The sequence below is a fragment of the Tepidisphaeraceae bacterium genome (genome assembly GCA_035998445.1).
Lineage (GTDB): Bacteria > Planctomycetota > Phycisphaerae > Tepidisphaerales > Tepidisphaeraceae > DASYHQ01.
On sequence record DASYHQ010000033.1, the window covers coordinates 115,343 to 172,733 of the forward strand.

Below are 57,391 nucleotides of genomic sequence, written 5' to 3' on the forward strand. Positions count from 1 at the left end.
GAACTTGATGCGCCTGACGAGGTCGCCGTCCAATCGGAGGACGATCTGACCAAGGACGAACAAGCCCCGGGCGAAGAGGCCGCGGAAGAGGAAAGCGACGAACCCTCCGATGCAGCATTGAACGCCGCCGCCGCACTGCAAGCCGCGCCCGTGGTGATGGACGAACAGTCGGCGGAACTCGGCGATTCGGCCGAGCCAGAAGGCGGCGCGGCGCAGCGTCCCGTAATCGCGGCTGCGGTTGTAAGTACGGCGGGCCAGGCGGAGGATGACCAAGCGACAACGCAGGATGCCGTCGCGCCCGACGACGCTGTCGGGGTGCCGGCCGACGTGCTGGCGGGCTTGGAATTGGGAGACGAAGCGGTGCTGGAAGTGGCGCCCGAACGAGCTCCGCTGCACCGGGGGACGCGTCAGTCGCACGCCGGAGGCGCAGAAGTTGCCGACGCCACCGAGCAGCCTGCGATCGCTGGCAAGCCGTTGAATGCGGAGATGCAAGCGATTGTCGATCCCACAGCCATGGCCGTTGATGGTCAAGCTTCACCGACTGGCACAGCCGCTCAACTGCCGTCGACATTCGACCTTCCCGACGGCATCAACACGCTGCTGAACAGCTCGCCGACGCCGCGCGCGGCCCAGGTCGATGCGACCGTCATACCGGCCGCCGCGCAGCGATCCGCGGAAGCGCAGTTTGCCGAGGCGAATCACGCGAAGATCGTGAGCGGCGTCAACGGCCAACTGACGAGCAACGGTGGATCAATGCAACTCCGGCTGGACCCGCCGCACCTTGGTCCGCTGGCGGTGTCCGTCCACATGCGGGACGGCGTGGTCACCGCATCGTTCGAAACGCAGAACGACGACGCGACCAAGCTGCTCAGCCACAGCCTTGGCCAACTGAAGTCTGCCCTCGAAGCGCAGGGCATTTCGGTCGATAAGCTGCAGGTGCAACAGGCTCCGAAGGATCAGCAGGCCAGCGATAAGCAGAACGATTCGCGCCAGAACCAGCAGGGCCTTCGCGATGGCCCCGCCGAGGATCAACAGCAACAGAAGCAACGCCAGGAAATGCTCCGCCGGATGTGGCAACGCGTGAATGGCGATCCGATCGATCTCGTGGCTTGATCTGACCACTGATACTCAACTGTGATAGATGACGAGGCCGGCGCGATGCGCCGGCCTCTTTGTTGCGCGAGCGCCCGTGATGGCGCGCAATGCGCAGCTTCGGCGCTTCGACAGCGCAACATCGCGCGTCCCCAATCTTACCCATCTTCCATGTTGTACGGCGGACTATTTGTGGGTCGAACTTTAAATGTATGAGCACCCCGATCTCTGGCATCGCTTCGTCCCAGACTGCGGATGGGAACTCGGTCAAGAAGGGCTACGGCCTGAAGACCGAGGACTTCATCAAGATGATGATCACCCAGCTTCAGAACCAGGACCCGATGGAGCCGGCCAAGAACGGTGAGCTGCTGCAGCAGATGTCGCAGATCGGCCAGCTCGAGTCGTCGACCGCGTTGCAGGAAAACCTGAAGACGATGGTCGTGCAGAACCAGATCGGCTCGGCCGCGGGGTTGATCGGCAAGAAGGTCGGTGGCCTTGGCAGCGACGACAAGCCACTCGAGGGCACCGTGAGCTCCGTCAAGGTCACCAGCGACGGCGTCTCGCTCGAGCTGGACAACGGTTACACGCTGCCCTTGGCTCGCGTCACCGACATTGCCACCGACGGCGCGTCGAACTAGCGCCAACAGACTGGCACGCTTGATCAAGCGCACGCGGACGCATTAGCGACTCGAAGACGAAGGAACACATCAGATGGCATTGACCAGCACGCTTTTCACTGGCCTTTCGGGGCTCGACGTCAACCAGACGCGCCTGAACGTGGTCGGAAACAACATCGCCAACGTGAACACGGTTGCGTTCAAGGGCAGCCGGGCGATCTTCAAGCCGCAGTTCTACGTTACCGATGGCGCCGGCACGCCGCCCGACGCGCAGTTCGGTGGTGTGAACCCCAGCCAGCGCGGCCTGGGCGCCGTGGTCGCGTCGATCGAGAAGAACTGGACGCCCGGCTCGCTCGAGCCCACCGGTAAGAACACCGACATGGGCATCGACGGTGAGGGCTTCTTCATCGTGCAGGGCAAGGAACAGATGTTTACGCGCGACGGCTCGTTCAAGCTGAACGCCGACAACCAGCTCGTCACCAGCGCCGGTGATTACGTGCAGGGCTTCGGCGTGGACGCCGACGAGAACATCATCCCCGGCCAGCTGCAGCGCCTTGAGATTCCCGTCGGTGGCCTGACCAAGGCGCGGGCGACGGAGAACGTGAACCTGATCGGCAACCTGAAGGCCGACGGCCCGGTCGCGGCCGGCGCAAGCATTCTGAATAGCCCGCCATTGACGATTCGTGCCGGTGCGGTTGGCGCGGGCACTGCGCCGACCGCAACCACACCGTTAACGGATCTGGCGCTGGCGTCCGATCCTGCGACGGCGTTGTTCGCGGGCACGGAGATGCTGACGCTGAGCGCGAAGAAGGGCGGCCGCAGCCTGCAGACCGGGTCGCTCGACACCGCCGGCATGACGGTCGCCGACCTGCAGAACTACATGCGTTCCAGCTTCCAGATCGACACGACCGTGCCCACCGTGGCCGGCACGCCGGCGGCGGGCGGGTCGCTGTTGACGCTCGGCACTGACCCGGCGGGCAGCGCGCGGTTGTCGTTCGTCGGCAACACCGGAAAGGAGAACGCGCTGGCGATCACCGGCGCTGGCCTTGGCACGAATGCCGGCACCGCGCCGATCTCGTTCACCGACGGCACCGACGGCACCTACACCAGCGACCCCACCGGTGAAAGCGTCCACACCAGCTTCATCGTCTACGACTCGCTCGGCACGGCGCTGAACGTCGACGTGACGGCCGTGCTGGAATCGAAGTCGGACGCGGGCAACACGTGGCGCATCTTCGCCAGCAGCCGCGACGACACCGACACCGCCGCCCCCGTCAGCGCCACCAACAATGGCGCGCTGCTGGGCAACGGCACGCTCACGTTCGACAAGGACGGTAAGCTGATCGAAAGTACCGGCACCACGCTCACGGTCGACCGCACCGCCACCGGCGCGGGCTCGCCGGTGACCTTCGCGCTCGGGCTCGAGGGCGTCTCGCAGCTATCGGACACAACCGGCCAATCGGATCTGAAGGCCAGCGACCAGGACGGCCGCGAGATCGGCAGCTTGAGCGGCTATTCGGTGGGCGCCAACGGCACGATCACCGGCACGTTCACCAACGGCCTGACGCAGGCGCTGGGCCAGGTCGCCGTCGCCACGTTCAACAACCCCTTGGGCCTCGAGGACAAGGGCGGCAACATGTACATCACCGGCGCCAACAGCGGCGTGCCGATCATCGGCAGCCCGTTGACCTTGGGCGCGGGCGCCGTGCGATCGGGATCGCTGGAACTAAGCAACGTCGATCTGTCGGAGGAGTTCATCAACATGATCATCTCCAGCACGGGCTTCTCGGCGTCCAGCCGGGTCATTACGACGAGCGACCAATTGATTCAGGAATTGTTGAACGCCGCCCGATAACCTATTTAGCAGTAGGCTTGCCCATCGTCTTCTCCGCGTTTCGGGGAGAGAGACGATGGGCAAGCCCATCGCTAAACCAAAGAGGCCGGGTCGAGGATCGACCCGCGCGAGACAGGGACACTGAAAGGCAGGATGCCGCAATGATCACCCTCACCCGTCTGAACGGCCAGCAATTCATCATGAACGCCGAGAAGATCCGCTACGTCGAGGCGACGCCCGACACGGTGATCTGTGCCGATACCGGCGAAAAGCTGATGGTGAAGGAAACGCTAAAGGAAGTCATGCAGCGCGCGATCGACTACGCGCGGGTCATCCGTCGACCCATCACGGACTAGCGCAATAACTGCCGAACTAAAACGGAAAGCGCTACTAGATAGATCATCGTCCGATCATCCACTGCACTAACCGGCACAGATTGCCGATACATCCATAGATGATGTGTCGGCTCGCGCCATTTCTGGCGCGGGTCTGCGCCCAACGAAGGGTTGATCCAAGATGGCCGAAGAAGCAAAGAAAAAGCCCGACGCCGCTCCCGCAGGTGACAAAGGGGGCGAGAAGGACGGTCACGGCGCCAAGAAGGCCGGTGGCATCGCTGCGCTGCTCGGGAAGACCCCGGTCATGCTCGGCGGCATCATGCTGCTGGAAGCAGTCGTGCTCTTCGCGGGGTTCAAATTCATTGGAGGCGGGGCCCCTCGGTCGGCGGCCGGAGCGGAACTGGTCGCGGTTGAAGGTGAACACGGCGCGGCGGCCGGTGACGGTCACGGTGGTGGCACCGGGGCGGCGATCGACAAGCGCAAGGCGGCGGAGGTTCAGGTACTGGACATCAAGGCGCCCAACAAACTGTCGGGCCGCACGTTCCTGTACGACGTCAGCATCTTCGTCTCCACGCGCGCCGAGCATCAGGAAGCCGTGCAGGCGACGATCAAGGAGCGAGAGGCCTTGATAAAAGACCGCGTCCGCACCATTATTGCTCAGAGCGATCCGGAAAAACTAGGTGGCGGCTCCGAACCCGGGCTCGAGACGCTGCGTAGACAGGTTAAGTACCAGCTGGACGAGATCGTCGGTGAAGGATTGATCGACGAAGTGCTCGTTCCACGCTGCATCCCGTATCGCACCGACTACTGATTCACCGCCTGGCAGGACGCCGGCGGGTGAATCGCCTCTGAGGCAGGATGCCGACGAGGGCGCGACCCGCACCGGGACTGCCAAGGATGGTGACGAATGGCTGAGACCGATCCCACCTCGCCGGGCGCTGCGCCCGAACCCACCAACGCCGTCGATGCCGACCTTGCCGCCGCACTTGCGGGCGCCGTCGATCCGTCGGCCGACCAGCAGTCCATCGACGACCTCCTTCAGTCTGCCAGCTTCGAGGACCCCAGCGCGGTTGAGGGCGCGTCCGTCCCTGCCGACGTCAACGAGTACAAGCTGCCGAACTTCTCGCAAGTGGTGACCGATGCGCAGGTCTCCAGCATCGATCTGCTGCGCGACGTCGAGCTGAACGTGAAGATCGAGCTCGGCCGGTCGCAGATGCTGGTCGAGGACGTGCTGAAGCTGGCCGAGGGATCGGTGGTTGAACTGGACAAGCTGGCCGGCGACCCGGTCGACGTCTTCGTGAACGACCGGTTGATCGCCCGCGGCGAAGTGCTGGTGCTGAACGACAACTTCTGCGTGCGCGTCAACGAGATCGTCGCCGGCGCCAAGGAAGAGGGGCTGTGATCGGTTCGTGCCGACATCTGCGACATCGCGGGCGCATCGCGCTGCTTCTGCTGGCGATGGCCGCCGCTGAAGGTTCGTTCGCAGCCCACCTGCTGGCCCAGCCAGTTCCCGCCAATTCGCCTGCCGACGTCACCCAACCCCTCGTCCTCGCGCCGGCCGAGGAAAGCGCCTACTCGGGCACGATGCTGCGCCGGTCACGCGCGCCCGGTGAGAAAGACGCGGCCTCCACTGACGACACAACGGCGGTGGCGGCCGCGCCTGATACAGGCTTTGGCACCGCACGGCTGATCATGTCGCTGGGGCTCGTGCTGGCGATCATCTTTGTGCTGAAGCACTTCGGGCAGCGCTGGTTCGTGCCGGGTGCGGTGAAGGGTGGATCGAAGACGGTCGAAACGCTATCGCGTTCCATCATCGGCCCCCGGCAGCACGTGCTGCTGATCCGCGTCGGTCGCCGGCGGGTCTTGGTCGTCGCCGACAGTGGCGGGAAGCTGTCGCAGTTGGATCAGATCACCGACGCCGACGAGATCGCGGAGCTAACTGCCCAGGTCCGCACCGACAAGCTCGGCCCCGCCAGCACGGCTTTCGCCGGCCTGTTCGGCAAGAGCGCCGAGAAGTTTGAGAACATCGGCCCAGATAAGCGCGAGGACAAGGAAGACTTGGTCGACCCGGAAATGGTCGACACATCGGTTGCGGTCACGCAGAGCGAACTTCAGGGTTTGTTAGAGAAGGTTCGCGGCGTGTCGAGCCGGATGGGCAGATAGATACTTCCGGTCCCTCTCCCATGTACTCAAGGGAGAGGTTAGGTCAGGGTAATTTCGAACTGCTGAAAGTCTCTCGGCAGTACGAATCACCATCACCTAGCCTCTCCCGGAGTACCGGGAGAGGGACCGGACGCGACTGAATGATGCGTGAGCAGGATGCTCGCGTTGGAACGACCGGGGAAGAACGTCATGAGCACGGATGCTCTATCGATCGTCTCGCGCTGGCGCGCCTGGCTGTGGTGCGCCGTCATCGTACTCTCGTCGGTCACGCCCGCGTTTGCCCAGCAGATCCCGCCGAATCCCACGCCCGGCGAACCGTTCATCGCGCCAACGTCGGTGGATGGGGGCCCGAATGCCGCGGTCGATCTTCCTGCCAATTCGCCGTTCAACCTGAACGGCAAGCTGCCGGACATCAGCTCGCCCGAGAACTTCTCGGCGGCGATGCAGATGATCATCCTGCTCACGGTGCTGTCGTTGGCGCCGGCGATCCTGATCATGATGACCAGCTTCACGCGCATGATCATCGTGCTGTCGCTCTTGCGGCAGGCGCTGGGCACGCAGTCGTTGCCGCCGAACCAGATCCTGATCGGGCTGGCGATGTTCATGACGTTCCTGGTGATGGGCCCCACGATGCAGAAGATCAACGAGACGGCGCTGCAGCCCTACATGGACGGGCAGATGGATCAGAAGACCGCGCTCAGCCGCGCGGTGGTGCCGATGCGCGACTTCATGATCAAGCAGATCGTCGCAGCGGATAACGATGCCGACGTCGATCTGTTCGCCGACTTCGCCGGTAAGCCGCGCGCGGAAAGCTGGGACGACGTCGGCACGATGACGCTCATCCCTGCCTTCGTCTTAAGCGAACTGAAGACGGCGTTCATCCTCGGCTTCAAGGTGTACCTGCCGTTCCTGATCATCGACATGGTCATCTCTACGGTCCTCATCAGCATGGGCATGATGATGCTGCCGCCGGCCATGATCTCGTTGCCATTTAAGCTGTTGCTGTTCGTTTTGGTCGACGGTTGGCACTTGATTACGCAACGGCTAATGGGTAGTTTCGTCGCATAAGTTTTCAGCAGCCTGACGAGCGGCCATGGATGGCCCAATAAGCAGGCAACGGGACAGGGCAGTCCCGTGATTCAGCTGACACTCTTCGAGCAATTCGAGGGTGCCGGCGACACTCAGGGAAGGGTGTGACAGATGGGCGTCAACCTCGATCTCGGACAGGCGGTCGACCTGGTCCGCCACGCGTTAATCCTCATGCTGCTGGTGTCTGCGCCCATGCTGGTGATCGGCATGGTGGTCGGCATCGTCGTGTCGCTGTTTCAAGCGGTCACGCAGATCCAGGAGCAGACCCTCACCTTCATCCCCAAGATCGTCTCCATGGTCGCCGCCGCGATCATCCTCATGCCCTGGATGACCAATCGGCTGCTGGAGTACACCGCCAGCATGTTCCTGACGGGCGAGGTGCCGTAGGGAAATTTGCGGTTTGCGATTGCCGATTTGCGATTGAAGAAGCAGCCGTTCAATCCCAAATTCCAATCGCAAATCGGCAATCGCAAATCGCAGATGATTCAAGACCTGCTCAACTTCGTCCCCGTTTACGTGCTCGTGCTCGTGCGCGTGGCGGCGATGATGTTGTTCGCGCCCATCCTCGGCAGCAGCCGGATTCCCAAGCGCGTGAAGGGATTGCTGGCGATCATGCTGGCGATGGGGTTGGCGTCGGGCGTCACGGTGCCGCCGGTCATTCCCGAATCGCTGGGGGCGCTCACGGTCGGCATTGCCGGCGAGATCGTCTTCGGGCTGTCGATGGGCATCGTCATGTCGATGTCGTTCATCGCGGCGCAGTGGGCGGGCGAGATCATCGGCCAGCAGATGGGCCTGCAGATGGCCGAGGTGTTCGATCCGCAGTACGGCTCGCAGGGATCGCTCGTGGGCGACATGTACTACATGCTCGCGACCGTCACGTTCCTGTCGATCGGCGGGCACCAGATCATGATTCGCGCCGTCGGCGAGAGCTTCCGCCATTTGCCGCTGCTCAGCGTCGGCATGAACGCGCAGCTGTTCGAGTTGCTCATCGGCCTCGTGCAGGCGTCGGCGGTCATCGCGTTTCGGTTGGCCGCCCCGGTGCTGGTGACGATGCTCGTGGTCGATCTGGCCTTGGGACTCATCGGCAAGGCCATGCCGCAGTTCAACGTGATGGCCGCCGGCATGACGCTGCGGTCGGCGGTCGGCATCTTCATCGTCATCGTGGGCCTCGGGCTCACGAGCGAGGTGATCCGGGATTCAACGCTCGACAACCTCGACACCGTCGTCGCGGCGTTCCGTGGAACGGTGTAGGGGCGGGCCTCCGTGCCCGCCCGTTTTGGCTGGATAGCGAACCGCGTGTGCGAGATGAAGGAGGGCAGGCACGGAGGCCTGCCCCTACGAAGACGTGTTCGTCACGGATAACGACCCATGGCAGCAGACGACGCTGGTGACAAGACCGAGGCCCCGACCCCCAAGCGCCGCCAGGAGGCGCGCGATCAGGGGAACGTCGCGCGCAGCGCCGACATCGGGCCGGCGGTCCTCATCATCATGTCGATGATCCTGCTGAAGGCCTACGGCGAGGGCGTCGTCACCGCGCTGAAGATGCTGCTGCTCGACACGTTCGGCGAGGGGGCGTTCACCGACTTCACCGGCTTGAACATCGGCGGGCGCATCGTGAAGAACCTCGTGGCCGTCGCGCTGGCGGCGGCGCCGATCTGCATTGGCATGATGATCACGGGCATCTTCGTCAACGTGCTGCAGGTCGGCTTCCGCTTCAACACGAAGAAGCTTCAGCCGAACATGAAGGCGCTCAACCCGATCAAAGGGCTGGGCAACCTGTTCGGCAAGAAGCGCGGCCTCGTGCCGGTGCTGATGAACTTCGTGAAGTTCACGGTGATCGCCGTCCTCGCCTATCAGGCCGTCGCCGATCGCGTGCTGATGATCGTGTCGTCGCAGACCCTCGAGTTCCAGCAGATCTTCCACCTGGCCTCGGGCATCATCTACTCCATCGCCATCCGCATCGGCATCGTGCTGCTGGTACTGGCCATTCTCGATTACGCCTACCAGTGGTGGAAGATCGAGAAGGATTTGAAGATGACCAAGCAGCAGGTGAAGGACGAGATGCGCTCGATGGACGGCGACCCGCAGATGAAGGCCCGCCGCAAGCAGATGGCAATGGACCGGCTGCGCAAGCAGGTGAAGGCCAACGTGCCGACCGCCGACGTCATCGTCACCAACCCCACGCACTACGCGATCGCGCTGAAGTACGACGCCGGCACCATGCACGCCCCGCGCGTCGTCGCCAAGGGCAAGGGGCCGTTGGCCTTGCACATCCGCGAGATCGCGATCGCGCACGGCATCCCGATCCTCGAGCGCAAGCCGTTGGCGCGGGCGTTGTACAAGATGGTGGAGGTGGGGCAGGAGATTCCGGAACAGTTTTACTCGACCGTCGCCGAGATCCTGGCGTACGTATGGGAGTTGAGCGGAAAGTTGAAGAGGCAGAGCGCCTAGTCGTACCACGGGCGGCCCGCCCGTGTTTTGGATGAGTAAGAAGGACACGGGCGGGCCGCCCGTGGTACGGAGGAGGCGGAAGCGCGCTCCGGCCGTGGCATGGGCGTCTCGCCCATGCGTGTGGACTGGAACGGAAAGCGTGATTTATGGCCGACCGCGCCGGCCATGCAGGCCGGCACAAATGAGATCACTTGGCCCTATGACAAGCATGGGCGAGACGCCCATGCCACGGTCGGACGGGTGCCACAGGTCGCGGTACGCCGAGACTTGTGTCTTCGTCCAGTAAGTCAGACACAGGTCTACGAGTACGCCGACCTGTGGCACCGGGACCCGGCAATCAGCGAGAAGCATATGGGCAACGAAATCTATTCTTCGGGTGACGAAATCCACTCTTCGCCTCGCGAACTCCACTCTTCGCGCGACGAAATCCACTCTTTGCGGAACGAAATCCACTCTTCGCGCGACGAAATCCAGTCTTCGCGCCGCGAAATCCACTCTTTGCGCGACGAAATCTATTCTTCTCGCCGCGAAATCCATTCTTCGCGCGACGAAATCCATTCTTTGCGCCCCGAGATCCACTCTTCTCGCCGCGAAATCCAGCGCCCAGCGAATGAAATCATGCTATTGGGCGCATAGATCGTAATAGCGGACCATCGACCACGAACCGCCGACCGATAAACCATGGCAACCGCAGTCGCACCCAACCCCTTCTTCGCCAAGCTGCACGAGCATCGCGGGATGATCTTCCCGATCTCGTTCATCGCGTTGCTCGCGGTGCTGTTGGTGCCGTTGCCGCCGTTTATATTGGACCTGTTGTTGGTCCTGAACATCACGATCGCCATCATCGTGCTGGTCACGACGATCTACATCAAGAGCCCGCTGGAGTTCGCGGTCTTTCCGTCGTTGTTGTTGGCCGTCACGCTGTTTCGGCTGGTGCTGAACGTGGCGACGACGCGTCTGATCCTTAACGCCAGCGGCACGCCCGAGGAAGCGTTGCACGCCGCCGGTGAGGTCGTGATGCGGTTCAGCGAGTTCGTGACGGGCGGCAAGATGATCGTCGGCGTGATCATCTTCGTGATCATCTTCATCATCCAGTTCGTCGTGATCACCAAGGGTGCCACGCGCATCAGCGAAGTGGCTGCGCGGTTTACGTTGGACGCCATGCCCGGCAAGCAGATGGCGATCGACGCCGACCTGAACGCCGGCATCCTCACCGAGCCCGAGGCCCGCAGGCGCCGCAGCGAGATCTCGCAGGAAGCCGACTTCTACGGTGCGATGGACGGTGCCAGCAAGTTCGTGCGCGGCGACGCGGTGGCGGCCATCATCATCACGTTCATCAACGTGCTCGGCGGCATCTACGTCGGCATGGTCGAAAACGGCTGGGAGATATGGCACTGCCTGGAGCTGTACACGAAGCTGACGATCGGCGACGGCCTGGTGAGCCAGGTGCCGGCGTTCATCACGACCCTCGCCGCTGGTTTGATCGTCACGCGCACCAGCAGCAAGAACGATCTCGGCGACGAGATGCTCGGCCAGATGCTGGCCAAGCCCAAGGCGCTCATCATCGCGGCGGGCTTTTTGATGGCGATGTCGTTCACCGGGTTGCCCGCGTTTCCGCTGTTGATCCTGGGCGCCTGCTGCGGCGGGCTGGCGTTCGTGATGAACCGCAGCGAGAACCGCACGATCGCCGCGGCCGCCGCCAAGGAGAGCGAGCAGACGCAGGCGGCCGCCAAGGAACCGGAAAAGGTCGAGAAGCTGCTGGACGTCGACACGATGGAGCTGGAAGTGGGCTACGGCCTCGTGCGGCTGGTCGACACGACCAAGGGCGGCGATCTGCTCGACCGCATCAGCCTGATTCGCCGGCAGATCGCGGTGGACCTTGGCATCATCGTGCCGCCCATCCGCATTCGCGACAACATGCAATTGTCGGCCAACGACTACGCGATCAAGATCAAAGGCCAGACCGTGGCGCGCGGCGTGACCTACCCCGAACAGTACATGGCCATGGACAACGGCGCCGTGAGCGGCCCGATCCCCGGCGGCACGCAGACGATCGAGCCCGCCTTCGGCCTGCCGGCGTACTGGATTACGGAAAGCGAGCGCGGGCAGGCCGAACTCTTGAACTACACCGTCGTAGAAGCCACTGCGGTTCTCGCGACACACCTCACGGAGGTCGTGAAGCAGCACGGTTACGAGCTGTTGACGCGGCAGGAAGTGAAGAACCTCGTCGAGAACCTGAAGGTGCGCGTGCCGGCGTTGATCGAGGAAGTGATCCCGACGCAGATCAAACCGGGCGAGTTGCAGAAGGTGATGCAGAACCTGCTGCGCGAGCGCGTGCCGGTGCGCGATCTGGAGACGATCATCGAAACGCTCGGCGACTGGGCGACGCGCACGAAAGATCTGGACGTTCTGACGGAATATGTGCGCTCGGCATTGGCACGGACGATCTGCAAACAGTATGTTGATGACGCTGACAAACTCTGGTGCGTAACGCTTGATCCGGCCATGGAAGACCTGATCAACTCGCACCTGGAGCGCAGCGAGCGCGGCACGACCAACACGATGCCGCCAGTGACGGCCCAACAGGTGGTCCAGAACATCGCCGAGAAGATGAACGAGCTGACCGCGATGGGACGGTCGGCGGTCATCCTCTGCAGCCCGACGATAAGGGGGCCGCTTCGGCGCATGATCGAGACCGGCCTGCCCCACGTGGCCGTGCTGGCGTACAACGAGGTCGTGAGCGACGTCGCCGTTGAAGCGGTGGCGCTGGTGGGAATGAACGGGTAGGATGGTATTTTCGATTTGAGATTTGCGATCTGCGATTGAAGCGGCGAGATGGACGTCTGCTCTTCAATCGGCAATCGCAAATCGCAAATCGGCAATTCCTAGAAATGTCCAAGGACGGACGCTATGAATCTGCAGACCTTCAAAGCACAAACGATGGCCGAGGCGCTGTCGCAGGTGAAGACGGCGATGGGGCACGACGCCGTCATCCTTCACACGCGCACCTTCGTGACGCGGCAATGGCTAGGACTTAGACGCCGCGAGATGGTGGAGATTACGGCGGGCAAGGGGCTGAACGTCGGCGAGCGCTCTGCCCGCCGTGCCGCCCAGACGCCGCGCGTGGCGACGACGGTGGGGGCCGGCACTTATTCCCGTCAAACCTTGCTGAACGGGCCGGCCGCGGTGCTGGCGACGGCCCGCGCGCCTGAGACGTCGCCGCGGCAGAACTTCCTGGACTCGCCCGCCGCGGGCAACGCGGCCATTCACGGCATTACGCAGGACATGGGTTCGCTGAAGGCGATGGTCGCCGACCTCGTCAAGCAGACCCGCGCTGCCGGCGCGCCGCAGGTGCCCGAGGACTTGCTGGAGTACTACACGCAGATGGTGGGCAACCAGGTGGCCGAGGAATTGGCCGCCGATGTGCTGAAGACCATCCAGCGGCAGAGCCGTCCGGAGATGCTGCAGAACGGCGAGTTCGTTCGCGAGAAGATCGCCGAGCAACTGGAGAAGCTGATCCCCACGTCCGGCGGCATTCGCAGGACGAAGACGGTGGGGCCGCACATCGTCGCGCTCATCGGCCCCACGGGCGTCGGCAAGACGACCACGCTGGCGAAGCTGGCGGCCAACCTGAAGCTGCGCGAGCGGCACAAGGTGGGGCTCATCACGCTCGACACCTACCGCATTGCCGCCGTCGACCAGTTGCGCAAGTACGCCGACATCATCGGCAGCCCGCTGCGCGTGGTGAGCACCGGCGACGAGCTGCGCGAGGCGATCGCGAGCATGGACGACTGCGAGTACATCCTGATCGACACCGCCGGCCGCAGCCCGCGCGACGCGATGAAGCTGAACGAGCTGAAGGGCCTGTTGGCCGTCGCCGAGCCCGACGAGGTCCACCTCGTGCTGACCGCCACCGCCAGCGCCGATTCGGTGCAGATGGCGATCACGAAGTTCAGCGAGGTGCGCGTCGACAAGATCATCTTCACGAAGCTCGACGAGGCCGCGCATGTGGGTGTCGTGCTGAACGCCGTGCGCAAGGTGAACAAGGGCCTGTCGTACATCACCACGGGCCAGGACGTTCCGGACGACATTGAGGTCGGCCGCGGGCGTCGGTTGGCTCAGATGATCCTGGGGAACTAGGGAGATTTGCGATTTACGATTGCCGATTTTCGATTGAAGAAGAACGCCTGCTCTTCCAATCGCAAATCGGCAATCGCAAATCGCAAATATAAAAACATGACCATGATGATGGACCAAGCCACGCACCTGCGCTCGATGATGGGCACGCGCAAGCGCGCCACGGTGATCGCGATCACCAGCGGCAAGGGTGGCGTAGGCAAGAGCAACATCTCGGTGAACCTGGCCGTGCAGTTCGCGGCCGCGGGCAAGAAGGTCGTCCTGCTGGACGCCGACCTTGGCCTGGCCAACGCCGACGTGCTGTGCAACGTCGATCTGCCGGCCAACCTCTCGCACGTGCTGTCGCGCCGCAGGGAGCTGCGCGACGTGCTGTTCGACGCGCCCGGCGGATTCAAGATGATCGGTGGCGCGTCCGGCCTGGCCCGCATGGCCGACCTGTCGGACGACGACCGCGAGCGCATCGTCGCCGCGATGGCGGAGATGGAGGAAAGCTCCGACATCATCCTGATCGACACCGGCGCCGGCATCAGCCCCAACGTCCTGGCCTTCACCCGGGCGGCCGACCATGTACTGGTCGTTACCACGCCCGAACCGACCGCCATCACCGACGCCTATGCGGTCATCAAGGTGCTCAGCCGCCAGTACGCGTTGCCGGAAGAAGACCAGCGGCGAGTCAGCCTGCTGGTGAACCAGGTGCAGTCGTCGGTGGAAGCAAAGATCGTCCACGACCGCATCGCGAAGGTCGCAAGGCAGTTCCTCGGCGTGCCCGTGCTGGATGCCGGCTACGTGATGGATGACGAACAGGTGCCGATGAGCGTGCGGAAGCGAATCCCCTTCACGCTTGCCGCCCCCAAGTGCTCGGCCAGCCAGTGCATCGCCCAGTTGGCGATGCGATTGGAGAAGGGCGTCTCCAACCGCAGCGAACGCGGCGGGTTCTTTAATCGTATGGGTAAGTGGTTCAAGAGATAAGGAGATTGCCGATGGGCGATCTGCGATCTGCGATTGACGAGCGGCGGCCTTTCAATCGCAAATTGCAAATCCCAAATCGGCAATGAGCAATTGCCCCTTCGCTTCGCCGCCAGTCTCGCGATTCTCGCTTTTGTGGTCTGCCTGGTCGTGGGCGGGTTGCAGGTGGGCAATACGTTCAGCACCACCATTACGCGTGCCCTGCAGGCGATGGGCGGCACATTAGTGGTGGGGTGGGTGGTGGGGTGGGCGGGGCAGAAGATGATCGACGAGCGGATGGAGCAGGTGAAGGCCGCGTCCGACAAAATTGCGGAGGTGAAAACCTCCGCCGATGACCGATAATCAGAAGTGGTGTGTTCGAACGACGGATGACACGCCCGCCCGCAAGGATGCAGGCGTCATGCGATCCGCGAAACCAAGGACCGGGAGTAGCCAATGGCCAAAGCAGTAATAGCCCTGAAATCGACGCCCTCGAAGCGCGACATCAAGGAAGTGTGGGGCGACTACAAGCAGAACAAGACCGAGCCGTTGCGCAACATCCTGATGGAGCATTACCTCCACCTGGTGCGTTACAACGCCGAGCGGATCCACGTCAAACTCCCCGATGAGGTCGAGCTGGACGATTTGATGTCGGCCGGCATCTTCGGCCTGATGGACGCGATCAACGCCTACGATCTCGATCGCGGCGTGAAGTTCGAGACCTACTGCGCCCCGCGCATAAGGGGCGCGATCCTGGATGAACTTCGCAGCATGGACTGGGTGCCGCGCCTCGTGCGTAGCCGCGCCCACAAGCTCGACGGCGCCAGCAAGCAACTCGAGACGGAGCTGGGCCGTGCGCCGACCAGCGAAGAGGTCGCCAAGCGTCTGCAGGTGCCAATGGCCGAGTACGATAAGATGGCCAAGGACGCCTCGGCCGTCGGCCTGGTCAGCCTGAGCCGCAAGTGGTTCGAGACCGACAGCAACAAGGACGTGCGCGAGATCGACGTGCTGGAAGACAAGCGCGGCGCCGACCCGGTCCGCGAGATCCAGCGGAAGGACCTGAAGGAACTGATCACGAAGGGTCTGTCGCGGGCCGAGCGGCTGATCATCATCCTGTACTACTTCGAAGAGATGACGATGAAGGAGATCGGCGCCACGCTCGATCTGAGCGAGAGCCGCGTGAGCCAGATGCACAGCAGCATCCTGGCCCGGTTAAAGGCCCAGATGGCCGACCGCCGCAAGGAATTCCAACAGGCGACGGCGGTGTAGGACCGTCCGACCTCCGACCATACTGATGAAGTACGCAAAGGCCGGCCATTTCAGTGGCCGGCCTTTTCTCTTCTGTAGGACAGGCATTCCTGCCTGTCTCTCCCCCCGTATTCTCTTAGTCTCTCTTCTGTGGCACAGGCATTCTTGCCTGTGTCTCTTCCTGTCTTTTCCTGCTCTCGGTGGGACGGACATTCTTGTCTGTCTCTCTTTGCGCTCTCCACTTGCGCACCAGAAGACGGCGCGAAGGTCACGAAGGGCAGACGCGAAGGCCGCCGAGAAGACAAACGCCAATCGCGGCGGCGGTTTGGGTAAGGTAACGCGCGAAACCGTGCACCATTTTGCACCATTTTGCACCATCGGGTGATCGAGCCAGTCGCCGATAGGGCCAACGCGTTGCGTATTCAGTTGTCAAAGAGCAGGCTATCCATCTCTACGCCCGCGCTGCGCAGTTGAGGTGGATTCAGCGCAACGCGCTCAGCTTTTCTTCGCGTCCGCCTTCGCGTCCTTCGCGCCTTCGCGTCTCTGCCTCTTCGTCATCGCGACTCCGCCGCGTGGCAGGCAAGAATGTCTGTCCCACCAAGGAAGAGACACAGGCAAGAATGCCTGTGCCACAGAAGAGAGGCAGAATACGGGGGGAGATGAAGACGGGGGGAGAGACAGGCAGGAATGCCTGTCCTACAGAAGAGGGAGACGCATGCCGGGAAACGATGCTGGCCTGGTTGCTTGAGCAACCAGGCCAGTTCGGTTTCCTTCAAGATGGTCCTGACGAGCCGAACCTAGTTCACACCGGCCATCATCGCGTCGCGGAGCTTGCGGAGGGCTTCGTGTTCGATCTGGCGGACACGTTCGCGGGTCAGACCGATGCGTTCGCCAATCTCCTTCAGGGTCAGCGGGTCCTCACCGGTGAGGCCGTAGCGGAGCTTGAGGATGTTGCTGGCGCGGTCGTCGATGGCGGCCAGCAGGTCGCCCAGCTGGCGCAGCTCGTCGCTATCGCAGACCTCCTGATCGGGGGTCGGGTTGTGCGTATCGGCGACCAGATCGTTGATCGTCAGCTCACCGTCGTCGCTCGCGACCTGGGTGGGCGAGTGATACGCCTTCACGGCCTTGCGGATGATCTTCAGCTTCTTCGGCGACATCTTCAGATGAGCCGACAGCTCATCGATGCTCGGCAGGCGACCGAGGCGGTCTTCCAGCTGGCGCATCGCCTGCTTGAACTGGGTCATCAGCTCGACCATGTACGCCGGGATGTGGATCGGCTGCACACTGTTGATCAGGGCACGCTTGATCGCCTGCTTGATCCACCAGCTGGCGTAGGTGCTGAACCGGCTACCGTTCTCAGGGTCGAAGCCTTCGACCGCCTTCAGCAGGCCAATGTTTCCTTCTTCGATCAGATCGGGCAGCGACAGGCCACGCCCGACGTAGTGTTTAGCGATGTTGACGACCAGGCGCAGGTTCGACCGCACCATGCGTTCACGGGCGGCGGGGTCGTTGTCGTTAACGATGCGACGACCGAGCGTCTTCTCCTCATCGGCCGTCAAGAGTGGGGACTCGTTGATCGAGCGGAGGTAAAGCTGGAGACCAGATTGGACCGCGGCTGTCGCCATAAGTTGTCCAGAAAGGTAGATACGGTCATGCTTCCGCCTGAAGCACTTCGCATCTTCATACTACTTAAACGAGGCTCATCAGTTCGTACAAAAATAGTACGGAATGAGACCTCAACCAGATTACATCGGCGGCGAAACGATCTGACTTTTACAAATCTAACGTGAACTTCGATTTGAACCGGCACTTTATCGCTTGAGATGCTCGTTCCGGTGCTGTCCTTCAGATTGTTACGAAGGCAACCCCAATCGTCAAGCACATTCTGCCGCTGGACGCGCGCAAAAAACCGGGCCATCCCTGTGAAGGAATGGCCCGGTGTGACTGCTGTAAACATGGGTAGGGCATACCCTTACCCACGGCGTTGAAATCCCTTAGAACTTCAGGTTGCCCAAGCCGGTGGTGCCACCGACGTCCTCAAGGCCACCACGCAGACCCTTGCGGTCGGCACGCTGCGAACGCACCTCCTCGCGCTTCTCCTCTTCCTGGGCCCATTGTGCACGCTTGAGCGACAGGCCGATCTTGCGCTCGTCGCTGTCGACGCGCAGGATCTTCACGTCGACCTCCTGATTGACCTTCAGGTTGTCCTCGGGCTTCTCGACCTTCTGGTCGGAGATTTCCGAGATGTGCAGCAGACCTTCCAGGCCCGGTTCCAACTCCACGAACACGCCGAAGTTGGCGATCTTCGTGACGTGGCCCTTGACGACCATGCCCGGACGGTAGTTGGCGGGGATGACCGTGGTCCACGGATCTTCCTGCATCTGCTTGAGGCCCAAGGCGATGCGCTGCTTCTCCTGGTCGACCGACAGCACGACCGCCTGTACCGATTCGCCCTTCTTGAGCACTTCGGACGGGTGACCGACCTTCTTGGTCCACGACAAATCGCTGACGTGCAGCAGGCCGTCGATGCCTTCCTCGATCTCGACGAACGCGCCGTAGTTGGCGATGTTGCGGATCTTGCCCTCGACGACCGAGCCGGGCGGGTACTTCTCGGCAACCCGTTCCCACGGGTTCTCCTCGACCTGCTTCATGCCGAGGCTGATCTCCTGCTTGTCCTTGTTGATCTCGAGCACCTTCACCTTGACCATCTGGTCCTGAGCGACGACCTCGCTCGGGTGGTTGATGCGCTTGGTCCAGGACATCTCGGAGATGTGCACGAGGCCCTCGACGCCTTCCTCAAGCTTGCAGAACGCGCCGTAGGACATGATGTTGACGACCTGCGCCTCGTGGCTGCTGCCGATCGCGTACTTGCTCTCGATGTTCTCCCACGGGCTGGCGTCCTTCTGCTTCAGGCCCAGCGCGATCTTCTCCTTGTCCTTGTCGACCGAGAGGACCTTGATCTCGATCTCCTGGTCGATCTTGAGCATCTCGCTGGGGTGGTTGATGCGGCCCCAGGACATGTCGGTGATGTGCAGCAGGCCGTCGATGCCGCCCAGGTCGATGAACGCGCCGAAGTCGGCGATGTTCTTGACCACGCCCTTGCGGACGTCGCCGACGTTGATGCCCTCGAGCGTCTTGCGCTTCATGTCCTCGCGCTGCTGCTCGATCATCTTGCGGCGGCTGATGACGATGTTGCGACGCTCCTCGTCGATCTTGAGGATGACCGCGTCGATCGTGCGACCGATCCAGTCGGAAATCTCGCCCGGACGGCGGATGTCGACCTGGCTGGCTGGCAGGAAGACCGGCACGCCGATGTCGACCAGCAGGCCACCCTTGATCTTCTTGGTCACCTTGCCGCTGACCGGGTCGCCTTCCTTCTTGCTCTTCATGATGGCTTCCCAGTTGATGATGCGATCAGCCTTGCGCTTGCTGATCTTCACCAGACCGGTGTCGCCTTCCACGTCCTCCAGCAGCACGCGAACCTCGGTGCCGACGGTGACGTTCTCGGGTTCGTCGAACTCGCTGCGTTCGAGGACGCCTTCGCTCTTAAGGCCCAGTTCGACGACGAAGTCGTCGCCGCTCATGCCCGAGACCTTGCCCTTGATGATCGCGCCGGGCGTGAAGTCTTGGACCTCGTCGCCTTGAATGAGCTTGTTCAGATCGTTGGCGGCATCGCCGAGGGCCAAGCCCACGGCCGAGTCGACGTCAGCGTCCATGTCGCCAAGCGAATTGATGAGATTAAAATCGACCATATGAAAATGCGGCGGCCGATGAGGCTGCCTATCCTGTAAGTGCTGCGCGGCCCAATTTTCGGATAGAAACCACCAGCGCCCGCGCGGCACCGGCGGTCCATTACCCAGGATTTCTCAGTCGGACCACCCGACAAAGAGGGGGAAGGGACCATTGTAGAGGCCAAATCGCCAATCGACAAGGCATTAGGTGCACCGACGCGGGCGAATTTCCTCATCTTGCGATGGACGCCATTCTACCTTAGAAAATTTCCGCAATTGGTGCGCCGTCGCCGACGTAGGCGCGTGACCCACATTACAGGGACGGCCGAACATTTTGGGGCACCTTAACGTAGTGTTGACCGGCTCGGTTCCAGTGTTCACAATCGAGTTCTTGGGCGATCGGGCAAAAAGGGAAGAGAGAATGCAGGTGAATCAGCGTTCGATGGATCTTTTGAAGTACCGCAGTTTTCCGGGCATCGGGGCGGCGGTGCGGGCGTGTGCCGATCAGGTGGTTGAGGCGTGGCTGCAGATTGCCAAGGAGAACGTCCCCGCCGCCGGTGGCCTGACTGCCGACGAACTGCGCGATCACCTCGCCATGACGCTGCGCGGTATGGCCGAGACGCTGGAATCCGACCAGCCGATGACGCTCGCCGAGCTCATGGACAAGGCCACCATCCATGGTGACGTGCGCTTCGACCAGCGCTACAACCTGTCCGAATTGCTGACCGAATACAGCCTGATCCGCCCGATCCTGATCGACCACGTCAACGAATTCATGGACCGCCCGATGGACGCGACGGAGATCGTCGCGCTGAACCTCTCGGTCGACGTGGCGGTGAAGCAGGGCGTGCTGGCGTTCGCCAGTCATCAGAAGGCTCAGTTGGAGGCGGGCGCCAACTCGCGTGCGAAATACCTGTCGTTCCTGTCGCACGATTTGCGTGGCGGGCTCAACGGTACGCTGTTGATGATCGAGGTGCTGCGCCGCGAGCTGAAGAACCACGAGCAGTTCGCTGAGTCTGTTCAAGACCTGGAAGCCATGCGGCGGTCGATCCTGGACACGGTCGGCACGATGGACCGCTTCCTGCACGCCGAGAAACTGCGCAACGGCAAGATTCAGCCGCGTCTCGGGCAGGTCAACCTGCACCACCTCGTCCGCGACATCGTCAGCCAGCTTTCCTGGACCGCCAAGGAAAAAGGCGTGACGGTCGAGCCGAAGCTTGATGGCGATGGCATGGTCACCAGTGATCGCGAACTGCTCGTGCTGATCGTGCAGAACCTGATGTCGAACGCGATCAAATACTGCAAGGGGCAGGTGAGCCTGACCGTCACGAAACACGACAGCGGCAACACGATTATCGCGGTCTGCGACAACGGCCCGGGCATCGCGGCCGAGTTTCTGTCGAAGATGTTCGCGCCGTACGCCCGCGGTGACACGCACGGCGAGGCCGGCAACGGTCTGGGCCTCTTCATCGCCCGCCAGTCCGCAGACCTTCTCGGAGCCAAGCTGTGGGGCGAGTCGACCGTGGGCCAGGGCAGCCGGTTTTATGTGGAGATTCCGGAACCGAAGGCTGTCGCCATGGCGTAGGGGATGCCGTCATGCGGAGAGGGTGTTACATCCGGTCCCTCTCCCATGTACTCATGGGAGAGGCTAGGTGAGGGTGATTTCGATCTGCTGACGGTTTTCGAAAGAACGAAATCACCCTCACCTAGCCTCTCCCGGAGTACCGGGAGAGGGACCAAATCAAACCCCCGCGGCCGCGGGGATGTTGGCGAGGATGTCGGACAGCTTCACGTCCGGGAAGTTCTTCTCGAAGTACCGCATTCCCCAGGTCGACTCGAACACCAGGGCCGGCCGGCGATTCGCATCCACCACCAGGCTTGTTCCGGACGGTAACGTGGCGTCGGCCAGCTTTCCTGCGTCTTCGGGTGCAGTGAGCCAACGCAGGGTTTCCCACGGCGCCGACTCCACGCGCGTCTCCACGCCGTATTCGGCCTGCAGGCGGAAGCGCACCACGTCGAACTGCAGCACACCCACCGCGGCCATCAGCGGCACGCGCGAGGTGCTGTCGTAGCGGTACATCAGCTGCACCACGCCTTCCTGCGCCAACTGTTCGACGCCCTCGCGGAACTGCTTGGCGCGATCGGCCTTCTCGCAGTGCAGGTAGGCGAAGCACTCGGGCGCGAAGCTGGGGATCTGGTTGAAGCCCTCCTTCAAACCGGTGGAGAGCGTGTCACCGATGCGCAGGTCGGCGTGCCCGACGACGCCGATCACGTCACCGGCGAACGCTCGGTCGATGATCTCGCGCTCGCGGCCGAACAATTTGTGTGTGCTGGACAGGCGAATGTTCTTGCCCGTGCGCACGATCTTCACGGACATGTCGCGCTCGAACTCGCCGGACACGATGCGCACGAACGCGATGCGGTCGCGGTGCCGCGGGTCCATGTTGGCCTGGATCTTGAAGACGAACCCACTGAAGTGCGGCGCGTTGGGCTCGATCGTGCCCATGGCCGTCGGTCGACCGGCCGGTGGGGGGGATTCATCCACGAACGCGTCGAGGAACGCCTGCACGCCGAAGTTGTTGAACGCGCTGCCGAAGCAGACCAGCGTCTGGCGGCCACCCAGGAACGCCTCACGGTCGAAAACGGTTCCGGCCCCGTCCAGCATAGCCAATTCGTCGCGCGCGGCCGCATAGGCGTCAGGGCTGAGGGCGTCACGCACGACGGCGTCATCGATGCCCGCCACCTTCACCGGCGCGCGGTACGCGCCGCTGGGCGTGCGCTCGAACAGGTGAACCTGCTGCCGTGCGCGGTCCAGAATGCCCTTGAAATCCGGCCCGGTGCCCAGCGGCCAATTGACGGCCACCGCGGCTATGCCCAGCACGCTCTCCAGTTCATCCATCAGCCCGAGCAGATCGCGGGTGGGGCGGTCCAACTTGTTGATAAATGTGAAGATGGGGATGCCGCTGCGCCGGCAGACCTCGAACAGCTTGCGCGTCTGGTCCTCAATGCCCTTGGCGGCGTCGATCACCATGACGGCGGCATCGACCGCGGTCAGGACGCGATAGGTGTCTTCCGAAAAGTCGCGGTGGCCTGGCGTGTCGAGCAGGTTGATGACCTTATCGCGATACTCGAACTGCAGCACGGTCGAGCTGACCGAGATGCCGCGCTGCCGTTCCAGTTCCATCCAGTCGCTGGTCGCGGCGCGCTGCTGCTTGCGGGCCGTTACCGAGCCCGCCAACTGGATCGCGCCACCGTACAGCAACAGCTTCTCGGTGAGCGTGGTCTTGCCGGCGTCGGGGTGCGAAATGATCGCAAACGTCCGGCGGCGGGCAATCGCCTCTTCGTACATCAATGCTCCTCAAACAAAACCGAACCGAACGCGGCCGTATGCGTCGGAAATCAACTCCGATCCTATCTTATGCGCCCACATGGAATTGGCCTAATCGATTCCCGTTCAACACCGTGCGCGTCGGTCTGTACAGTTAGTACGTGCTGCGGGGGCGGTCTTCGCATGCGCGGCGGTTTGCTGGAAGGGTAGAACTTGTTCAACGATAACCTGATGTCATTCGCGGTCCCACGGGGTTCGATTCCGCTGGCCGAGGCCACGTCGTTCTGGCAGCTCGTGGTGACGTCGATCAAGGCGTCGAGCGCGATCGAGAACGCCATCCTGCTGTTGCTGTTGATCTGCTCGATCGCGTCGTGGGGCATCGTTTTATGGAAGCTGAAGGTGCTGCGTGAGGCGTGGGCCGGCAATCAACAGATGGCCGAGGCGTTCGTTGCCGCGACCGACCCGGCGGCGCTTAACGGTAAGGCCGGCGCGATGGCGGCGTCACCCAACGTCATCATCTACCAGGCCGCCCAAGACGCCGTTCGCGATGCCGGCGGCACCCGTGGCGCGTCCAACGGTCGGCTGACGGCCGGTGGCAATCCGCTGATGGCCAAGCGGGGGATCGAGGAACGCGTGCAGATGGCGATGGAGCACACGAGCCGCAGCGCGTTCACGCGCATGCACCGCGGGATGGACATCCTGGCCTCGATCGCCAGCTCGACGCCGTTCATCGGCCTGTTCGGCACGGTGCTGGGCATTATGCACACGTTCCAGGTGCTGGGCACCGCCAAGAGCGCGAGCCTGAACGTCGTGGCCCCCGGCATCGCCGCCGCTTTGATCGCCACCGCCGCCGGCCTCGCCGTCGCGATCCCGGCCGTGTTTGCCTACAACTGGCTGACTGCCCGCATGGATGAACTGCAGGAGCAGGCCGACATGTTCATTGAGTCGCTCGGTCAATGGTTCGTAGGCACCGGGCTGTTCAAGCACGCGCCTGAAGTGAACCACCAGTCGCACGAAGCGACTGATCCGGTCATCGTCGGCGAAGGCGCGCACGTGCCGGGATCGCGCGAGTAGTCGACATCCGGATGGCGGCGCGGACGGTTTCGAACGATTCACGATCGTTGTTTTGCTGGGACGAATCCGATGGGCATGTCACTTGGCGGTGGTGGTGGCGGTGGGAAGGGCAAGCGCCGGCGGCGCAGCGTGGCGGAGATCAACGTCACGCCCCTGGTAGACGTGATGCTCGTGCTGCTGGTGATCTTCATGATCACCGCGCCTACGCTTAAGGAAGGGTTCAGCGTCGAGATTCCGCAGGCGGAAGCGACGCAATCGGTGGCGATCGAGGACGCGCGCCTGGTAACGGTGACCGCCGACGGCCACGTGCTAAAGCCCGACGCCGACTCGGACGACAATCGCTACGATAAGCTGAGCGACCTCGTCGCCGACCTGCAGCGATACCGCACCGACACCGTCGCCGAGCAGAAGCAGCCCGTGGTGGTGATCGTGGGTGACCGCAACGCGACCTACGAGCGCATCATCCAGGTCTGGAACGCCGCCCGGTCGGCCGGCATCGGTCAGGTTAGTTTTCAGTTGGAACCGGGCGACGCGCCAGCCGAGGCGCAGGCGTCGGCTGGCAAGCTCTGATCCTGCTCGCGCGGTTTGGCTCGTCCGCTTGCGACGTTTCGCGCATCTCATTCGATAGGACCGCTTATGCAATCCGCCCCATCCACATCAAAACGTCCGACCGGTTGGAAGCGGCACTTCACCGGCCAGCGGCTGCGGATCTTCATCGCGCTGTCGATCGCGGCGCACTTGTTTCTCGGGCTGTCGTGGGGTGTGCCGGCGTACGTGCAGGAACGCCGGGCCGAGGCGCAGCGGCAACAGGCAGCGATGCTGGAAGCCCAGCAGCGCGCCGCCGCCGAGGAAGCGGAAACCGCCGCCAAGACCAAGGCCGCGGCCGAGACGCTGGCCGACGTGAAGCGGCAGACGCGCCGGGCGTTTGAATCGATGGTCGCGGCGCTGCCCCAACCGAAGAAGGACGACGTCTGGAACGAGATCGCGCCGAAACTCGACCCCGTTCAATCTCAAATGGCCGACGCGCTGGCGGACCGCGCGACCACCGAGACCGACTTGCGCAACCTGCAGCGAGAGCTGAGCGGGCAGATGATCGACGCGGTCAACGGCGCCCTGAACGGCAACGCCAGCGAGACCGAAGCGGCGGCGTTCATGACGCTGGCGCGCGAGCGGCTGCTGCCTGAACTCGTGCGGCACTACAGCAACGGCATGCAGGACAAGGTCGCCCGCCCACTGCAAGGCGACGCGAAAAATTTCATCGAAACCGAGGCCAACGCTACCAAGACCACCATCGACGGCCTGAAGGCGGCACGCGACGACGCGGGCAAACGGTTGACGGCCATCCGCGAGAACCTCGATGCCGCCCAGAAGGCCACCGATATCGCTCACGATGCGATCGCACGCAACGCCGACGGCAAACGCAACGATGAGATTGCGAAGCTGCTGGCGAACGCAACAGAAAAGCTCGCCAGCGCCACAGCCGCGGGTGACGAGTTCAACAAGTTGATCGATTCGATCATCAAGACGGCATCCAGCACCACCGGCGCTGAATCGTTTGCCGATCGGCTTACGGAAGCCAAAACGCGGACGAACAGCGTGCTGGCGAGCGCGAAGCCGACGGCCGACGCACTGGCCAGGCAGGACACGACGGCCGCCGTGAAGGAACTCACCGCCGCCGCGCTGGCGGCGCGAACGCTAGGCACCGCCTGGGGCGCCGCCAACGACGAGGCGGGCCGCGCCCGCGATCGGGCGTTGGCCGCGAGCGGTTCGGCGGTCGGCGTCGCCGGTCGATCGACGGTGCGCGAGAACGTGCAATCCACCTTCGGCGGCGCGTACAAGGAAAAGGCATCCGACCGAATCGCCGCAGTGCTGTCGGCCGCGTTCGCCAAGCGGTTGGAAGGGCGCGGCATCACCGATGCCGCGCTCGTGACCAAGGTCACCGCCGACGTGAAGGCGCTGTTGGAAGAGCGACTCGGCAGCGAGCCGCAGATCGTCACGTCCGCTATCAAGCCGTTGCTGACCTACGGCGAGGCCGACGCCGCTAAACCGTCCACCGGCGCCGGCATGACCGACGCGTTCGGTGATCGGTCGCAGCCGATCGTTACCGAGGGCATCAACGCGGTCGTCATCGACGATGTGATCGACCAGCGCCTCGCCACGATCGCCGACGAGCAATCCAGCGATACGGCCCTCGACGCCGCCGCCGACCGAATCGCCACCGTCGCCAGCAACCAGAACGCCGGCCGATCGACTGGCGGCGGGTTTGCGGGCATCGGCAGTTCCGTGTTGACCAGCCTGCGGTCCGACGCAATCCAGCGGGCGGATGACACTCAGAACGGCATGGCCGCGGCCAACGGCACGGCCAGCACGCAGCCGTTCGTCGACCCACTGCTGACCGATGTGAAGCGTGACCTCACCGAGGCGCTGGCGCGCGACCTGAAGGGGCTGTTGGAGGGGAAGCTGAACGAAGACCAGGCCGAGAAGTTCGTGGAGACCGTCACCACCGCTGGCGATGCGGACGTGTCGCGGCTGGCGGCCAACGTGCTGGACGGACGCGTGTCGGACAGCGACCTGGAGGCCAGCCGAACCGAGTTCAGCATGGCGATGATGGGCCACGTGAACGATGCGCTCGACGCCACCGCGACCGCCGACGTGGAGGCCGAGCTATTCAAGCAGTTGACCGGCGACGCCGGCACGGCGCTGGCGGACAACATCCGTAAGGCCGTGGCGAAAGAGGTGGGCAACGAGCTGGCCAGCGGGTTCGCCAATGCGGCCCGCGACGAACGGCAGGAGAGTGCCGCCAGCGTGCAGGCCCTGCGCGGCGCGATCGACACAATGCGCGACACAACGGCCAAGGCCAGCGAGATCGTCGAGGGCTCGCGCGTGCGCGCCCAGCGCGCCGCCAACGAGGCCGAAAAGGCCAAGCCCGATGCCCCGGCCGCCGACAGTGTCGCCGTCATCAAGGCCGAGCGCGAGCGGCTCACCGTCGTGCGGGAAACGCTGAGCGACGCCCGCACGACGCTCAAGGAAGCAACCGCGAATGCCAAGGTCGGCTCCGAGCGGCTTCGCGCTGCGCTGGGCGACCTCGAGACGTCGCTCGCGAACGTCACGCAGCGACTGGCCGACGCCGATGCCGCAGCTGCCAAGGGGGACGTCAAAGCTTTCGCCGGCGCCGTCGACGAGGTGAAGAAGGCGCTCGATCCGTACCGCAAGGCCGTCACCACGGCCACGACCAGCTTGCAGAGCGAGCCGGCCCAGGCGGGCGCGCAGTTACTGAAGGCAGCGGAATCGACGGTCGCGAAGGATGGCGAGGAGAGCAAGGTGGCGTCGAAGGTGAACGCCGCGTTCGAAGAAGAATTTCGCCAGGCGACGCTGCCACGGCTGACCGATCAGATCGTCAACGCCTACAAGGAGAAGATGGCCAAGGCGGGCGTGGACACCGAGGCGGGTGAGGCGGCGCTGCGCGAGAAGGTCGCCGCTGAACTGCAGAAGCAGGTGTCGACCGGCACATCGGTCGCCGACGGCGCGCTAGCCGAGGTGGACCGTCGCGGCACGTTTAAGGAAGCCGCCAAGGCGACGGGCGAACCCGATGCCGCGATGATTGAAAAAGCCAACGCTGCCGCCGACAACGCGGTGAAGGCGGGCGTCACCACGGCGCTCGGTGGCAACCGTGGTGGGGCGGAGGTCGGCAAGGCACTGAGCGCCGTGAAGGGGCCCAGCCAATCGATCCTGGAGTTGAAGGACAAGTTCGCACGAATGGAAGGCCAATTGCGTGGTGGCCGTGGTGGCCTGTTGGATGAACCGGCCGCCGACGCCGAACTTGTCGAAGGCGAACAGCCCGGCAGCGTAGCGGGCGTGCGAAAGAAGTGGCAGTCGATCCTCGCCAGCGCCGCCGGCGCCGGTGAAGGCAACGGCACCGGCAGCGCCGGGGAGGCGGGTGCGAGTGGCGCGCAGGGCAGCGGCTGGCGATGGGGTCGCGGCGTCAACCCGTTTGGCCATTGGGTAGATGAGGAGCAGTATCAGGCGCTCATCGCCAAGCTGAAGGATCGCGACAAGCAACTGACCGGCGGCCAGGCGTTCGCGCGCGTCGGCGCGACGGGCGATGCGTCCAACGCCGATGCCGATGCCGACATCGTTCGCCCGGCGACCATCGTCGCGCCGACCACTCAGCCTGCCAGCAAGGCCGAGGGGGATCAACCGTACGTGCCCACCTTCAAGTCGCTCGCCTTCGCGACCGCGCCGTACCTCACCGATTCGATCAAGATCGACGGCAGCTTCGACGACTGGAAGGACATCCCCGCGCTGCAGATGAAGCCGGAACGTTTCGACGGCACGGGCCAGGAAGGTCTGACCGTCGCCGACACCGTGACGGCCAAGGTGGCGTGGGACAAACATGGACTTTACTTCATGCTCGACATGGCCGACCCCGACCGCAGCATGAAGACCACGGCCGCGGGCACGTTTTGGGTGGGCGACACGTTCGAGATCTTCCTCGACACGATGAACTCGAAGGAGAACGCCCGGGCTCGTGGCGCCGGCCAGCAGTTCTGGGTGTGGCCGTTGGGCAGCGTGGATGACCCGACGCTGCCGGGCGGCGAATCGTTCGTGGACGGGTATTCGTCGTTCAAATTTGTACCCTTCAAGTCGCACCAGATGCAGCGCGCGATGCGCAAGACCGACGCCGGCTACCAGCTCGAGTGCCGCGTCGACACCATTCACATTCGCGATGCCGATTTGGCGCCCGGCAAGATCCTCGGCCTGAACATGACGGCCGAAACGGGCACGCGCGTCCACTACTACTGGACCGCTTCCAAGGCCACCGCCACCTTCGCGCGGCCCGATACTTGGGGCGACCTGCTGCTGGGCGGCGCCGATGGCCGGCTGGAGATTCCCGAGCGCCTCAGCGATGAAGACGGCGCGGGCGATGCCACCCAGGCCACCTCGTCGTTTCTCGTCGGCCAGCCGCTGCGCTTGCGCGTGAGCGACGGCGATATGAACCTCAACAGTCGCATCGCCGACAAGGTGATGGTGACGGTCGCCAACCCGTCGAACGGCGACTCGCAGGTCGCCATCCTGAAGGAGACCGGTGCCGACACCGGCATCTTCGAAGGCGCGATCCGCACCGTGCTCGACATCGGCGAAAAGCAACCGGGCGCTGTGTCCGTCTTCGACGGCCAAAAGCTGCGTGTTACCTACGTCGATCAGGCCCGCGCCAACGGCGCGCGCGACGCGAAGGTCGTCTTCGAGGCCAAGGCCGGCTCGCCGGTGATCGGTGTCGTCGCGGCGGGGGCGAACTGATACCGAGTGGGCGAGTGAGCAAGTCTTCAGCCAAAACGAAAGGCCGCACCGATGAAAATCGGCGCGGCCTTTTGTTTAAATGGGGCCTTTCGTGACGAGGCTAGTTGGCTTGATCGATTCGGCGAATCGCTCAGGCAGCCCGGTTGAACTCTCCGAAGTCGCTGTCTTCATCGAAGGGAATGGCGTTCGCGGCCGAGCATTTCGAGCTGCGGCGTGCGGGCGTTCGCTTGGTTCGCGAGGTGGTGAAGGACGAACGCGTTTGCCGCTGCGGGATGGCGGAGGTCATCGAGGCACGTTCGTTTGCTTTGCCGCCAACGAGCGCCACCAGTTCACCGACGACGCCCGACAGCTGCTCGGCCTGGCTGCTGAGTTCTTCGGCGGCCGCGGCGCACTCCTCGGCGCTGGCGGCGTTGCCCTGCGTCACTTGGTCCATCTGAGTCACCGCCGTGTTCACCTGCCCAATGCCGTTGGCCTGCTCGGAACTGGCCGCTGCGATCTCACCGATCAGCGCGTGAACGCGTTCGCTGGCATTGACGATCTCACCGAGCGTCCCGCCCACTTCTGCTGCGATGGACACGCCGTTGCGAGCGTTGCTGACGCTGCCCTCGATCAGCGCGTTGGTCGTCTTCGCGGCCTCGGCCGAACGCATCGCCAGGTTCCGCACTTCTTCCGCGACGACGGCAAAGCCCTTGCCCGCCTCGCCGGCCCTCGCGGCCTCGACCGCGGCGTTCAGCGCCAGCAGGTTCGTCTGGAACGCGATCTCGTCGATCGTCTTGATGATTTTGGCCGTCTCGCCGGCGCTGCGTTGGATGTCGTCGATCGCGGCGATCATGCGCGTCATGGCCGCTTGCCCCCGGTCGGCCGACGCTTTGGCATCGGCCGAGAGGGAACTGGCCTGCTGCGCGGTGTCGGCGTTCTTCCTCGTCATGCTGCTCATCTCCTCGAGGCTGCTGCTGGTCTCCTCCAGCGCCGCGGCCTGTTCGGAAGCGCCTTGGGCGAGCGACTGGCTGGAACTGCTGACCTGCCCGGCCGCCGACGACGTCTGCTCGGCGCCGGCCGACAGCGTTCCAGCCATACGGTTCAGGGCGGCATTGATCGAGCGGACGATCAGCACGCTCAGCGCGATGCTGGCTGCCAGCGCGATGCCGATGCCGATCATCATCGCCCGCTTGGCGGACGTGATGGTGGCCGCGATGTTGGCACTGGTGGCGTCGCCCGCCTCGTGGTTTGAATCCTTCAGCTGGCGCAGCTTGCCGATCATATAGTCGAACGCCGGTTCGGCGGTCGCGTGCCACTGGGACAGCGCCTCGGCGGCCTTGCCGTCGCGATGCAGCTTCAGGATCGGGACGCGCAACTCGCGAAACCGGGCGAGCGCGGCGCCTGCCTCGTCGCAGATCCGCCGGTCGGCATCGTTCGCGATGGTCCTCCCGAACGCCTGGACCGTCGTGTCGATCTCCGTCTTCAGCGAAGCGAGCTTGGCTTCCAGCCCGTCCATCTCCGGCTGCGATTGAGCCAGCAGAAAGTTGAGCGTGAAGCCGCGGCAATCTTTCGCCTTCGATTCGAGGTCGGCGCTCAGGAACACGCCGGGCATCGATTGATGTTCAATGGTATCGGCCAGTGCGTCCGTGCGCGACAGTTCGTAGTAGGCCAGAGCACCCAGCAGCGTGGTGATCAGTGCGGTCATCGCGAACCCAACGCTAATGCGTTTGCCAATCGTAAGCTTCGTCATTCTCAGTTTCCGTTACAGGTCTATGTTGCATGCGCAGTGCGCGCGCAGATCGAGCGAACTGCCGATACGCGACCGTGCTTTTGTTGTGAGTTTGGAATGAGCGGCAAGCTGGCGTAGGCGCGGCCTGTAGCTCAAACGGGGGCCAGACTTTTATGCGGCAGCGCCTACCGGCGGGACAGGCGTTGCCAGGGGCTCGTCGGCCGACAGGACGCGGTCGATGTCCAGCAAAATCTTCACGGCCTGACCGACCTTGCCCAGGCCCAGGATGTAATCCGTGGGGACGGCGGCGCCGAACGACGGTGTCGGCTCGATCTGGGCCGCGCCAATGTTCAGCACCTCAGCGACGCGGTCGACGATGATGCCCGTGCTCAACTTGCGATCCTGCTGGTTGATCTCGACGACGATGATGCAGGTCTCGTCCGTCCGAGGCACCGTGGGCATCGCAAACTTGGTCCGCAGGTCGACGACGCTGATCACCTGCCCGCGCAGGTTGATCACGCCCCGAACGTAGCTCGGCGTGCGCGGCACGGCGGTGATATCCATGTACCCGATGATCTCGCGCACCTTGAGGATCTCCAGCCCGTATCCCTCGTTGCCGAGGCCAAAAGTCAGGTATTTCCCGGCAATTGAAGGATGACCGGTGCTATCGTTTGATTCGGACATACAGACATTTCCTCAGCGAGCGGTTCGGTTAGCGGCCTTACAGAACTAACTTCGGCGCGATTTATGCCGAGCTTGAGGCGTGGTCGTAAGATGAGGAGTAACCCCTGTCTGCAACACAAGCTATGCGCGTTTTCATGGAGCGGCCCGAAATTCTGCCTACGCGATGACCGCAAGCAGTGCCTTGCGTTCTGCGGCGTCCGGTAACCGCCCGAAGCCGGCGCGCACGTTGTCGGCCATGTGCTTCGGGTTGCTGGTGGCGGGGATGACGCAGGTGACGGCGTCGTTGGCGAGGATGAACTTCAGGAACGCCTCGCCCCAACTGCTGGCGAACGTTTTCACCGCGGGCGGCAGTTCCTTGCCGCGCACGGCGCGGAAGAGCGAGCCTTCCTCGAACGGGCGATTGATCAGCGTGGCCACACCCTTGTCGCGGGCGGCGGGCAGCAGGCGCTGCTCGGCGTCGCGCGTGCCGAGCGAGTAGGGGAGTTGCAGGAAGTCGATCGATGCCTCTTTCACGATGCGTTCCAGTTCATCGAACGCCGACGGCACGTAGTGCGTGACGCCGATGTACTTGATCCGGCCGTCCTCCTTCCACTGGCGCAGCGTCTTCAGGTGCGTGCGCCAGTCGACTAGGTTGTGCACCTGCATCAGTTCGATCTTCTCTCGCTTCAGCTCGTCCAGCGATTGGCGCATCTGGCGTGCGCCTTGCTGCTCGCCGCGCGTCCAGACCTTGGTCGCGATGAACAGGTCGGCGTTGACGTTGAGCTTTGTCGACAGTTCGCCCGCGACCGCTTCGGATCGGCCGTACATCGGGGATGAATCGATCACGCGTCCGCCGGCCGCATGGAAGGTCCGCAGCACCTCGGTCAACGTCGCGATCGTGGCGGCGTCCTGCTGTGGCGGGTCGAACGTCTGCCATGTGCCCATGCCAATAATCGGGATCGTTTCACCAGTAGATGGAATGGCTCGCGCGTTCATGGCGGGTTCCTCGGCGGCCCTTGCCAGCGATGGCCAGCCGACGCAGGCGCCGGCCGCGACGGTGGCGGCTAAGAACGATCGGCGGGTGGGGCGGTGCGGGATCATCGTCCCGAATCGTAGCCCGGCTGCAGTCCGATGGCGCTGGCGGTCGCGTGGGTTTCGATGTGGCTGATGCTGATGTGCCACCGCGTAATGTTCAGCTCGGCCGCCACGCGGGCGCACTCGCCGGTCAGGCGAATTTTTGGCTGCCCGCTGATCTCCTTCACCACCTCCACGTCGGTCCACGCGATGCCACCGCTCCAACCGGTGCCGAGTACCTTCAGTACCGCCTCCTTCGCGGCGAATCGACCGGCCAAGTGCTCGTACGTGCGCTTGGGGTTACGCGACGCGTACGCCTGTTCCGCTACGGTGAAGACGCGGTCGAGAAACCGCTGGCCGTGCTCTTCAACCATGCGTTTGACGCGGGACGTTTCGACGATATCAATGCCGTGACCGACGATGGGCATGGTGGGGAGGGTACACGGGGAGTCGGAAAAATCCCAAGCCCCAATGACCAACAAATGACCAAATCCCAATGCCCAAAGCAGACGAACCCGAACTGCGACCGGCCGCCAGTTGTCATCCCGAGCGAGCGACAGCGAGGGAGGGATCTCCCCCCGTGGTGAGCGACGCGGGCGTAAGGAGATCCCTCAGGTCGGCAAGCCTCCCATCGGGATGACAACTCGTGTGAAACGGCGTTCTCCCTCTTTGGGATTTGGTGCTTGGTCATTTGTTGGTCATTGGGGCTTGGGATTTGCTTCGTCGGCGCTTGGGATTTTGCCCAAAGCCTCCCTTCCGATAGCATCCATCGACCACCAGAAGAGGGCCGCCCTATGACGCCGCGCGAAGTGATCAAGCTCTGTGAGACCCGCCATATCCAGTTCATCGATTTGCGCTTCATGGACTTCCCCGGCCTGTGGCAGCACACCACCTGCCCGGTGTCGGAACTCACGCTCGACAGCTTCGACCACGGCTTCGGCTTCGACGGCAGCAGCATTCGCGGGTGGCAGGCGATCAACGAGAGCGACATGCTGCTCGTGCCGGTCTCCGAGACGGCTAAGATCGATCCGTTCCTGCAGCATCCCACCGTCAGCATGATCTGCGACATTCGCGACCCGATCACGAAGCGCGAGTACAGCCGCGACCCGCGGAGCATTGCCCGCAAGGCGCAGACGTACCTTGAGAAGTCCAAGATCGCCGACACCGCCATGTTCGGGCCGGAACTGGAGTTCTTCGTCTTCGATAGCGCGTTCTACGACCAGGGAATCAACTACGGCAAGTACCACCTCGGCAGCGCCGAAGGCATCTGGAACCGCGGCGACGAGTCGGCCGACAATCGCGGCTACCAGGTGCGCCAGCGCGAGGGGCACTTCCCCACGCCCCCGATGGACCGCCTGCAGAACCTGCGCAGCGAGATGGTGCAGACCCTGATCGAGCTGGGGATTCCCGTCGAGGCCCACCACCACGAGGTGGCCACTGGCGGGCAGTGCGAGATCGACATGCGCTACACCGACCTGCTCACCATGGCCGACAACGTGATGTACTACAAGTACGTGACGAAGAACGTCGCCGCGCGGCACGGCAAGGTCGTTACCTTCATGCCCAAGCCGCTCTTCGGCGACAACGGCAGCGGCATGCATGTGCACTTCAGCTTGTGGAAGGGCGACAAGCCCCTCTTCGCCGGCAACAAGTACGCGGGCCTGAGCGATATGGGCCTCTACGCGATCGGCGGCATCCTGAAGCACGCCCGCGCGCTCTGCGCCCTGTGCAACCCCACGACCAACAGCTACAAGCGCCTCGTCCCCGGCTACGAGGCGCCGGTGAACCTCGTCTACAGCAGCCGCAATCGTTCGGCCGCCATCCGCATTCCCATGTACAGCGACAAGGCCCGCACGAAGCGCATCGAGTTCCGCTCGCCTGACAGCTCCTGCAATCCGTACCTCGCCTTCAGCGCCATCACCATGGCCGCCATCGACGGCATCCAGAACAAGATCCACCCCGGTGAACCGCTGGATAAAGACATCTACAAACTGTCGGCCGACGAGTACGAGAAGATCGGCGCCGCCCCCGCATCGCTCGACGAAGCGCTGGATGCGTTGGCAGAAGACCACGAGTTCCTCTTGAAGGGCGACGTCTTCACCGCCGACGTCATTCACTACTGGATCAAGTACAAGCGCGAGAACGAGATCGACGCCATCCGCCTGCGGCCGCACCCGTTCGAGTTCTGCATGTATTTCGATATTTGACGCGCCTCAGTCACATTACGGCACGCCGATGCGCGTTCCGGCGAGGTACTATCGACAGCTTGCGTCAGATGCATGGCCGGCCCCTCGCTCCGCGATTACCATGGGAGCCTCATGATCTGCCCCGCGCGCTCGTTGCCCTTGGAAGCCGTCCGCATGTGCCTCAGCTTTTGCCTTGTCCGCTTCGCGGTTGCGCGGTTTAAGACCGATTTGCTGAAGGATTGATCGGCCAGGTTCCCATCGTCCGTGCTGCCGCAGGAGCCCTGTCGTCGCAGCCGGCAACGGGTCCGAAGCCCGCTCGACACGACACCCGCAGCGCCTCCCGTAACACTGCGACGCCAGCTCATCGGTGTGGCGCGGTGACGTTGGTCAGTCGGCGCTTGAACGCCGGATACCCTGCCGGGTTCAGGTACTGCTTTACGTGGCCAAAAGCTCGCATTCCGGGCCACGCCCGGCGCATTGCGGTCAGGTCCACGGGTGCAAACGTGCGGATCGAATCAACGTCCAGGTGCAGCACGCCGCCGTACCCGTCGATGGGCTGTTCGAAGCGCTCGTTGCGCAGGAACACGCCGCTGGCGATCACGCGGGCCTTGTACTGAAACAGCAACACCGACCCCGGCGGGGCATTCAGGCCGGTGGATTGATAGTGATATAGCCCGCCGTTGGCTTGCAGCTCGCGCAGGAAGACCTCCTGCTGTACCCACGGAATGTCCCGCCCGACAAACCCGTCCGCCTTGTCGCTCATCGGCACGATCCGGACGGTGGGAACCTCGCGTCGCATGGGTGCGGATGATAGCAGATCTGATCAACGATCTAGCTCACGCAATTGTCAGTGCGCGACCGTCATTACGGAGGGGTACTTACGATGCGGGATGAACGCGCTCCGGTCCCTCTCCCGGTACTCCGGGAGAGGCTAGGTGAGGGTGCATTTCAAGCCGCAGACGGCCCACGAATGGGCACGAATCAACACGATAAAAAGGCGCCACACCGCGCCGCTCATATTCGTGTTGATTCGTGCCCATTCGTGGGCAACGCTGTGATCGAACCTCTCCCATTTGTACCTGGGAGAGGGATCGGACCGAACAGACGCCCGCTTCGGCGTCCGTTAAACCCTCAGCGATCCCCGAAACGCCCGCGAGCCGTAGTACGACTGCGCCCCGTTGTGGTACGTGAACACCTGCCCATACCGGCGATCACAAAAGAGGGCGCCGCCGAGCTTGCGGATGGCGGCCGGCGTTGCCACCCAGCTGGACGTCTTCACGTCAAATTCGCCCAGCGTTTGCAGGTAGCGATACTGCTCCTCGGTCAGCATCTCGATGCCCATCTCATTGGCCAAGTCGAGTGCGCTGTTGGCCGGGCGGTGCTCCTTGCGCGACTCCAGCCCCTCGCGGTCGTAACAGATGCTGCGCCGGCCCGCGGGGCTCTCTGCGGAACAGTCGAAGAAGACGTACTCGCCCGTCTTCTTGTCGAACATCACCACGTCCGGCTCACCGCCGGTGCGTTCCATTTCCGCCAGCGACCGCAACGCGGTCGCGTTCCCCTCCAGCTTCGCCTGCAGGTCCGCCCACTTCATCCCCTTGTGGCGGTTGGCGTGCTGCTCGAACCGGGCCTGAAGTGATTCGATCAGCGTCGCCCGCTCGTCGGCCGACGACGCCTTCGTAGTGCCTTTGCTTTTGCTCATGCCGTGATTTTCACCCATCGCGATCACCATCGCCAGCCGCGGCGTCGTCATTTCCCGTACCACGGGTGGCCCGACCGTGTTCGGCCTCGAAGCCAACAAGGGGCCGCGTCCGCGCGATCGGCTCGTCGCGCTGCACGAGGCGATCATCGCCAACCGCCGCGCCGTCGGAAACCGAAGCTGTCGATCTCCGCGAGCCCCGCCTCATCTTCGCCGTGTTCATCCGCAGCGGCGAATGGCCTAGTTGGGCACCGCGACATCCTTCGTCTCACGTTCACGCGCCGCCTCAGGCGGCGGGTTGCTCGTTCAGTAGTCGGCAAGCACCGCGCTATAGACGGTGGCGGACGCTCCAGCATTCGCGTCCGGTACCCGTTGCGCTTGCGGCATCGCACCGAAGCCGCCGCCGTCATCGGTAGGGCGCAGCGCAGTGGCACCGACGCCGATGCCTGCAACGAACAACCCCACGCCCGATCCGATCAAGACGAAGGCCCTTGTCTTGCTCATACTGAACCCCAGTTCGCGTGACCGTTCGTTTCGAAAATTGTGTGACAGGAGGGTGCGCTCCCTTGCACTATTGAGGCTATCCGATTCCGGGGAACCCAACAATTGATTTCCGCTCTCGCGCAGCCGGCCCGGGTGGCATGGGTTGGTGGCACTCGAACCTGTGTCTGACCCCGGGGCCCGCATCCTCACAGGTTGGATTGCCAACTTGTGGCATCCGGCCTTCTTGTACTCACCGTCCGCGGCAACGGGGCATAGCAAACGCGCCGATGTCATCCCGACAATCAAGCGATTGCAAGCCGACGCACCCGGTCAGCTATGCCGCGGCCGCTTGGTCCCGGGGAGAAAAGCGGCGGACGACCACCGCGACGGCCACCAGCGCGAACAGCCCGATCCCGAGCAGCGCGAGACTGAACCAACTTGATGTCGCCGGTTCCATCAGTTGGTCCGACCCGATCCATACGCAGACGCCGGCACTTACCGCAACGGCCGTCAGGAGCAACTGCGACGTCCAGCCTCGCTTTATGCAATAGCGGGCAACAAACGCCAGCAGTGCGAACAGGATTGCGAACGCCACGATCGTGATCGGATTCATACGACCTCCAGTTGGTTCGGAGCGGCATAAGCGCCGGCTACCGCGTTCAGTGCTTCGCCGACCGGCCGCTCGTTAGCGTGCCGGCTGTGTGGTGGTTGGTTGTGGCAACGTCCGCAGTTCTACGCCTTGTTCCGCCAGCGCCTTGCGATAGATCGCGCCGAACGTCGCGTCGCGCTTCCTCAGCGCGTCCCACTCCGCGCCCGGCAACGCCGCCGGGCCGGCCGCCACTCCCATCTTCGCCGTCAAGGCGGTGCCGTTTTGGAGGAGGCCAAGAAATAGGGGAAGCGCCTGCTCATCCAATTCCACCAGGTGGATGCCCTTGGGCAGTCGCGCCGTATCGGGAAAAGCAAATGCGTTCTGCGGCAACGGCTGATCGATCATCGTTGCCTCCAGTTCCAGCCAGTCGAACGATTCCCGGCCTTTCCTCGACGTGAAGCGGAACGTGTCGGCCTTGGCCGGATCGACCGCCAGCGATTCGACGCTTCCGCCACCCCGCTCGGCCGCGAACAGGTCGGCGTTCCCACGGCGCCCCACGTGCGCCAGCGTCGCAGCGGCCTCCACGAAGCGATCGATGCGAAAGCCGGCGTTCTCGTCGTTCAGCTTCTCCCGCTTCGATTTGTGGTACACGCCGATATCGAAGCTCAGCGGCTTTTCCTTCTGCGCATCCCAATCGACGCGGACCGTGCCGCGCGAGTTCGGCACGCGCACCACGCGCGAGTTCTCCAGGTCGTAGACGAGCGTCTGCTGCCCGTCCGACAGGATCAGCGGCGTCCCGTCGGCCGGATCGTAGACCGCACAGAACTGCCGCTCACCCTCCGCTGCGACGCGAAACGCCAGTCCGCCGTTGGCCGAGAACCGGAGCCGCCCATCCACGATAAACGACCTCGGCGACGCCTGTCCCACGATCAACGCCGGAACAGCCGGTCTGGTCGCCGGCGGATCTGCAGCCTCTGCCACCGCAACTGCATTCAGCGTGATCAACAAGGCCAGGACGGCTAAGTTCCGCCGACGCATGAGCATCCTTTCCCCGAAAGACGTGACATGTCCCACCGACCGCGGCGGCGCGCGCATCACGTCCGACTGCAAGGCCGATGTTCCACCTTTATACCCCGCGCGACGTCTCGCGTCTGCTTCGCTCAACCCCGATAGCAGTCCCACGGATGCCGCCACCCTCCGCATTCCTGGCGCGATTTCAACCCCTTCTTATAGCCGGGTCAACTCTTGAGCGTTTCGGCTGTCTCGGCTCTCGCGGCCAGCACCCGCGCGCCGTTCAAATGGATGGCGCCGATATTGTGTTGGTAATGCGGGGTAATGCGGGGTAAGGCGGGGGGAGGATGGGGAAGGGGCCGTGATAGGGGGAGACAGTGGACTTCCCCACGAACGGTGGGCGCGCCGAACGTGTTAGTTTAGGCCTGCCTCGAACGCGTCGGGGCTGACGTAGCCTAGCGAACTGTGCAGCCGTTGGCGATTGTAGAACACCTCGATGTACTCGAAGATCGACGCCCGCGCCTGCTCGCGCGTCGCGTAACGCTCGTGGTGCACCAGCTCGGCCTTGAGCGTCGCCCAGACGCTCTCGGCCGCCGCGTTGTCCCAGCAGTCGCCACGGCCGCTCATGCTGACCGTCATGCCGTGCCGCTGCAGCAGGGCCGCGTAGCCGTCGCTGGCGTACTGGCTGCCGCGGTCGCTGTGGTGCAGCAGGCCGGGGGCGGGGCGTCGCCGCGTGACCGCCATCGTCAGCGCGTCGGTCACCAGGTGCGTCTCCATGTGGTCGGCCATGCTCCACCCGACGATCTTGCGGCTGCACAGGTCGACGACGCCCGCCAGGTAGAGCCAGCCCTGGTCCGTCGGGACGTACGTGATGTCCGCCGCCCACTTGCGGTTCGGCAGCTCGGCGTGGAACCGGCGGCCGGAGCACGTTCTCGGCCACGGGTTGACGGTGGGCGCCGTCGGTCGTCCGCGGCACGAACGCGCGCCGGCCTTTGGCCCGGATCCGCCGTTCCTTCATGATGTCGGCCACCGTGTTCTCGCAGACGCGCACGCCCTGGGCGAGCAGCGCCGCGTGCACGCGTGGACTGCCGTAGACGCGTCGGTTCTGCGCGTGGACGAGCGCGATCTGCTGCGCCAGCGCCTCGCGGCGCCGCTTCTGCGCAGATGGCGGACGGCCCCGCCAGGCGTAGTACCCCGAGCGGCTGACCGCCAGCACGTCGCAGGCCACGTCGACCGCGAAGGCGGAGAGGTGTCGCTTGATGAAGGCGAACCTCACGGCTGCTCCTTCGCGAAGAACTGCGCCGCTTTTTTTAGGATCTCGCGTTCCGTCAGCAGCCGCGCGTTCTCCTTGCGCAACCGCCGCAGCTCCGCCGCCATCGCCCCGTCGCCGCTGGGCGCCAGCCCCGGCTCGGCCGAGTGCTTGTCGACCCACCCGCGGACGCAACTGGGGTCGACCCCCAAGCTGCGTGCCGCCTCGGGGATCGAGTACCCCTGTTCGTTGACCAGCTTGACCGCCGAGAGCTTGAACTCGCGGGTGTACGTCCGTCGTGCCATGGTCGCGCTCCTTCCGGCAGCCATCATCGCTGCCCTGCGGCGCGCCCACCGTTCGTGGGGAAGTCCACGCAGACGGGGGGAGAGGCGGGCAAGAAGGCCCGTGCCGCCGGGAAAGACGAAGATGAAAGAGACACAGGTATGAGTGCCTGTGTCACGAAAGACGAAGGCGGGGGGAGAGACAGGCAGGAATGCCTGTCCTACAGAAGAAATACAGGCAGGCCGTGCGGCTTGGCAATCATTTCGAGAAGAACCGCTTCACCGAATGCACGGTCGCCTGGCGTTGGACGGCGGCGATGCTTTCGAGGAGGGGGATTTCCTTCGGGCAGACCTCGACGCAGTTGCCGGCCTTGCCGCAGTCGGAGATGCCGCCTTCTTCCATCAGGATGTCCAGGCGCTCGCCCTTCAGGGCCTTGCCGATCGGGTGGTCGTTGAACAGGCGGGCCTGGCTGATGACGGCGGCGCCGACGAACTTGTTCGTGGGCGTGTACTGCGGGCAGGCTTCGAGACAGCAGCCGCAGGAAATGCAGCGGCTGAGCGGGTAGCGTTCTTCGTTCAGCTCTTGGCTGATCGGCGGGCCCGAGCCCAAATCGTAGGTGCCGTCGATGGGGACCCACGCTTTGACGCGCTTGAGGTCTTCGAACAGGCGCTGCCGGTCGGCCCAAAGGTCGCGGACGAGGGGGAACTTGCTGAGCGGTTCAAGCGTGATCGGCTGTTCGAGCTTGTCGACCAAGGCCGAGCAGCTTTGGCGCGTCTTGCCGTTGATGAGCATGGTGCAGGCGCCGCAGACCTCTTCGAGACAGCCTGAATCCCACACGGGGGGCGTGGTGGCGGTGCCGTCGGTGGTGGTCGGGTGGGCGGCGATCCACTGCAAGCAGGAGATAATGTTCATGTTCGCCCGGTACGGCACGGCGAACTCTTCCCATCGGTGCGGTTTGCCCGGACCGTCCTGCCGGCGAATGCGGATGAGGATGTCCTTCTTGGTCGTGGGCTGATTGGCGGTGGCGTCCGTAACGGTCGGATTCATGATGCGGAATGGTATGACGAGCCTTATCGTCAGACAAGGATCATCGCCGCGCCGCCAACTTTTGAAACGGCTGACAAACGGCGGGTTGACTCAGGTTTAGCGGCGGGAGGCGGTGGGGAAGAAGGCGGTCTTCGTCGCTGAACTGGGGCTTGGAAAGGGATCGAAAAGTGGACGCGCCAAGCGGCCAGCAACGCCCAGGCCGCGAAGCAAAGAGAGAGCCCCGTCCGAGAACGCCCTCTGTGTGCCACCGGTGGCTTGCCCGCCCGTGTCCTGATTCGTCGATTGAAAAACACGGATGGGCAAGCCGCCGGTGGCAGATTGTTTTCAGACAGAACCGAGTTGATTGCGCGAAAACAGGACCGAGCGGGCTGCGGAATGGCTTGCGATTTGCGTTCTCTGGATCTCGGCAGCAAGGGTGCTGCGAGCGAGAGCACGAAAAGGAGTCGACCTTATGGGACAGCACGCAAACAACAGTGGCCGGAACGCATCGCTGGACAACAAGAAGGGCCGGGCGGCGGGGCGCGGGGATGATCGCGACCCGTTGACCGAGGCCATCAAGGACGCCGTCTTCGAAAACCCCGCCAAGGGTGAAACGGGGGGCGCGTTCGGCAAAGAGGGCATGGCCAACATGCCGCTGGGCGGCAATACCCAAGGCGCCGGTGGGGGAGGCGGCGGCGGAACGGAGACGGGTGCCAATCACCTCACCGAAGGCCCCAACCCCGCAAGCGACCCCGACGTCGCGTCGAAGCGGCCGCATTAGGCGGACCGGTGCCGTTCGAAACGATTTCGATCATCCCCTCCCCCAAAACGATGGGGGAGGGTTAGGAAATCATTGAAGCGAAGAGCGGGTGAACGCCAAGACGCCGAGTACGCCATGGTAAGAGAAGAGGGAGGAGCCGATCATCTTGGCGCTTCCCTTCTCGGCGTCCTTGGCGTCCTGGCGTTCAGTTCTATTCGATTTAAAGAAAAAACGCTGACAGACTACCGGTGCGACTGCCACTTCGCCGCGTCTTTCCTTCCAGCGATCTGGTCCAACGTCTCGAACGTCTTCACGCTAAGCGGGGCCCGCGCGGTAATGTCGACGGCGCCTGCCCATTCGTCCTTGTGCTTCATCAACAGCCAACTGGGCTTGTCGCTGCCCCGGCTGAACTTGCCAGCGGTGCGGATGAGCACCCATGAACCCTTCAGCTTGGTGCCGTCCAGCGAGAACTTCAACTCGCCGGCCTCTAACGCGGCGTCGATGTCGTCATCATCCGGCGTCCACGTGCCGCGGTCCCACAGCAGCACGGTGCCGGCCCCGTAGCCAGACGGAATGACGCCCTCGAAGTCGCCGTAGTCCAAGGGATGGTCCTCCACCTGCATCGCCAGCCGTTTCTCTTTAGGATTTAGCGATGGCCCCTTCGGCACCGCCCACGACAGCAGCACGCCGCGATGTTCCAGGCGGAAGTCGTAGTGCAGCCGCGACGCATCGTGCTTCTGCACGCAGAAGAAACGCTCGCCGGGTTGCGCAGGGTAGGCCGGTTTCTTCGTTGGCTTGGCGGTCGATTCGTTCTTCGCCTTGCCGCTGGGCTCAGGCGATTGATTGAAGTCGCGCATCGACTGATACGTCGCCAGCGACCGCTTTACGGGGCGCTGGGTCGGACGTTTCACGGCCCGCTTGGCTGCAGGCTTCGCCGACGAACGAGCCGTCTTCTTCGTCGCCTTCTTGGCCATGCGAATCAGTTTACGCCAGGTGGCCACAACAGGCAGCGGACGAAGCGTTCACGCCCGACCGCATCGTTCAACGACGAATAGCCAGCCGTCACCGATCGTGAAAGGCGACGAACGCTCATCGGACGGTTAATCCGTGCGGATGGTGTTGCCGCCGGGCATGGTGCGTTGGGTGTTGTCGGTGGCGCCGGTCGATTCGCTGCCACTGATGGAGGGCGCGCCGTCGCCATCGGTTCGACCGGCCGCATTGTCGCGGGGGGCGTCGGTGTTGTCCTCCTGCACATCACAGCCGAGGCCGGCGATGCCGAGCGTGAGGGCGCTGACGAAGAATAACGGGATGCCGCGTCGCATGATGAACTCCTTGTTGAACGCGTTCGGCCCACCCACTTCGCCGACGAATCCGGGTCGTGTCAGGGCCGCGATACGCGTTGCAAACAGGGTTCCGCCGCGGCTCAGGGAATGGCGTATCAATGGCCGCGAACTGACGTGTTCTGCCCGCTTCGCTCAACCAAACGGTGAACGAGAACCGCGCGGGGCCTATGTCACAGCCTATGGCTCCAGCCGTTCCTGCAGGATTTTCAGATGATGCTCGGCATGGCCGGCGATCACGTAGGCCAACGCCCGCACGCTCATCGGTGTGCCGTTCATGTTCCCGCGATGCATGGCGACCGATGCGGGCAGGTTGCGCAGCAGTGTGATGCTGGCATCGCGTACCGCCAGCAACTCCGCCAGCACCGCGGTCATCGGTAACTCGTTCGCGTTCGACGCCGCGGCGTAGGCGTTTTCGTCGAACTCCGGCAGCATCTGCCGCTCGCCGCGGGCGACCGACAGCAGTCGGTACGCCATCACGCGCTCCGTATCGGTCATGTGCGACACCACCTGCTTGGCCGTCCACGTGTAAGGCGGATGCAGCATCATGGCCGCCGAATCGCTCAGGCCGCCGATGAGCTGTTCAATCTGATCACGCTGCCGTTACAGCGTCTTGCGAAAGGGCAGCGAACGCACCTTGCCGATATACGTCTCGAAGTACGGCGAATGCTCATCGGCCGCCGGCGGGGTGACATCGTCGATCAACATGCCGAGCGAGCTTAGCACACACGGCACGATCCAATTCAAAACTTCCCCCAGATTTCTAAACCGCGCCCCGGCAAAGCCGCCCTACGATTGCTCAGCTCGTCGCCCAGCGAAGGACGACGCATTCGACGTAAACCTAGCCGGAGGACCGCCCGATGCTCTGCCCCAACTGCCCCGAGACGCGCTTGACGATGACCGAACGCCAGGGCGTCGAGATCGACTACTGCCCCAACTGCCGCGGCATCTGGCTCGACCGCGGCGAACTGGACAAACTGCTCGACCGCGCCGCCAGCCAATCCCCCGGCGCAGGGGCGGCCGCCCCCCAACCTGTCGCGCCACCGCCACCCCAACAGCAACCCTACAACTACCGCCGCGACAACGACGACAGCAAGTACGGCTACCAGTACGGCGGCAAACGCAAGAAGAGCTGGTTGTCGGAGATCTTCGACTGAGGTCACACGACGCGTCGCCGTGATGCCTCGCTTGCCGGGTTCACGGAAAGAATCCATTCCGTTTTGCGTAAATCAAGCCAGCAATAAGAGCGGCCGCGCCCAGAAGCCCTCCGACGATCCCCAGCATCAGGCTGCGCCATTGGAACGGCGCGGCCCGGTTCGCGCGGGGCTCGTATCCAAGCGGCTCAGCATCGTTCTTCATGCCGATATCCTCCACTACCGTGCGGCGGCACGTGGAACCGCTCAACACGCCCGCGGTTCCACCAGCCACACCCTAGCGGGCGTTTGTTGCAGCAAGACGACGGCGGCCGTCACCTGCGATGCCGGCACGGCCAGCTTGGCGGCGCGGGGGCCGAGGCCGTGCCGCGTGGAGAGGAGGTCAAGGTGAACGTCGAGTTCCTCCATCTCCAACCGCGCGGCGGCCAGCCGCGCTTCGCCCTCGTCGCCGAAGTGTGCGATGACCGTCAGCGGATCGGCCGGTTTCGAAGTGCTCATTTGCGGTTCCTCGCCACGCACTAATGCCCGAGTGGATAACGCACACCCTACAGAACTGGTTGTCGGAGATATTCGATAAACGCGGGCCGCCGGCCGATAATAAACGCCATTGAACCCATTACGGGGCTGGCGCACACCCGCATCCAAAGGCCGTGGGCCCGAAAGACCTTCGCGGTGTGAGCGACATCATCTCCGCTCCAACGCGTCATTTCGGTCTGGAAAAGATCTCTTGAAGGTCTCTCGAAATCTTTTGAGGGTTTGAAAAGAATCATCCGGTCCGCAAAAGATCTTCTGCGACTCTCCGGAAATTCTAGAAGGTTGCCAGAGATCTTTTGTGACTCTCCAGAAATTCTCAAAGGTTGCCAGAAATCTTTTGTGACTCTCTAGAAATTCGAGAAAGTCGCCAGAGATCTTTTGCGGCTCTGAAGAAATTCGAGAAGGCCGCCAGATCTTTTGCGGGTCTAAATTGTTCCTGGAAGGTCGCAAAAGATCTTTTGCGAGTCGGTGAAGATCTTTTCACGGTGACAGAAACCGTCGGGACGCCGCGGCCAAGGATGGACGGGCGGAGCCGGGCAGCAGCACAATCGCATCGACCTCGAACGGCCTGGCCCCCGGACACCGCCCGATCGCCCACCGCAATCGCGCCCGGGCCGCCTCGCCGCCAAACAGCGGTTCCCGCCTCCCGGTCACGATCGTGACGAAGAACGTCGCCCCGGCCACCACCGCCCGCCGATAATATGGCATCGCCCGGCCCATCCGCGTCAACAATCGTCGTGTTCATGCGAGGGTCGCCCCCGCCCCCAACCCGTAGGGCGGGATGAAGTCCCGCGCCGCCCGCCGACCCGTTGCCAGACCCGCCACCGCGGGACGCAATCCCGCCGCGACCCGGGTGGTACGCCCCCGGCGGGATTCCATCCCGCCCTACAAGCTAAAACGGGACCGATTGAGCCGTATCTAGTTGTGACGACGATGCAATTGCCGCGATTTCGAGGTAGCGAGTCTTTCCTGACTTGGAAAGTCGTTCTCGAGCATACACGTTCGTCGGTTCCCCTGTGTGCAGCGCAAGGGTATAGGGATTTCGAACAGCCTTGACAAGTTTGTCCGAGACTTTGCAAACATGTTCGTTTCCCGAAGCGTAAGTCGGGGGGCCGACGATGATCAGACGTCCCCAGCCGTTCTTGCGACTAAGTCCGAGGAAGCGGATTGACATGGGCACAAGCTTATCATCCTCCTTAGGAAGGTAATGCGCAGCTGGGACTGTCAGTACTACAGCGTCGGGTCGGCGAATCAAAGTAGGTTCGGTCGAATCGGAACGAAGTTCAATCAGACTAATGTCTTCTACCGCAATTTGAGTCGCATCTCGGGCCGACTCATCTAGCATCTCCGCGAACAATTGAAGATCTTCGTCGGAGGCTTTCGTTAGGCCAGTCTCACTCTCCAACTGTCGCAGTTGTTGCTTGATGTTGTCGAAGGTGTTTCGCTGAGCTTTAGCTGTCAAAAGCCGTTTTATCAGTAGACCCGTTAGCCCAACGAGAGTGAGCTTAACACCGTCCCAAATCGCATTCGTTGCAAGGGCCTTCGTATAGCCAGTTCAGATCGGCAACGATGGAACCAGTACGTAAACGGCTAACCTGAACACGAATAACTGGTCCGGCTGACGGTTGTTGTGTAGTGAACTTATCAAACGCCACCGCATTCGCTACCAAGTTCAAATATGCTGACCATCCGGTCAGTGAGCTAGCGAACAATTCTAGGTCGGTTGTGCCGTTTTCCGCTGTCCCACCACGGAACTCGATGGTTAGAGCGCTTCGGAAATCGGCATCATCTGCGTCTCCTTCCGCCATGTTCTGAGCCCACCTAGTTGTCAATTGCCACTGTCAGTCTGTCAATGCCAGCTTCACTTCTAAAGTCTGGTAGGGCGAGCACCGCCCACCTGTTGCGTCATGCTGCTTCCACGACATCGGTTACCGATGTCGGGGTGGGAACGGGTTCGCCGTTCTCTCGCAGCGCCTCGACGTACAGCGCGACGGCGTCGCCGATGTTGGACTTCACTTCGCCGATGGTTTCGCCAGAGGTGGTGCAGCCGGGAAGGTCGGGGACGTAGGCGGAATAGGTGCCGTCTTTGGCGCGTTCGATGACGTAGACGTATCGCATGGGGGGGCCTCTCGCAAGGCACTTGGTTCGGCTACGCGAACATCAACCGCCCCTTCGGTTCCGGCACCGGGCGGCCCAACGAGCGGGCGGTCTCGATCCACTCTTTCGCCACGCGCTCGACGGCGGTGAGGGCCTTGGCCTTGGTGGGGCCGTCGGCGGCGCAGCCGGGGAGTTCGGGGACTTCGGCGATGAAGGCCTGATCGGCGTCGCTCCAATAGATGATGACTTCGTACTTCATGGGCGTCTCCGGAGTTGCAGGCCGTACTTTACCACAACTTGACGGACCTGTTTCACCTGATACGGCTTGGCCTTGCGGCCGGGCAGGGGCTGGAGGTTGAGGATTTCGATCACGTCGGATCGGCTGTAGATGAAGTGATCGCCTTTCACACGCTCGTCGAAGCCAAAGTTGCCGAGCAGTCGGCGCAGATCGGAAAACCGCGTGTTGGCGTCGGACCGACCTGACAGGACGGCGGTGAGGATCTTCGGGACGGTAGGCATATGGAAAGCGGGGCGGACAAATGTCCGCCCCGTGAAGAATCACTCGGTCACGAACTACGAGCACCCCATCGAATTCCCGCAGTTCAGGCACTTGTAGCAGGTGCCGGATCGGACGGTGATCGATCCGCAGACGTCGCAGCCGGGGGCGTCGGCTTGCATTTCGCTGCCCTGTTGGCTCAGCGGGTCGAGGATGGCGGCGCCGCTGAGGCGGCCGGCGGGGGCGGCGCCGCCAGAGTGACTGTCGGGCAAGGGGGCGGTTCGGGCAGAGTCGACTTGTTCCTCCAGGCCGGAACCGTAGTCGAACGGCTTGGCGTCGGGGGCGACGCGGAGCGTGGGGGATTCGATCACCCGGCCGATCGGCGTGCCGCCGGGCGTGCTGATCGGGCCGGTGAAGCTTTGGGCCGGGTTCTTGTTGGCACGCTTGGGGGCGTTGGCCTCGCGGTAGCCGGGGACGAACTCCATGGCGAGCCAGCGGAAGATGTAATCCACCAGGCTCTTGGCCATGGGGATTTCCGGGTTGCGCGTCATGCCGCTCGGTTCGAAGCGGACATGTTCGAACTTGCGGACGAGGGACTCGACCGGCACGCCGTATTGCAGGCTGACCGAGACGAGCGTGGCGACGGCGTCCATCAGGCCGCCGATCGTGCTGCCTTCCTTGGCCATCGTGATGAACACTTCACCTGGCGTGCCGTCCTCGTACAGGCCAACGTTGATGTAACCCTCGTGGCCACCCATCTCGAACTTGTGGTTGATCGCGTGACGCGTGTCGGGGAGACGACGACGCAACGGGCGCTCGACGATGCGCTCGACGATTTTCTCGATGATGGTGGTGGGGACGGGTTCGACGTTGGAGGCGGAGGCACTGGTTGCTGAAGCAACCAGTCCGGCGACTGCGTGGTGCGCGATTTCTTCTTGGGCAGCGCTGACGTTCTCCTCGTCGTCGTCTTCGGACTTGTCCAACTCTTCGTCAGACTTAATGTTCAACGGTTGACTGAGCTTCGAACCATCACGGTAGAGGGCGTTGGCCTTCAGTCCCAGTTCCCAGGAGAGTTGGTAGGCGTGCTTGATCTCGTCCATCGTGGCCTCGTTGGGGAGGTTGATGGTCTTGGAGATCGCGCCGCTGATGAACGGCTGGGCGGCGGCCATCATGCGGATGTGGCCTTCGTAGTGGATGAAGCGGTGGCCGTGCTTGCCGCACTTGTTGGCGCAGTCGAAGACGGAGAGATGCTCGTCCTTCAAGTGCGGGGCACCCTCGATCGTGCCGCGGCCACAGATGACGTCGTTGGCCTCGGCGATCTGCTTCTTGGTGAAGCCCAGGTGCTGCAGCATGTTGAAGCCCGGCGCCTGCCAGAGCGTCTCGCTGATGCCCATGCGCTGGAACAGCTCCGGGGGCAGCGTCCAGGCGCTGAAGGCAAAGCCCAATTCGAACTGCGCGGGCAGGCTGGCCTCGATCTTCTTCAGCTCGTGATCGTTGAAGCCCTTGGCTTTCAGGCTTTCGATGTTGACGTGCGGCGAGTCCTTCAGCGAAAGGCTGCCGGTGACGTAGCGCATCATCTCGTTGATCTGGCTTGCGCTGTAGCCCAGGTTCACGAGCGCGGGACGCAGCGACTGGTTGGCGATCTTGAAGTATCCACCGCCGGACAGCTTCTTGAACTTCACCAGGGCGAAGTCGGGTTCCACGCCGGTGGTGTCGCAGTCCATCAGCAAACCGATGGTGCCGGTGGGGGCGATGACGGTCGTCTGCGCGTTGCGGTAGCCGAACTTCTCGCCGAGGTTCAGGGCGCGGTCCCAGCATTCCTGGGCGCTGGCCAGCAGCACCTTCGACGCGAGCGGGTCGGCGTTGTCGAACTGGTGGGCATCGACGCCGACGGGCTTGATGTCCAGCTCTTCATAGTCGCCAATCGCGCGGCGGCTCGAATCCTGCCCGGTCACATCATACACCGCCCGGCGGTGGTTGCGGATGACGCGGAGCATTTCGGCGCGGTTCTCATCGAACCCGGGGAAGGCGCCCATCTGCTTGGCCATCTCGGCGCTGGTGGCGTAGCTCTCGCCGGTCAAAATCGCGGTGAGGGCGGCGCAGATGCCGCGGCCCTTGTCGCTGTCGTAGGCGATGCCGGCCTGCATGAGCATGGCGCCCAGGTTGGCATAACCCAGACCAAGCGTGCGGAACTTGTAAGACAGCTGTGCGATGTCTTCCGACGGGAAGCTGGCCATGAGCACGGAGATCTCAAGCACGATCGTCCAAAGGCGGGTGCCGTGCTTGTAGGCCTCGATGTCGAACTTCTTCGTGTTCTCGTCGAAGAAGGTGAGCACGTTCAGCGACGCCAGGTTGCAGGCGGTGTCGTCGAGGAACATGTACTCGGAGCAGTTGTGCACCGTGATGCCGTTGGCGATGAACGAGTGCGTGACGGGCTCGGTGAGGTCGAAGACCTGCTGCTTGCCGAGGTGGGTGAACGACGCGACGGCGTCGTAGTGGGCGCCCACGGTCGCGGGGCGGGCGTTGTGCGCCGAGCGGAGGGTGAGGCAGTCAATCAGTTGCTCGTGCTTGCGCCCGTGGAGTAGACCGACGTGTTGTGCAAAAAAGCGGAGGCTGTCCGGATCGATACGCAGGCCGTGGCGCGGAAGTGCGTCGCTCGGCGCTGTCGCCAAGCCTGACCCATTGGGGTTCGGTCGATCCGAAGGCGCTCCGCCCGCGACGGCTCCGCCGTCGTGCGTTAGCGGTTGAATGGAGCTTTGCACGCCGAAGCCCAGCAGGATCATCTGGATGTCCTGCAGCAGGCCGAGCGTGCCGGGGAGCTCGATCGTGTTGTCGGTGATGATGCCGTCGGCGCTGAACAGGGCGCGCAACAGGTGCCGCTGGGCAGCCAGGCCGGCGGTGAAGGCCTCGTCGCTCAGGCGGCGGGTGCCCTTGTCGCTGCGGACGAACGCCTTCAGGCGCGCCAGCAGCCGGCGGTTGGTCAGCGTGGCGGTCATCGTGTCCGAATCGTCGGCGCTAGCCGACTTCGTGGCGGTGATGCCGGCGTCGCTGGCCGTGGTGTAGTCGTCGGCGTAGGCGCGGTCGCCCCAGGTGGTGGCGACGTACTCGACGAACTGCTCGATCTGCGTCGCGTCGTTGATGCAGTCGAGGCGCAGCTCGGTGCTGCCGGCGTTGCATTCGCTGAAGAAGATGCCCAGCAGCTGGAAGAAGCGGTGGTCCTGCGGCTCGCCGATCTCTTTGACGGCTGCGGGCTTGCTGGGCAGGCGGACTTCATCGGTGCTGGTGAGGTTCTGGGCCTCCACCCAGCCACGGCCCTTGGTGAAGACCTTGTGGTCGGCCGTCAGCTTCACGCTGTAGCCACCGGCGGTGGTCAGTTCGTAGACGTCCTTGGTGCCGGTGGGGAAGGCGCCGTCGGTAACGTGGATTTCCTGACCGTCCAGGTTGGTGATGACGCGGGTCGGCAGGTGGATCATCTGGTCGATGCGCCGCCAGATGCCGCCGGGCGTCAGGACGCGCGTGTCACCGGTCACGCAGGGGTTGCTGGCGTTGATGCGGCCACTGCGCGGGCAGGTATGCCACTGGTTGATCGTGTCGTCGTACTGCACGCCAGGGTCGGCGCAGCGCCAGGCCGCGAAGGAGATCTGTTCCCAGAGGTCGCGCGCCTTCAGCGTCTTGGCGACCTTGCCGTTGGTGCGGTTGGTGAGCTGCCAGTCGCCGTCTTCCTCGATCGCCTTGAAGAAGCGGTTGGGGATACGGACCGAGTTGTTGCTGTTCTGACCGCTAACGGTGTAGTAAGCCTCGCCATTAAAATCGTAGTCGAGCTTCAGGCCGAGCTTCTTGGCCAGTTCCTGCTGATCCTTCGCCAGCACCTTGATGCCCTCGGCGAGCGCGGCGACCTTCAGCTCTTCGCGCACCTTCCAGTTGGTGAAGGCTTCGATATCCGGGTGATCGAGGTCGAGACAGACCATCTTGGCGGCCCGGCGGGTGGTGCCACCGCTCTTGATCGCGCCGGCGGCGCGGTCGCCGATCTTCAGGAACGACATCAGCCCGCTGCTCTTGCCACCGCCGCTCAGCGGTTCGTTCTCACCGCGCAGGCGGCTGAAGTTGGAACCGGTGCCGCTGCCGTACTTGAACAGGCGCGCCTCGCGCGTCCACAGGTCCATAATGCCGCCTTGGTTCACCAGATCGTCGGAGACGGATTGGATGAAGCAGGCGTGCGGCTGCGGGTGGGTGTAGGCGTCGGTGCCCTTGGTCAGCTCGCCGGTGACCGGGTCGCAGTAGAAGTGACCCTGGGCCGGCCCGGTGATGCCGTAGGCGAAGTTCAGGCCCGTGTTGAACCACTGCGGGCTGTTGGGGGCGCACATCTGGTGCAGCATCATGTAGGACAGCTCGTCGTAGAACGCCTGCGCGTCCTCGGCGGTGTCGAAGTAGCCGTGCGTCTCGCCCCAGTAGCGCCAGCAACCGACCAGGCGATGAATAACCTGCTTGGCCGACTTCTCCGGCCCCAGCACCTGCTTGCCCTGCCCATCGCGGATCGGGTTGCCGTCGCTGTCCACCTGCGGCACGCCCGCCTTCCGGAAGTATTTGGAGACCATGATGTCGGTCGCGACCTGGCTCCAGGGCTTGGGAATCTCCGCGTCGGTCATCTCGAAGACGATCGAGCCATCCGGCTTGCTGATGCGGCTGGTGCGGCGCTCGTAGTCGACGGTGGCGTATGCGTCTTGTCCCTGCTTGGTGAATCGACGGTTGATCTTCATGGCCGAGAGTCCTTCCGGGTACAGAATCCTGTATGGATGTGGAACAGATAAATGGTTTCCGCAGCGATCGCGGGACGCGAGGCCCTAGGAGCAAGGGCCCCGCAGCTCGGGGTCGCAAGTGTTGCTTCTCTTCGTAGGGTCCGCTCTAACGGACCCTACATGGCTGTCATTCATCCGACCGCAACGTCGGTCGAACATGCGTTGAGCGAACTTCGCCGCCGGAGTCGGAATCGAGATACACCGCGTACTGATGGTCGGCCTCCAGCTGGCGGTCGGTTAGCTTCTGCGAGCCGATCGTGATGCCGGACGTAGCGACGGACAGAATATTTCCACCAATGACGTTGGCGGTGGTTAATGTCTTCTTGGTCGTTTCATCCACGACTCGAACTACGGCCGTCGACTCAACGATGTAGACCAACGGCAACGTGCCCTTTGTTACCGGCAATGCGTTGACCGGCGTGGACAACGCACGCCGCGACTGCGTCACCACGGTTTCCAACTCGGTCGACACCGGCTGCGTCGCAGCCCAACCTGGAGCGTCCGGGTCGGGCGTGGCAACCGCCTTGTTCTTGTCGCAACCGGCGAGCAGGAGCAAAGCGAGCGTCAGTCCAAGGCGACAACATTGGCTAGATCGCATCATCCGTCGTCCGCAAGGCATGCCGCCTCACTCGAGCGTCCTCGCTAATCCACCCGCGGCAGCGTCAGGCCGGGTTGGTCCTGATACTTGCCCTTCTTGTCCGCGTAGCTGACGGCACACGTGCGATCGCCTTTCAGGAAGATCAGCTGCGCGATGCCTTCGTTGGCGTAGATCTTGGCGGGCAGGGGGGTGGTGTTGCTGATTTCCAGCGTGATCTTGCCGCGCCATTCGGGTTCGATCGGTGTCACGTTCACGATGATGCCGCAGCGGGCATACGTGCTCTTGCCGACGCAGATCGCCAGCACGTCGCGCGGGATGTCGACGTATTCCACCGTCTCGCACAGCGCGAAGCTGTTCGGCGGGATCAGGACGTGATCTTTACCCGTCTCATCGGTGTCGACGGTGACGAAGGAGCGTTCCGAGAAGTTCTTCGGATCGATCACCTCGGAGTTGACGTTGGTGAATATCTTGAAGACCGACCCGACCCTTATGTCGTAGCCGTAGCTGCTGACACCGAAGCTGACGCGGCCGGGGCGCTTTTCGTTGTCTTGGAAGGGCTCGATGCCGACGAGCTCACGGATTTGGGTATCGCACAAGATGCCCATGATGGTACGTCCTCAGTAAAAGTCGATGCGCGACCGGACTCGCGATAGCTTCGGGACTCCGCCCGTGACGAACCGCGATGGGTCGTGCGAAAATCAGTTTTGAGGTCGTCTTCCTGACGACGGAATTGAATCTGCCCCACGGCCTGCGTCCATCGGCCGCTTCTTGTGCCCTGACGCATCTGCTGAACAACCGGCGTGCCACCAATCGGTCGACCCGATCTCCCACTTGGCCCGCCAGCACACATACGCCCGCCAACTTGCCCAAGTTCGCGAACGAACCGGAATATTACACTACATCTTGTGTTCTTCAACTTTATCTTCACTAAATGTAGCGCAGTGGTCGGTGAGAGGTGTGTAAGGCGAAGACTTCACAATGGTTAGGTTATCGTGAATTTTCGTCCGGCCGAATCTTGGTGATGTGCGGCCCATGTTATCCACCGAAGTTTTGCACATAGTGGACAACTGACGGTTCTCGGACGGTGGAAAAGTGCACCAGATCTTGTGGTGCCAGCGGCGGTGGGGGCGACATCGACAGGATGACGCTTTCGGGTGCGACGCCACGCCGAATCGGCGGGTGGGGAGGTGGAGTTGAAGTACCGCCAAGGAAGAGTCTGTGTCTCTCCCCCTGTCCTCCTCTCCCCCGTATTTGGTCAAGAGGAAGAGGTTGAACCACAGAGGAAACAAAGAGCACAGAGGCGGACACCGAGCGGAATCCCTTCTGATTCGGATCTGGCCTTTGGTCATTTGTTTGGCATTGGAGCTTGGGATTTCGCCTTTGCCCTCCATTCGACGGCCCCATCTGCACCGACTAAAGTCTTCCCATGGCATCTTTCCTCGTTATCGCCCCGCATCCGGATGACGCTGAGCTTGGCATGGGGGGCACGATTCTGAAACTGAAGGCGGCGGGGCATCGGGTGCATATCGTCGACATGACCAACGGCGAGCCGACGCCGTTCGGCAGTCCAGAGATCCGGGAGAGGGAATGGACGGCCGCAGGGAAGGTGCTGGGAGTGTCGCGGTCGAACCTGGGGCTGCACAATCGTATGGTTCAGCACACGATCGAGGCCCGGCACAAGCTGGCGAGCGTGGTGCGCGAGCACAAGCCGGACGTGATGTTCGTGCCGTACCCGATCGATGCGCATCCGGATCACGTTGCCGTCACGAAGATCGCGGAGGACGCGCGGTTCGATGCGAAGCTGACCAAGTGCGACACGATCCACGGCTCGCCGTGGCATCCGAAGCGCATCATCTATTACTTCTGCACGCACCTGAAGATGAATTTCGACCCGACGTTCTGCATCGATATCAGCGACACCTACGCGACGAAGATCGAAAGTGTGAAGTGTTACGCCAGCCAGTTCGTCGGCAACAGCGGCCACGTGCCGGAGATGGTGGGGCAGATCACCGCGTACTTCGGGAACCGGATTGGAGTGGCGCACGCCGAGCCGTTCTTCACGCGGGAAGTGCTGGGGTTGGGAGGATTGGATCAGCTCGTCTAAGGGACGTTTCCGGCCCATCGGCCCTTGGCCATTCCGGCCGTTGCACATAGGCTATAGCTTTACTGATTACCGGAGCACGCCATGGCCGACGATTCGTTTTCGCTGCATATCGATACTGATTGGAAGAAGCAGGCGCAGGAGGAGAAGAAGCGCTTAGCAGAGGAACAGGCCAAGCGGTCCGCGCCGCCCGCCAACCCGGCCGCGGCCGCCCCGACCACGGGTGCGAGTGCCGCGGCGCCAACTGCGGGCCGTGGGTCGGCCGCCAGTGCACGCGGCCCGCGCGAGATGCCGCCGGCGTCGTTCGCGACGCTCGTGCAGACGGCGTTGACGCAGGCACTCTTTTACATGGGCGAACTCGGATCGCAGGGGCCTGAGGGCATTAACCTGGACATGGCCAAGCACCAGATTGACACGCTGGCGGTGCTGGAGGACAAGACCAAGGGCAACCTGACCGCCGACGAACAACGCGTGCTGGACGCGGCGCTGTACGAGACGCGCATGCGGTACGTGTCAGTGGCGTCGCAGTACCTGTAGGTGCCTGAGGAATTCGTGCCCTCATTCTGCGCGCGTTATGCAGACCTACATGATCCTCCTTGCTAGCGAATTCTGGAATTTCGGCTATCTGGTACCCGCGTTCTTTTTACTCTACGCGGTTATCGTCGCAGGTGCGGTTTGGTTCGCGCTATGGCTAACGCGCGATCAACCCACTGGGCGCCAGAGCCCACGCTCTGCTCGTGCAAAGCCGCCGGAGTGAGAGAGGAAAGCCACTGATCAAACGCCCGCGGGCCGGTGCATCGCTGCACCGGCCCGCTTCGTTCCTACAGATTCTAACAACGACCCGTCGCTTACCGCGGCCGTGAACCGAATGGCCGGGGCTCCTGTTCCATCTCAACGTTGTTGTAGCGCAACAGCGTTCCCTTGGCCTTTTCCAGTCGGGCGATGGCGGTGTTGTAGTTGCTGATGCTGGCGGCCTCGGCGCGGGCGGTTTCGGCCAGGCGAGCCTGGGCGTCAAGCTTCAGGTTGACGAACTCGGGGGTCAGCGGTTCCTGGTTGTCCTCGCGCTGCTGTAACGCGGCGAGGTTGTCGGCGGCGGCGAAGCGGGCCCGGCGGGTGGCGGCGATCTCGTTGTAGCTCACCTCCACGTCGCGCAACTGCTGCTTCACGTCCAGCGCGACCTGCTCGATCAGGCTGCGGTAGCTCTCGATCGCCTGCTGCCGCTGCAGCAAAGCCCGCTGATGAATCGCGCGGGCGGCGCGGTTGCCGATCGGGATCTCGAAGACGAACCCGAGCGACCACGTGTTGTATTCCTGGTCGCCCAGCGTGCTGTAGGCGCCGTCGATGTCCTCGCCGATGCCCTGCAGGCCGTACGTGCCCTGCAGGTTCAGCGACGGCAGCAGGTTGTTCTTGGCCACGCTGGCCGCGATCGACGCCGAGTCGATGCGCAGCTGCTGCTGGCCCAGTTCCAGGCGGAAATCGAGGGCGGTCTTGATCTGGTCTTCCAGCACGAATGAGACGGGCAGTTCCACCGGGTCCGACGCCGGCAGCAGGGTGGTGCCGGACGACACGGGCATGTCCGGGTCGTTCATCACGCGCTTGAGCTGGTCCGACAGGTTCTGCACCTGCTGCCGAGCCCGAAGCAGCGCCGCGGAGCGGCTCTCGGCGCTGGCGAACGCCTGCGACACCTGCACGCGGCTGACGTCCTGCCCGATACGCTTGCGCAGCAGGTCGACCGTGCTCAGCGTCTCGTTGTACAGCCGCTCGGCGATCAGAAGCTCGCGCTCGGCCTGCACGAGCTGCCAATAGGTGCGCTCGGCCAGCTCGAGGTTGTCCTCGATCGCCTTGCGGAACTCGAGCAGCGACACCCGCTGGGCGTTGCGGGCGATCACGATGCGCGCCTGGTTTACGGTAAAGCCCGCATCGCGCAACAGCGGTTGCGTGACCTGAAACGTGATGTCGTTCAGGTAGTACGGGTTGACGCCGAACTGCACGTTGCGCGAGATGCGCTGAATGCCCGTACGCAGCTCGACCTGCCCGCCGCTGGTGAGGATCTGGCGGATGCCGGTCTGCCCCTGAGTGACGCGCGAGATGGTCGGGTCAAATGGATTGCCTGTCTGCAGGCCCTGCGCGGGCGTGAGGATCTTCGAGTCCTGGTATTGCAGGTTCGCGAAGAGCGCGGGATCGAACCGCGCGTCGGCCTCGATCA

52 protein-coding genes and 3 pseudogenes (2 of these 55 cut by a window edge) are annotated in these 57,391 nt (G+C 63.3%); 26 read left to right on the plus strand and 29 right to left on the minus strand.

The window, feature by feature from the left end:
• The 17 genes from VGN72_13920 to VGN72_14000 form a co-directional block, all read left to right on the plus strand.
• Positions 1 to 1,113, plus strand: partial view of a flagellar hook-length control protein FliK gene (locus VGN72_13920; GenBank protein HEV7300460.1) — the 3' portion only. 291 nt of this gene lie to the left of the window's left edge; 1,113 of the gene's 1,404 nt are visible here — the last part of the coding sequence; the start codon falls outside the window, past its left edge; its stop codon occupies positions 1,111 to 1,113.
• A gap of 191 nt (positions 1,114 to 1,304) precedes the next feature.
• Positions 1,305 to 1,730: a flagellar hook capping FlgD N-terminal domain-containing protein gene (locus tag VGN72_13925; GenBank protein ID HEV7300461.1), complete on the plus strand. Its 426-nt coding sequence runs from the start codon at positions 1,305 to 1,307 to the stop codon at positions 1,728 to 1,730.
• A 73-nt stretch (positions 1,731 to 1,803) separates the two neighbouring features.
• A complete protein-coding gene (locus tag VGN72_13930) occupies positions 1,804 to 3,564 on the plus strand; it encodes a flagellar hook-basal body complex protein (GenBank protein HEV7300462.1) in 1,761 nt (586 codons plus the stop codon).
• Between the two features lie 140 nt (positions 3,565 to 3,704).
• A complete protein-coding gene (locus VGN72_13935) occupies positions 3,705 to 3,899 on the plus strand; it encodes a flagellar FlbD family protein (protein ID HEV7300463.1) in 195 nt (64 codons plus the stop codon).
• 160 nt (positions 3,900 to 4,059) lie between these two features.
• On the plus strand, positions 4,060 to 4,689 hold the full coding sequence (locus VGN72_13940) for a hypothetical protein (GenBank protein ID HEV7300464.1): 630 nt from the start codon (positions 4,060 to 4,062) through the stop codon (positions 4,687 to 4,689).
• 96 nt (positions 4,690 to 4,785) lie between these two features.
• Entirely contained in the window at positions 4,786 to 5,280 is a 495-nt protein-coding gene (gene fliN, locus VGN72_13945; GenBank protein HEV7300465.1) for a flagellar motor switch protein FliN, read from the plus strand.
• Positions 5,277 to 6,041: a flagellar biosynthetic protein FliO gene (locus VGN72_13950; protein ID HEV7300466.1), complete on the plus strand. Its 765-nt coding sequence runs from the start codon at positions 5,277 to 5,279 to the stop codon at positions 6,039 to 6,041. Before fliN ends, VGN72_13950 begins: the two co-directional genes overlap by 4 nt.
• 189 nt (positions 6,042 to 6,230) lie before the next feature.
• On the plus strand, positions 6,231 to 7,109 hold the full coding sequence (fliP, locus tag VGN72_13955; protein HEV7300467.1) for a flagellar type III secretion system pore protein FliP: 879 nt from the start codon (positions 6,231 to 6,233) through the stop codon (positions 7,107 to 7,109).
• A 132-nt stretch (positions 7,110 to 7,241) separates the two neighbouring features.
• The gene (fliQ, locus tag VGN72_13960; protein HEV7300468.1) at positions 7,242 to 7,517 is read left to right on the plus strand and encodes a flagellar biosynthesis protein FliQ; all 276 of its coding nucleotides are present in this window, start codon (positions 7,242 to 7,244) and stop codon (positions 7,515 to 7,517) included.
• 93 nt (positions 7,518 to 7,610) lie between these two features.
• Positions 7,611 to 8,381: a flagellar biosynthetic protein FliR gene (gene fliR, locus VGN72_13965; protein HEV7300469.1), complete on the plus strand. Its 771-nt coding sequence runs from the start codon at positions 7,611 to 7,613 to the stop codon at positions 8,379 to 8,381.
• A 117-nt stretch (positions 8,382 to 8,498) separates the two neighbouring features.
• A complete protein-coding gene (flhB, locus tag VGN72_13970) occupies positions 8,499 to 9,581 on the plus strand; it encodes a flagellar biosynthesis protein FlhB (protein ID HEV7300470.1) in 1,083 nt (360 codons plus the stop codon).
• Between the two features lie 99 nt (positions 9,582 to 9,680).
• Entirely contained in the window at positions 9,681 to 10,217 is a 537-nt protein-coding gene (locus VGN72_13975) for a hypothetical protein (protein ID HEV7300471.1), read from the plus strand.
• A 45-nt stretch (positions 10,218 to 10,262) separates the two neighbouring features.
• Positions 10,263 to 12,368 carry a flagellar biosynthesis protein FlhA gene (gene flhA, locus VGN72_13980; GenBank protein HEV7300472.1) on the plus strand — a complete coding sequence of 702 codons (2,106 nt, stop codon included), beginning with the start codon at positions 10,263 to 10,265 and terminating at the stop codon, positions 12,366 to 12,368.
• A gap of 123 nt (positions 12,369 to 12,491) precedes the next feature.
• On the plus strand, positions 12,492 to 13,721 hold the full coding sequence (gene flhF / locus VGN72_13985; protein HEV7300473.1) for a flagellar biosynthesis protein FlhF: 1,230 nt from the start codon (positions 12,492 to 12,494) through the stop codon (positions 13,719 to 13,721).
• Between the two features lie 102 nt (positions 13,722 to 13,823).
• Positions 13,824 to 14,687 (plus strand): MinD/ParA family protein, encoded by an 864-nt coding sequence (locus tag VGN72_13990; protein ID HEV7300474.1) that lies wholly within the window; start codon positions 13,824 to 13,826, stop codon positions 14,685 to 14,687.
• Positions 14,688 to 14,777: 90 nt separating this feature from the next.
• Positions 14,778 to 15,026: a hypothetical protein gene (locus VGN72_13995; GenBank protein ID HEV7300475.1), complete on the plus strand. Its 249-nt coding sequence runs from the start codon at positions 14,778 to 14,780 to the stop codon at positions 15,024 to 15,026.
• 93 nt (positions 15,027 to 15,119) lie between these two features.
• Positions 15,120 to 15,932 (plus strand): FliA/WhiG family RNA polymerase sigma factor, encoded by an 813-nt coding sequence (locus tag VGN72_14000; protein HEV7300476.1) that lies wholly within the window; start codon positions 15,120 to 15,122, stop codon positions 15,930 to 15,932.
• A gap of 776 nt (positions 15,933 to 16,708) precedes the next feature.
• Here the strand turns inward: VGN72_14000 and VGN72_14005 are convergent.
• Together VGN72_14005 and VGN72_14010 are read right to left on the minus strand one after the other, a co-directional pair.
• Positions 16,709 to 17,536 (minus strand): sigma-70 family RNA polymerase sigma factor, encoded by an 828-nt coding sequence (locus VGN72_14005; GenBank protein HEV7300477.1) that lies wholly within the window; start codon positions 17,534 to 17,536, stop codon positions 16,709 to 16,711.
• Positions 17,537 to 17,905: 369 nt separating this feature from the next.
• On the minus strand, positions 17,906 to 19,627 hold the full coding sequence (locus VGN72_14010) for a 30S ribosomal protein S1 (protein HEV7300478.1): 1,722 nt from the start codon (positions 19,625 to 19,627) through the stop codon (positions 17,906 to 17,908).
• 442 nt (positions 19,628 to 20,069) lie between these two features.
• Between VGN72_14010 and VGN72_14015 the strand changes: the two genes are divergently transcribed.
• Positions 20,070 to 21,227, plus strand: a complete 1,158-nt coding sequence (locus tag VGN72_14015; GenBank protein HEV7300479.1) for a HAMP domain-containing sensor histidine kinase — start codon at positions 20,070 to 20,072, stop codon at positions 21,225 to 21,227.
• Between the two features lie 156 nt (positions 21,228 to 21,383).
• On the opposite strand, the gene VGN72_14020 is transcribed toward VGN72_14015, so the two are convergent.
• The gene (locus tag VGN72_14020; protein HEV7300480.1) at positions 21,384 to 22,991 is read right to left on the minus strand and encodes a peptide chain release factor 3; all 1,608 of its coding nucleotides are present in this window, start codon (positions 22,989 to 22,991) and stop codon (positions 21,384 to 21,386) included.
• 192 nt (positions 22,992 to 23,183) lie between these two features.
• On the opposite strand from VGN72_14020, the gene VGN72_14025 reads away from it, so the two are divergent.
• The 3 genes from VGN72_14025 (at position 23,184) to VGN72_14035 (ending at position 29,342) form a co-directional block, all read left to right on the plus strand.
• The gene (locus tag VGN72_14025; protein HEV7300481.1) at positions 23,184 to 24,044 is read left to right on the plus strand and encodes a MotA/TolQ/ExbB proton channel family protein; all 861 of its coding nucleotides are present in this window, start codon (positions 23,184 to 23,186) and stop codon (positions 24,042 to 24,044) included.
• Positions 24,045 to 24,113: 69 nt separating this feature from the next.
• Complete coding sequence (locus VGN72_14030) at positions 24,114 to 24,614, plus strand: biopolymer transporter ExbD (protein ID HEV7300482.1); 501 nt, start codon at positions 24,114 to 24,116, stop codon at positions 24,612 to 24,614.
• Positions 24,615 to 24,680: 66 nt separating this feature from the next.
• Positions 24,681 to 29,342, plus strand: a complete 4,662-nt coding sequence (locus VGN72_14035; GenBank protein HEV7300483.1) for a sugar-binding protein — start codon at positions 24,681 to 24,683, stop codon at positions 29,340 to 29,342.
• Positions 29,343 to 29,472: 130 nt separating this feature from the next.
• On the opposite strand, the gene VGN72_14040 is transcribed toward VGN72_14035, so the two are convergent.
• The 4 genes from VGN72_14040 to acpS all read right to left on the minus strand — a co-directional run bounded on the left by VGN72_14040 (position 29,473) and on the right by acpS (position 33,215).
• Complete coding sequence (locus VGN72_14040) at positions 29,473 to 31,071, minus strand: methyl-accepting chemotaxis protein (GenBank protein HEV7300484.1); 1,599 nt, start codon at positions 31,069 to 31,071, stop codon at positions 29,473 to 29,475.
• A gap of 150 nt (positions 31,072 to 31,221) precedes the next feature.
• Positions 31,222 to 31,734, minus strand: a complete 513-nt coding sequence (locus VGN72_14045) for a chemotaxis protein CheW (protein HEV7300485.1) — start codon at positions 31,732 to 31,734, stop codon at positions 31,222 to 31,224.
• 156 nt (positions 31,735 to 31,890) lie between these two features.
• Positions 31,891 to 32,814, minus strand: coding sequence for an aldo/keto reductase (locus tag VGN72_14050; protein HEV7300486.1), 924 nt, complete (start codon positions 32,812 to 32,814; stop codon positions 31,891 to 31,893).
• On the minus strand, positions 32,811 to 33,215 hold the full coding sequence (gene acpS, locus VGN72_14055; protein ID HEV7300487.1) for a holo-ACP synthase: 405 nt from the start codon (positions 33,213 to 33,215) through the stop codon (positions 32,811 to 32,813). Before acpS ends, VGN72_14050 begins: the two co-directional genes overlap by 4 nt.
• Positions 33,216 to 33,581: 366 nt before the next feature.
• On the opposite strand from acpS, the gene glnA reads away from it, so the two are divergent.
• Complete coding sequence (glnA, locus tag VGN72_14060) at positions 33,582 to 34,994, plus strand: type I glutamate--ammonia ligase (protein ID HEV7300488.1); 1,413 nt, start codon at positions 33,582 to 33,584, stop codon at positions 34,992 to 34,994.
• A 340-nt stretch (positions 34,995 to 35,334) separates the two neighbouring features.
• On the opposite strand, the gene VGN72_14065 is transcribed toward glnA, so the two are convergent.
• The 9 genes and pseudogenes from VGN72_14065 to sdhB all read right to left on the minus strand — a co-directional run bounded on the left by VGN72_14065 (position 35,335) and on the right by sdhB (position 41,330).
• Complete coding sequence (locus tag VGN72_14065; protein ID HEV7300489.1) at positions 35,335 to 35,772, minus strand: hypothetical protein; 438 nt, start codon at positions 35,770 to 35,772, stop codon at positions 35,335 to 35,337.
• A gap of 324 nt (positions 35,773 to 36,096) precedes the next feature.
• Positions 36,097 to 36,672 carry a DUF4256 domain-containing protein gene (locus VGN72_14070; GenBank protein HEV7300490.1) on the minus strand — a complete coding sequence of 192 codons (576 nt, stop codon included), beginning with the start codon at positions 36,670 to 36,672 and terminating at the stop codon, positions 36,097 to 36,099.
• A 303-nt stretch (positions 36,673 to 36,975) separates the two neighbouring features.
• Entirely contained in the window at positions 36,976 to 37,173 is a 198-nt protein-coding gene (locus VGN72_14075; GenBank protein ID HEV7300491.1) for a hypothetical protein, read from the minus strand.
• A 313-nt stretch (positions 37,174 to 37,486) separates the two neighbouring features.
• On the minus strand, positions 37,487 to 37,765 hold the full coding sequence (locus tag VGN72_14080) for a hypothetical protein (GenBank protein ID HEV7300492.1): 279 nt from the start codon (positions 37,763 to 37,765) through the stop codon (positions 37,487 to 37,489).
• A gap of 72 nt (positions 37,766 to 37,837) precedes the next feature.
• On the minus strand, positions 37,838 to 38,779 hold the full coding sequence (locus VGN72_14085; GenBank protein ID HEV7300493.1) for a hypothetical protein: 942 nt from the start codon (positions 38,777 to 38,779) through the stop codon (positions 37,838 to 37,840).
• 387 nt (positions 38,780 to 39,166) lie between these two features.
• Positions 39,167 to 39,688, minus strand: a pseudogene (locus VGN72_14090) (IS3 family transposase).
• A 103-nt stretch (positions 39,689 to 39,791) separates the two neighbouring features.
• Positions 39,792 to 40,028, minus strand: a pseudogene (locus tag VGN72_14095) (IS3 family transposase).
• On the minus strand, positions 40,025 to 40,306 hold the full coding sequence (locus VGN72_14100; protein HEV7300494.1) for a transposase: 282 nt from the start codon (positions 40,304 to 40,306) through the stop codon (positions 40,025 to 40,027). Before VGN72_14100 ends, VGN72_14095 begins: the two are co-directional and overlap by 4 nt.
• 235 nt (positions 40,307 to 40,541) lie before the next feature.
• Positions 40,542 to 41,330, minus strand: coding sequence for a succinate dehydrogenase iron-sulfur subunit (gene sdhB / locus VGN72_14105; protein HEV7300495.1), 789 nt, complete (start codon positions 41,328 to 41,330; stop codon positions 40,542 to 40,544).
• Between the two features lie 451 nt (positions 41,331 to 41,781).
• On the opposite strand from sdhB, the gene VGN72_14110 reads away from it, so the two are divergent.
• On the plus strand, positions 41,782 to 42,090 hold the full coding sequence (locus tag VGN72_14110) for a hypothetical protein (protein ID HEV7300496.1): 309 nt from the start codon (positions 41,782 to 41,784) through the stop codon (positions 42,088 to 42,090).
• A gap of 221 nt (positions 42,091 to 42,311) precedes the next feature.
• On the opposite strand, the gene VGN72_14115 is transcribed toward VGN72_14110, so the two are convergent.
• From VGN72_14115 to VGN72_14125, 3 genes and pseudogenes are all read right to left on the minus strand, one after another.
• Entirely contained in the window at positions 42,312 to 43,043 is a 732-nt protein-coding gene (locus VGN72_14115) for a DNA polymerase ligase N-terminal domain-containing protein (GenBank protein HEV7300497.1), read from the minus strand.
• A 126-nt stretch (positions 43,044 to 43,169) separates the two neighbouring features.
• Positions 43,170 to 43,391, minus strand: coding sequence for a hypothetical protein (locus VGN72_14120; protein ID HEV7300498.1), 222 nt, complete (start codon positions 43,389 to 43,391; stop codon positions 43,170 to 43,172).
• Between the two features lie 198 nt (positions 43,392 to 43,589).
• A pseudogene (locus tag VGN72_14125) lies at positions 43,590 to 44,000 on the minus strand (DinB family protein).
• Between the two features lie 269 nt (positions 44,001 to 44,269).
• Between VGN72_14125 and VGN72_14130 the strand changes: the two are divergent.
• Positions 44,270 to 44,566, plus strand: a complete 297-nt coding sequence (locus tag VGN72_14130) for a zf-TFIIB domain-containing protein (protein ID HEV7300499.1) — start codon at positions 44,270 to 44,272, stop codon at positions 44,564 to 44,566.
• A 40-nt stretch (positions 44,567 to 44,606) separates the two neighbouring features.
• On the opposite strand, the gene VGN72_14135 is transcribed toward VGN72_14130, so the two are convergent.
• The 9 genes from VGN72_14135 to dcd all read right to left on the minus strand — a co-directional run bounded on the left by VGN72_14135 (position 44,607) and on the right by dcd (position 53,689).
• Positions 44,607 to 44,768 carry a hypothetical protein gene (locus VGN72_14135; GenBank protein ID HEV7300500.1) on the minus strand — a complete coding sequence of 54 codons (162 nt, stop codon included), beginning with the start codon at positions 44,766 to 44,768 and terminating at the stop codon, positions 44,607 to 44,609.
• A 41-nt stretch (positions 44,769 to 44,809) separates the two neighbouring features.
• A complete protein-coding gene (locus VGN72_14140; GenBank protein ID HEV7300501.1) occupies positions 44,810 to 45,061 on the minus strand; it encodes a hypothetical protein in 252 nt (83 codons plus the stop codon).
• Positions 45,062 to 45,577: 516 nt separating this feature from the next.
• Entirely contained in the window at positions 45,578 to 45,805 is a 228-nt protein-coding gene (locus VGN72_14145; GenBank protein HEV7300502.1) for a hypothetical protein, read from the minus strand.
• A 1,197-nt stretch (positions 45,806 to 47,002) separates the two neighbouring features.
• The gene (locus VGN72_14150) at positions 47,003 to 47,215 is read right to left on the minus strand and encodes a type II toxin-antitoxin system HicB family antitoxin (protein ID HEV7300503.1); all 213 of its coding nucleotides are present in this window, start codon (positions 47,213 to 47,215) and stop codon (positions 47,003 to 47,005) included.
• 31 nt (positions 47,216 to 47,246) lie between these two features.
• Positions 47,247 to 47,453 (minus strand): type II toxin-antitoxin system HicB family antitoxin, encoded by a 207-nt coding sequence (locus VGN72_14155; GenBank protein HEV7300504.1) that lies wholly within the window; start codon positions 47,451 to 47,453, stop codon positions 47,247 to 47,249.
• Positions 47,450 to 47,713 (minus strand): hypothetical protein, encoded by a 264-nt coding sequence (locus VGN72_14160; protein ID HEV7300505.1) that lies wholly within the window; start codon positions 47,711 to 47,713, stop codon positions 47,450 to 47,452. The genes VGN72_14155 and VGN72_14160 overlap by 4 nt, the downstream gene beginning before the upstream one ends.
• Before the next feature lie 54 nt (positions 47,714 to 47,767).
• Complete coding sequence (locus VGN72_14165) at positions 47,768 to 52,447, minus strand: hypothetical protein (GenBank protein HEV7300506.1); 4,680 nt, start codon at positions 52,445 to 52,447, stop codon at positions 47,768 to 47,770.
• 166 nt (positions 52,448 to 52,613) lie between these two features.
• Positions 52,614 to 53,087: a hypothetical protein gene (locus tag VGN72_14170; GenBank protein ID HEV7300507.1), complete on the minus strand. Its 474-nt coding sequence runs from the start codon at positions 53,085 to 53,087 to the stop codon at positions 52,614 to 52,616.
• Between the two features lie 41 nt (positions 53,088 to 53,128).
• Positions 53,129 to 53,689, minus strand: a complete 561-nt coding sequence (gene dcd / locus VGN72_14175; protein ID HEV7300508.1) for a dCTP deaminase — start codon at positions 53,687 to 53,689, stop codon at positions 53,129 to 53,131.
• Between the two features lie 821 nt (positions 53,690 to 54,510).
• Between dcd and bshB1 the strand changes: the two genes are divergently transcribed.
• Both bshB1 and VGN72_14185 read left to right on the plus strand, forming a co-directional pair.
• Entirely contained in the window at positions 54,511 to 55,188 is a 678-nt protein-coding gene (bshB1, locus tag VGN72_14180; protein HEV7300509.1) for a bacillithiol biosynthesis deacetylase BshB1, read from the plus strand.
• An 81-nt stretch (positions 55,189 to 55,269) separates the two neighbouring features.
• Complete coding sequence (locus tag VGN72_14185) at positions 55,270 to 55,722, plus strand: DUF1844 domain-containing protein (protein ID HEV7300510.1); 453 nt, start codon at positions 55,270 to 55,272, stop codon at positions 55,720 to 55,722.
• Between the two features lie 311 nt (positions 55,723 to 56,033).
• On the opposite strand, the gene VGN72_14190 is transcribed toward VGN72_14185, so the two are convergent.
• Positions 56,034 to 57,391: the 3' portion of a TolC family protein gene (locus VGN72_14190; protein ID HEV7300511.1), read on the minus strand. Its footprint extends 439 nt past the window's final position; 1,358 of the gene's 1,797 nt are visible here — the last part of the coding sequence; the start codon falls outside the window, past its right edge — the gene reads right to left on this strand; it ends in the stop codon at positions 56,034 to 56,036.

Bases quoted from the DNA above. Each gene is read 5' to 3' on its own strand.
- flhF (HEV7300473.1), top strand. From the start codon at position 12,492: ATGAATCTGCAGACCTTCAAAGCACAAACGATGGCCGAGGCGCTGTCG.
- VGN72_14040 (HEV7300484.1), bottom strand. From the start codon at position 31,071: ATGACGAAGCTTACGATTGGCAAACGCATTAGCGTTGGGTTCGCGATG.
- VGN72_14085 (HEV7300493.1), bottom strand. From the start codon at position 38,779: ATGCGTCGGCGGAACTTAGCCGTCCTGGCCTTGTTGATCACGCTGAAT.
- VGN72_14035 (HEV7300483.1), top strand. From the start codon at position 24,681: ATGCAATCCGCCCCATCCACATCAAAACGTCCGACCGGTTGGAAGCGG.
- VGN72_14170 (HEV7300507.1), bottom strand. From the start codon at position 53,087: ATGATGCGATCTAGCCAATGTTGTCGCCTTGGACTGACGCTCGCTTTG.
- dcd (HEV7300508.1), bottom strand. From the start codon at position 53,689: ATGGGCATCTTGTGCGATACCCAAATCCGTGAGCTCGTCGGCATCGAG.
- sdhB (HEV7300495.1), bottom strand. From the start codon at position 41,330: ATGAATCCGACCGTTACGGACGCCACCGCCAATCAGCCCACGACCAAG.
- bshB1 (HEV7300509.1), top strand. From the start codon at position 54,511: ATGGCATCTTTCCTCGTTATCGCCCCGCATCCGGATGACGCTGAGCTT.
- VGN72_14070 (HEV7300490.1), bottom strand. From the start codon at position 36,672: ATGAGCAAAAGCAAAGGCACTACGAAGGCGTCGTCGGCCGACGAGCGG.
- VGN72_14005 (HEV7300477.1), bottom strand. From the start codon at position 17,536: ATGGCGACAGCCGCGGTCCAATCTGGTCTCCAGCTTTACCTCCGCTCG.
- VGN72_13940 (HEV7300464.1), top strand. From the start codon at position 4,060: ATGGCCGAAGAAGCAAAGAAAAAGCCCGACGCCGCTCCCGCAGGTGAC.
- VGN72_13990 (HEV7300474.1), top strand. From the start codon at position 13,824: ATGATGATGGACCAAGCCACGCACCTGCGCTCGATGATGGGCACGCGC.
- VGN72_14030 (HEV7300482.1), top strand. From the start codon at position 24,114: ATGGGCATGTCACTTGGCGGTGGTGGTGGCGGTGGGAAGGGCAAGCGC.
- VGN72_14045 (HEV7300485.1), bottom strand. From the start codon at position 31,734: ATGTCCGAATCAAACGATAGCACCGGTCATCCTTCAATTGCCGGGAAA.
- VGN72_14185 (HEV7300510.1), top strand. From the start codon at position 55,270: ATGGCCGACGATTCGTTTTCGCTGCATATCGATACTGATTGGAAGAAG.
- VGN72_14075 (HEV7300491.1), bottom strand. From the start codon at position 37,173: ATGAGCAAGACAAGGGCCTTCGTCTTGATCGGATCGGGCGTGGGGTTG.
- VGN72_14110 (HEV7300496.1), top strand. From the start codon at position 41,782: ATGGGACAGCACGCAAACAACAGTGGCCGGAACGCATCGCTGGACAAC.
- fliR (HEV7300469.1), top strand. From the start codon at position 7,611: ATGATTCAAGACCTGCTCAACTTCGTCCCCGTTTACGTGCTCGTGCTC.
- fliP (HEV7300467.1), top strand. From the start codon at position 6,231: ATGAGCACGGATGCTCTATCGATCGTCTCGCGCTGGCGCGCCTGGCTG.
- VGN72_13975 (HEV7300471.1), top strand. From the start codon at position 9,681: ATGGGCGTCTCGCCCATGCGTGTGGACTGGAACGGAAAGCGTGATTTA.
- glnA (HEV7300488.1), top strand. From the start codon at position 33,582: ATGACGCCGCGCGAAGTGATCAAGCTCTGTGAGACCCGCCATATCCAG.
- VGN72_13930 (HEV7300462.1), top strand. From the start codon at position 1,804: ATGGCATTGACCAGCACGCTTTTCACTGGCCTTTCGGGGCTCGACGTC.
- flhA (HEV7300472.1), top strand. From the start codon at position 10,263: ATGGCAACCGCAGTCGCACCCAACCCCTTCTTCGCCAAGCTGCACGAG.
- VGN72_13925 (HEV7300461.1), top strand. From the start codon at position 1,305: ATGAGCACCCCGATCTCTGGCATCGCTTCGTCCCAGACTGCGGATGGG.
- VGN72_14165 (HEV7300506.1), bottom strand. From the start codon at position 52,447: ATGAAGATCAACCGTCGATTCACCAAGCAGGGACAAGACGCATACGCC.
- acpS (HEV7300487.1), bottom strand. From the start codon at position 33,215: ATGCCCATCGTCGGTCACGGCATTGATATCGTCGAAACGTCCCGCGTC.
- VGN72_14145 (HEV7300502.1), bottom strand. From the start codon at position 45,805: ATGCCATATTATCGGCGGGCGGTGGTGGCCGGGGCGACGTTCTTCGTC.
- fliN (HEV7300465.1), top strand. From the start codon at position 4,786: ATGGCTGAGACCGATCCCACCTCGCCGGGCGCTGCGCCCGAACCCACC.
- fliQ (HEV7300468.1), top strand. From the start codon at position 7,242: ATGGGCGTCAACCTCGATCTCGGACAGGCGGTCGACCTGGTCCGCCAC.
- VGN72_14155 (HEV7300504.1), bottom strand. From the start codon at position 47,453: ATGAAGTACGAAGTCATCATCTATTGGAGCGACGCCGATCAGGCCTTC.
- VGN72_14020 (HEV7300480.1), bottom strand. From the start codon at position 22,991: ATGTACGAAGAGGCGATTGCCCGCCGCCGGACGTTTGCGATCATTTCG.
- VGN72_14160 (HEV7300505.1), bottom strand. From the start codon at position 47,713: ATGCCTACCGTCCCGAAGATCCTCACCGCCGTCCTGTCAGGTCGGTCC.
- flhB (HEV7300470.1), top strand. From the start codon at position 8,499: ATGGCAGCAGACGACGCTGGTGACAAGACCGAGGCCCCGACCCCCAAG.
- VGN72_14150 (HEV7300503.1), bottom strand. From the start codon at position 47,215: ATGCGATACGTCTACGTCATCGAACGCGCCAAAGACGGCACCTATTCC.
- VGN72_14050 (HEV7300486.1), bottom strand. From the start codon at position 32,814: ATGATCCCGCACCGCCCCACCCGCCGATCGTTCTTAGCCGCCACCGTC.
- VGN72_14010 (HEV7300478.1), bottom strand. From the start codon at position 19,627: ATGGACGCTGACGTCGACTCGGCCGTGGGCTTGGCCCTCGGCGATGCC.
- VGN72_14120 (HEV7300498.1), bottom strand. From the start codon at position 43,391: ATGCGACGCGGCATCCCGTTATTCTTCGTCAGCGCCCTCACGCTCGGC.
- VGN72_14115 (HEV7300497.1), bottom strand. From the start codon at position 43,043: ATGGCCAAGAAGGCGACGAAGAAGACGGCTCGTTCGTCGGCGAAGCCT.
- VGN72_14140 (HEV7300501.1), bottom strand. From the start codon at position 45,061: ATGAGCACTTCGAAACCGGCCGATCCGCTGACGGTCATCGCACACTTC.
- VGN72_14135 (HEV7300500.1), bottom strand. From the start codon at position 44,768: ATGAAGAACGATGCTGAGCCGCTTGGATACGAGCCCCGCGCGAACCGG.
- VGN72_14100 (HEV7300494.1), bottom strand. From the start codon at position 40,306: ATGGCACGACGGACGTACACCCGCGAGTTCAAGCTCTCGGCGGTCAAG.
- VGN72_13935 (HEV7300463.1), top strand. From the start codon at position 3,705: ATGATCACCCTCACCCGTCTGAACGGCCAGCAATTCATCATGAACGCC.
- VGN72_14130 (HEV7300499.1), top strand. From the start codon at position 44,270: ATGCTCTGCCCCAACTGCCCCGAGACGCGCTTGACGATGACCGAACGC.
- VGN72_14065 (HEV7300489.1), bottom strand. From the start codon at position 35,772: ATGCGACGCGAGGTTCCCACCGTCCGGATCGTGCCGATGAGCGACAAG.
- VGN72_14080 (HEV7300492.1), bottom strand. From the start codon at position 37,765: ATGAATCCGATCACGATCGTGGCGTTCGCAATCCTGTTCGCACTGCTG.
- VGN72_14000 (HEV7300476.1), top strand. From the start codon at position 15,120: ATGGCCAAAGCAGTAATAGCCCTGAAATCGACGCCCTCGAAGCGCGAC.